This window comes from Bifidobacterium sp. UTCIF-39 (assembly GCF_006408715.1).
Classification (GTDB): Bacteria; Actinomycetota; Actinomycetes; order Actinomycetales; family Bifidobacteriaceae; genus Galliscardovia; species Galliscardovia tissieri.
This window is the reverse complement of sequence record NZ_JEOG01000002.1, coordinates 1-57671: the sequence shown is the minus strand read 5'-3', so window position 1 is coordinate 57671 and position 57671 is coordinate 1. Positions and strand designations below refer to the sequence as shown.

Genomic DNA, 57671 nt, shown 5'->3' with positions numbered 1-57671 from the left:
TCGCCGGCCCTTACCATCTGTATATATTAGGGGCACAACGTTGTGCGGACGCATGACGCGGAAAGGAGATGCAACCATGGCCATGGGGTCGCCGAGGATGTCGAAACGAGCGAGGGAATCGGAGCCGTTCCGGGCCATGGCCTTCGGAGCGCGTGCCGATGAGCTGATCGCGCAGGGGCATGACGTCATCAAGCTCGGGCTGGGGGAGCCGGACTTCGGCGCACCTGCCGTGGTCCGTCGCGCCATGATCGAGCAGATGGATGGCCGGCCGTTGCCGTATACCGCCTCGCTTGGCATCACCCCGCTGCGGGAGGCGATCAGTGAGTTCTATCGACAGCGGCACGGACTTGACGTCGATCCGAAGCGCATCGCCATAACCTGCGGAGGATCCGAAGCGCTGATGCTGGCCATAGCCGCCACCATCGATCCCGGTGACGAGGTGCTTGCCGCCGACCCTTCCTATCCTTGCAATCGCGAACTGGTGAACATGTTCGGCGGGACTGTGATCAATGTGCCGACCGACGCCGCCAGCCGATACCATCTCAGTCCGGATTCCGTGTCGTCCGCGTGGACCGAACGAACCAAGGCGGTGATGATCACGTCCCCGTCGAACCCGACCGGTACCTGTATCCCATTCACAATGCTTCGGAATATCTGTAGCTATGCGCGAGACCATGGGGCGTGGCGTATCATCGACGAGACCTATCTCGATCTCGCCGATGTCGAATCCGACGGATCGCAGGTGCGTTCGGCCTTGGAATGCGATCCCGATGCCATCACCGTCAACAGTTTTTCGAAATACTTCGGCATGACCGGCTGGCGACTGGGGTGGATGGTGCTGCCTGAGTGCCTGCTCGGAGCGGTGGATAATCTGGCCATGAATACATTGCTCTGTGCGCCGACCCCGGTACAGTGGGCCGCTTTGGCCTGCTTTACACCCGAGGCGTATGCGGAGTGCGATCATCGTCGTGACGAATTCCGCAAACGCCGATCGCTGGTCATCGAGGGGCTGAAGCGGATCGGATTGCCGGTGGAGGTCGAGCCCAACGGTGCCTTCTACGCGTACTTCAGTGTTGCGTCCACGGGTCTGGATGCATGGACGTTCTGTAGCCGACTGCTGGAGGAGCGGTATGTGGCCCTTACCCCAGGACGCGACTTCGCCGTGAAGACCGCGGATACGCATGTCAGGCTGTCCTATGCGGCATCCCGCGATGCGTTGCGTGAAGGTTTGGCACGTGTGGGGGATTTTGTTGATTCGTTGCGTCGCTGAAGTATCCGTCGTATCATGACTACTGGTTGGTGTATCGATACACTAACGGTGTATTACCGTGAGGTCATATCGAAACATTCGAATCGATGATTCATGACACAAGGAAGGGCAATATGACCACTGTGAACAAGGACAACGAAGTCATCGTCAACTGCCTCCCATTGGACGACGGCGAGCGCCGCGAATTCATGATGGCGGCAAACGGTGTTGAGCAGGTGTTCGTCGGCGATCCGACGGAGCGGAATACCATGACGTGGTCGGTGCATGTTCCCGAGGACGTTGCCCGGCGTGCCACCGCCGTCATCGGCAATGTTCCGCCATCGCAGATCACCCGGTATCCGCATCTGCGCTGGCTGCAGACCTGGAGCGCCGGTGTGGACGCCTACCTCGCCCCCGGAGTGCTTGACCCGTCGGTAATGGTGACCAATGCCAGCGGCGCTTACGGACAGAGCGTATCCGAACACCTGTTTGCCATGATGTGGGCCCTGATGAAGAACCTGCCCTCATATCGGGATAATCAATCACGGAACGAATGGCATGATATGGGAGCGGCCTCTTCACCGTTCGGGGCCACGGTTCTGGTCATCGGAACCGGAGACATCGGTTCCCACTTCGCCACGATGTGCCATGGCGTCGGGGCACATACCGTGGGCGTACGTCGCAATCCAAACAAGAACGCCGACGGCATCGAATCCATGCACGGATTCGATGAGCTGGATGAGCTGCTGCCTCACGCCGACGTCGTGGCGCTTATCGTGCCATCGGCGCCGGACACGCATCATCTTCTCGATGCCCGTCGTCTGGCATTGCTGAAGCCGGGAGCAATCGTACTGAACGCCGGTAGGGGAGACGCCATCGATCCGGATGCGCTACTCGCCAATCTCGACGGGTTACGCGGAGCGGGTCTGGACGTCACCGAACCTGAACCGTTGCCGACGGACAGCCCGTTGTGGTCCCACCCACGCTGCCTGATCACTCCGCACGTCGCCGGTGGCAATCATCTGCGCGCCACCGTCGACCGGATCATCGCCATCGCCCGTGACAACATCGCCAACTATACGACCGGCGCGCCGTTGCACAATCAGGTGAGGCGCTGAGTCGGCTCCGACAGGTGACAGGCTTGTCTTCCTGATACCACGAGAAAGGCCGCTATGCCGTCATAATTCGACGGCATAGCGGCCTTTCTCTTTTTGCCGGCATATCAGCCGGCATGCATCACTCAGCGACCGTGATGGTCGATCTTGCGTGCGATCACATTGCCCAGGGACTGGAAGATCTGCACAAGGATCACGCACAATACCACGGAGACGATCATCACGTCATCCTGGTAGCGCTGGTAGCCGTATCGGATGGCGATATCGCCCAGGCCGCCGGCTCCAACCGTGCCCGCCATGGCGGAATATCCGAACAGGTTGATGAACGTGATCGTAGCGCCACGTACCAGCGACGGCAGGCTCTCGAACAGCAGCACCTTGGTGACGATCTGCCAGGTGTTGGCGCCAAAGCTCTGCGCGGCTTCGACCAGACTCTCATCCACTTCGGCCAACGACTGCTCGACCATACGGCCGACGAACGGCGCCGCTGAAACGATCAACGGTACGATGGCACCCTCTACGCCCAGTGACGTACCCACGATCAGACGGGTAAGCGGGATCAATGCCACGAGCAGAATGATGAAGGGAATGGACCTGCCGATATTCACGATCCAGCCCAGCACGGAATGAAGCACACGATGCGGCCTGAGCGCGGTGGGTCCGCTGATGGTGAGCAGCACGCCAATCGGCACGCCAATCACATAGGCGATCAGCGTGGAGACGCTGGTCATCACGATGGTGTCCCATGTTCCCTGCACCAGCAGTTCGCCATATTCGGCGATGAACTCCTGCACGATCTGTCCCATTGTCACTTCTCCTCTTCCGTGGTGGAGTCCGTCGTATTCGTGTCGCGACGGTTCTGCGCTCCATCGCTGGCGATCAGCGCCTTGAGGATGTCGCTGTGCGGGTCGGAGAACAGCTCTTCGGTCGGTCCCATTTCGACGATGTCGCCGCCGTCGATCATGGCCACGCGGTCACAGATGTTGCGTGCCACGGCCAGCGAGTGGGTGATCACGACCATGGTCACGTCGAGTTCGCGATTGATGCGGCGAAGCAGATCAAGGATCTGCACGGTCGTGGTGGTGTCAAGGGCGCTGGTGGCCTCGTCACACAGCATGATCCGCGGATTGTTGGCCAGTGCACGCGCAATGGCCACACGCTGCTGCTGTCCGCCGGAGAGCTGGCTGGGGTAGCGGTCGGCGTACTCCTCAAGTCCGACCAGAGTCAGCAGACGGCGGGCGCGCTGCTCACGCTCCTCACGGGGAGTGCGGTTGAGTTCCAAGGGGAATGTGACATTGCGGAGCACCGTGCGCTGCTGGAACAGGCTGAAGTTCTGGAAGATCATGCCGATCGAGGAGCGCAGTGCTGACAGCTTCTTGCCGGTCGCGTCGGTGACGTCCTTGCCGTCGATGATCACCTTGCCCTTGGTGGGACGTTCCAGAAGGTTGATGCATCGTACGAGCGTGGACTTGCCGGCACCGGAGGATCCGAGGATGCCAAACACTTCGCCGGGGCGGATGCTGAGATTGATGTCATGCAGGACCTCGTGGGATTCGGGCCCCTCGTCATAGCTTTTGTATAGATGCTCGAGCTGAATCATATCGTCCAATCAAAGCGTGAAGGTCCGACCTTCCCGAGGGGGAGGTCGGACCGGAAATGGAATGAGGACTGTCCGAATGCCGTCAGAAGACCGGCAGCACCGCGCCCTTGTAGTTCTTGTTGATGTAGTCGCGCACCTCGTCGGAGTTCAGCGCCTTCTTGAGTTCCTTGGTCTTCTCGGTGTTCTCGTTGCCCTGCTTGACCACCAGAATGTTGGCGTAGGTCTTGGCGGCAAGGCCATCGGCCTTCTCGCTGGCCAGGGCGTCCTTGCTCGGGTCGAACTTCGCCTGAATGGCGTAGTTGCCATTCAGTGCGGCGATGTCCACATCGTTGATCACCGTCGGCACCACGGCCGCTTCGAGCTCCTTGAACTGCAGGTTCTTCGGGTTTTCGGTGATGTCCTTCGGAGTGGCGGTGATGTCGTTGGCGTCCTTGAGCTTGATCAGACCGGCGTCCTGCAGCAGCAGGAGGGCGCGTGCCTCATTGGTGGCATCGTTCGGCACGGCGACGGTAGCTCCGTCCTGCAGGGCGTCAAGGCTCTTGGTCTTGCCCGGGTACAGGCCGAAGGGCTCGAAGTGCACGGTCTCGACGGACACGAGATGCGTGCCCTTCTCCTTGTTGAAGTCGTCGAGGTACGGCTTGTGCTGGAAGTAGTTGGCGTCGACCTCGCCCTCTTCGGTGGCGGTGTTCGGCTGCACGTAGTCGGTGAATTCCTTCACTTCGAGCTTGTAGCCGTCCTTTTCGAGGATCGGCTTCACCGCATTGTTGAGGATTTCGGCGTGCGGGGTGGGGCTTGCCGCCACGGTGATGGTCTTATCGTCCTCGGACGACGAGCTGCCCGACGAGCTTCCGCAGCCGCTCAACGCGAGTGCGGCGATGGTGGTGATGGCGAGTGCCGTGCTGACGATAGCGTTCCTCTTGACCATGATGTGCTCTTCCTTCCTCTCATGGTATTTGCGACGGAACCCTACTATAAAGGAGTCCGGGGAACGGCATGACGACTTTTCGATTGGAATTATTTATATGATGTTCAATTCCGTTGACCTGTATGCCGTTCCGCCTGACGTTTCTGTCGTCCGGCGTACAAAAGGACCCGACGCGCTGTCGCATCGGGTCCTTGGGGAATGTCGAATCCGGTCATATCGTGCGCACTGATTTCCTGACGTTGGCGATCAGTCGGCGATGAAAAAGTTGATATGACGATGGCGGATCGGCTACTGGATCTCGATCGTCTCGATGATCACCGGATCAAGCGGCCTGTCACCCGCGTCGGTGGGAACGCCTTCGAGCTTGTCCACCACCTTGCGGGACTCCTCGTCGGAGACCTCGCCGAAGATGGTGTGATGGCCGTCAAGCCACGGGGTGGGGACCGTGGTGATGAAGAACTGGGATCCGTTCGTGCCATGGATCCGTCCGTCGGAACCGCGGCGCAGACCGGCGTTCGCCATGGCCAGCAGGTACGGCTTATCGAACTTCAGATCGGGAACGATCTCATCGTCGAACATGTAGCCGGGGCCGCCGGTACCGGTACCCAGCGGGCATCCACCCTGAATCATGAAATCCTTGATGATGCGGTGGAAGGTCAGACCGTTGTAGAACGGATCGTGGCTGGGCGCACCGGTAAGCGGATCGATCCACTCCTTGTCGCCCGAGGCTAGGCCAACGAAGTTCTTCACGGTTTCGGGGGCGAGATCGTCGAACAGATCGATACGGATATCGCCTTCGGAGGTATGCATGATTGCTGTAGTCATACCCTAAAGTCTGTCATGTGTATGGGACGCTCCCGTCGGGACACGTCGCGGGAGCACTGGGAGGCTAGGATATTGGCTATGAGTGAGATTCGTTTTGCACTGGCCCAGATTGATACCTGCGTGGGGGACCTCGACGGCAATGCCTCGAAAGTACTCGACTATTCCCGTCGTGCTGCGGCCGAACACGCCGATGTGGTGGTGTTCCCCGAGATGACGTTGACCGGATACCCCATCGAGGATCTGGCATTCCGTGCCACATTCCGCAAGGCGGCCTGGGACAGGGCCGACCGTCTAGCCGAGCAGCTTGCCGACGAGGGCATGGGCGAACTGTATGTGGTGGCGGGAACCGTGGGAACCGAACGTAGCGCACTGCTGCCGCAGAATCGTCTTGTGGTGCTGCACCGGGGCGTGGTATGGGCCGGGTACGACAAGCACTTCCTGCCCAATTACGGCGTGTTCGATGAGTTCCGTATCTTCACTCCGGGCACGCATTCCCTGGTGTTCGAAGTGAACGATCGCCGTATCGGCGTGGCCATCTGCGAGGACATCTGGCAGGATGGCGGCCCTGTTGCCGAACTCGCTGGGGAGCATATCGATGTTCTGCTGACGATCAACGGTTCCCCGTATGAGGAGGGGAAGGGACACCTTCGCGTGGACATCGCCCAGCGGCGCGCCCATGAGGTCGGCGCCCCGCTGATCTACCTCAATCAGGTGGGAGGACAGGACGATCTGGTGTTCGACGGGGCCAGCTTCGTCATTGATCGGGATGGCACGATGCTGGAGCGGTCTCCGCAATTCATGGAGGACCTGAGCTTCTGGACACTGCCTGAGTCCGATGATCACGATGGACTGGTGTCCACCATCGCCGATGTGCTGGATCCGGACGAGGAGGTGTATACCGCCTGCGTACTGGGTCTGAGGGATTACATGGTCAAGAACGGCTTCCATGGCGTGGTACTAGGACTTTCTGGTGGCATCGACTCCGCATTGGTGGCTGCCATGGCGGCGGATGCGTGCGGAGGGGAGAACGTGTGGGGCGTTTCCATGCCGAGCATGTACTCCTCGGATGGGTCCAAGGATGATGCCGCCGATCTGGCCGACAACATCGGAGCCCATTACGATATCCAACCCATTGAACCACTGTTCAACGCCTATCAGGATCAACTCGATCTCGACGGCGTCGCCGCGGAGAACCTTCAGGCCCGCATTCGAGGCGTCATCGTCATGGCGTACTCGAACGAGAAGGGGCTGCTTGCCCTGGCGACCGGCAACAAGAGCGAACTGGCGTGCGGATACTCCACGATCTACGGCGACGCCGTCGGTGGATACGCTCCGATCAAGGATCTGCTCAAAACCCGTGTCTGGCAGCTCGCACGCTGGCGCAACAAGGCCGCCAAACAGGGGATCGGCATCGGAGGACTGCATCTGGTCGGCAATGAGGCGGGGGACCCTGGAACTCAGGTGGATGAGATCATCCCCGTCAATTCCATCGTCAAGCCGCCGAGCGCCGAGCTGCGTCCCGGACAGAAGGATTCGGATTCCCTGCCTGAGTACGATCTGCTCGATAAGGTGCTCGCCGCATACATTGAGCATGCTCATGGGCGTGCCGATCTGCTGGACGACGGATTCGACGAGAAGACCGTGGATACCGTCATGCGTCTGGTGGACCGTGCCGAGTGGAAGCGACGCCAGTATCCTCTGGGTCCGAAGGTGACGTCCCTGGCGTTCGGACGCGATCGTCGTCTGCCCATCACCAGTCGTTTTCGCGAATAGGAGTGAATAATAGGGAATCGGAAAGGAACGGAACCCATGGCATCGAATGACAAGAAGTGGTATTTCAACACGCGTACGGAACAGGCCGAACTCGGTCCGAAGTCCCCGATATCGGAGCGTATGGGACCGTATGACACCGAAGAGGACGCGCTGAACGCGTGGAAGATCGTCGAGGAACGCAACCGCAAGTGGGAGGAACAGGATCGTGGATGGCGCTGAGCGCTTGACCTGAAGCAGTCCTGATCACTCTCTAAAGCGAGTCTGATGGAGTGCGTGTGAGCCGCCTTACAGAGAGCTGTGAAGCGGCTCACACGCGTTTTGTGAGCTGTCTCATAAAGGCAAGGGAAAGCCTTGTGAAATGTGAGGAACGTCACGCGTAAACGGCTATTTTCCGGGTCATAGGCCGCATAGAATAGTCAGTGACAACGGAGTGATGACGCGACGTTGCAAATCCTCAACAAGGAGCGAATATGACAGCAGTAGATGCCACCAAGGTTTCTGCCGAAGACCTCCAGGCCAAGGCTTGGGCCGGCTTCAACGGCGGCGACTGGCAGAACGAAATCGATGTCCGTGACTTCATCCAGAAGAACTTCACCCCCTACGAGGGCGACGAGTCCTTCCTGGCCGACGCCACCGACAAGACCAAGCATCTGTGGAAGTACCTCGACGACAACTACCTCGCCGTGGAGCGCAAGCAGCGCGTCTACGACGTGGACACCCACACTCCTGCCGGCATCGACGCTTTCCCGGCAGGCTACATCGACAGCCCTGAGGTCGACAACGTGATCGTTGGTCTGCAGACCGACGTCCCCTGCAAGCGCGCCATGATGCCGAACGGTGGTTGGCGTATGGTCGAGCAGGCCATCAAGGAAGCCGGCAAGGAGCCTGATCCGGAGATCAAGAAGATCTTCACCAAGTACCGCAAGACCCACAACGACGGCGTCTTCGGCGTGTACACCAAGCAGATCAAGGTTGCCCGCCACAACAAGATCCTCACCGGTCTGCCGGACGCCTACGGCCGTGGCCGCATCATCGGCGACTACCGTCGTGTTGCCCTGTACGGTGTGAACTACCTGATCGAGCAGAAGAAGAAGGATAAGGACTCCATTCCTTACCGCAACGACTTCACCGAGACCGAGATCGAGCACTGGATCCGCTTCCGCGAGGAGCACGACGAGCAGATCAAGGCCCTCAAGCAGCTGATCAACCTCGGTAACGAGTACGGTCTGGACCTGTCCCGCCCGGCTCAGAACGCTCACGAGGCCGTGCAGTGGACCTACATGGGCTACCTCGCCTCCATCAAGAGCCAGGACGGCGCCGCCATGTCCTTCGGCCGTAACTCCGCCTTCTTCGATTGCTACTTCGAGCGCGATCTGAAGGCCGGCCTCATCACCGAGACCGATGCTCAGGAGATCATCGACAACATCGTGATGAAGCTGCGTATCGTCCGCTTCCTGCGCACCAAGGATTACGACAACATCTTCTCCGGTGATCCGTACTGGGCCACCTGGTCTGACGCCGGCTTCGCCGACGACGGCCGCGCCATGGTCACCAAGACCTCCTTCCGTCTGCTCGCCACCCTGACTCTCGAGCACCTCGGACCTGGCCCTGAGCCGAACATCACCATCTTCTGGGATCCGAAGCTGCCGGAAGGCTACAAGCGCTTCTGCGCCAAGATCTCCATCGACACCTCCGCCATCCAGTACGAGTCCGACAAGGAAATTCGTGGTCACTGGGGCGACGATGCCGCCATCGCCTGCTGCGTGTCCCCGATGCGTGTCGGCAAGCAGATGCAGTTCTTCGCCGCTCGTGTGAACTCCGCCAAGGCTCTGCTGTACGCGATCAACGGTGGCCGCGACGAGATGACCGGCATGCAGGTCATCGACAAGGGCGTCATCGATCCGATCGCTCCGGAAGCCGACGGCACTCTGGATTACGCCAAGGTCAAGAACAACTACGAGAAGGCTCTTGAGTGGCTGTCCGAGACCTACGTGCAGGCTCTGAACATCATTCACTACATGCACGATAAGTACGCCTACGAGTCCATCGAGATGGCTCTGCACGACAAGGAAGTGTACCGTACCCTTGGTTGCGGTATGTCCGGTCTGTCCATCGCCGCCGACTCCCTGGCTGCCATCAAGTACGCCAAGGTGTACCCGATCTACAACAAGGACGCCAAGAACCTCGAAGGCCACGAGTACGAGTACGTCGAGGGCGCCGATGACGATCTGGTGGTCGGCTACCGCACCGAGGGCGAGTTCCCGATCTACGGTAACGACGACGACCGCGCCGACGACATCGCCAAGTGGGTTGTGTCCACCGTCATGGGCCAGGTCAAGCGCCTCCCCGTGTACCGTGGTGCCGTCCCGACCCAGTCCATCCTGACGATCACCTCCAACGTGGAGTACGGCAAGAACACCGGTTCCTTCCCGTCCGGCCACAAGAAGGGCACCCCGTACGCTCCGGGCGCCAACCCGGAGAACGGCATGGACTCCCACGGCATGCTGCCGTCCATGTTCTCCGTCGGCAAGATCGACTACAACGATGCTCTCGATGGCATCTCGCTGACCAACACCATCACCCCTGACGGTCTTGGCCGCAACGAGGAAGAGCGCATCAACAACCTGGTCGGCATCCTGGATGCCGGTAACGGCCACGGCCTCTACCACGCGAACATCAACGTTCTGCGCAAGGAGACCATGGAGGACGCCGTTGAGCACCCCGAAAAGTACCCGCACCTGACCGTGCGTGTCTCTGGCTACGCTGTGAACTTCGTGAAGCTTACCAAGGAGCAGCAGCTCGACGTCATCTCCCGTACCTTCCACCAGGGAGCCGTCACCGACTGATCGCTAGTCCGATCAGCACCGTGTGAGCGGTGATATGCCGGGGGCGGGGCACGTAAATGTCCCGCCCCCATTTTGTCGTAGAAAAGAGGACGCCGATGTCTGAGAACGTGCAGTTTAAAACCACCAATCCGCATATGCTTAAGTCCAACAAGGACTATGCCAGCCAAACATTGATGGGGGGCCTCTCCGGATTCGAATCGCCGATCGGCCTCGATCGACGTGACCGCATTCACGCATTGAAATCAGGAGACATCGGATTCGTTCATTCATGGGATATCAATACTTCCGTTGACGGTCCGGGAACTCGCATGACTGTGTTCATGAGTGGTTGTCCGTTGCGTTGCCAGTATTGCCAGAATCCGGATACGTGGAAGATGCGTGACGGTAAGCCTGTGTACTTCGACGCCATGGTCAAGAAGATCAGTCGTTATGCCGATCTGTTCAAGGCGACCGGGGGTGGTATCACATTTTCCGGTGGTGAATCCATGATGCAGCCGGCATTTGTCTCCCGTGTATTCCGTGCCGCCAAGGAAATGGGCGTACACACCTGCCTTGACACGTCTGGATTCCTCGGTGCGAGCTACACCGACGAACAGCTGGATGACATTGATCTCTGCTTGTTGGATGTCAAATCCGGCGATGAGGCGACCTACAAGAAGGTCACCGGCGGCATTCTTCAGCCGACCATCGATTTTGGACATCGTCTTGCGGAACGTGGCGTCAAGATGTGGGTGCGTTTCGTGCTGGTGCCCGGCCTGACCGATTCTGAAGACAACGTCGAGAATGTGGCGAAGATCTGCGCTTCGTTCGGTGACGCGCTCGAGCACGTCGATGTGCTCGGCTTCCATCAGCTGGGTCGACCCAAGTGGCATGAGTTGCGCATTCCCTATCCTCTTGAGGATGCCAAGGGCCCGTCTGCCAAGCTTCGTGCACGCGTGGTCAAGCAGTTCGAAAGCCACGGACTTACCGTGTACTGATTTCGTTCCCTTCCCCAGATCGAGTGCCGCTTGGAACGATCTGAGGAATGACGCATGATCCTCGTCCATTGCATGGACGGGGATCATGTTGCTTTCGAGGCATTTGCAGTGTTCGAGCCGGCTTTCCGTTTGGGATGTACGCCATAACGACATGGCTCCGATTAGGAGCATGACGGCATCCGATGGACTGGCCTTGACGCAATCCGGCGAAAAGGCACCCGAAATACAGGCGACAGCGGACGTGACTACTAATGTTGGGTATATGGCCGATATGCATCGATTACGATTGCGCATACGCGGCACATGATTGAAATTCCAGCGCTCGCAAGCCCCCAGTAGGCGTTTTTGGCGTCTGTCAGGTTCGTAATATTCGTGCGAGAAATACGGCAGAAAACGGCAGTGTACACACGCATAGAGTGGGAAATAGAGTGTACTCCACAAGGAGGGATGCTCTATGAAAAACGGAGGCAGACGAACCAAGGGCGCGGGCAGCGTCTTCCAGGATTCCCGAGGGCGCTGGCGCTTCCGCCGTGAGATCGACCCGGATCCAGTAACCGGACGCCGACGCTACATCGAGGCGACCGGGCAGACCAAGTCCGCCGCACGGGAACGGTTCGAACGCAAACTCGACGAATACCGGCGTACCAGCCATCTCGACATTCCGGCATCCTCGCACATGCTCGTGGACGACTACCTCGCACAGTGGGTCGATGACATGAAGACTCGTGTTCGTCCCCGCACATGGTATGGATACAACTGCCGCATCCAATCGGTTCGGGACAGCATAGGACGGATCCGGCTCGGCGAACTGACTCCGCAGCACATCCGACGGATGCTCGCGGCCATGTCGAAGGACAGCACCAGCCAGACGGTGCTGGCCAGATACCAGCGACTCTCCCAGGCACTCGACGACGCCGAACGGGAGGGCCTGATCGAATCCAACCCATGCCGCAAGGTGAAGCCGCCGCGCGTGGAGGCCCCCGAGGTGCGGATCCTCGGCCCCGATGATCCACAGCGGCTTCTCGACGCGACCGCCATGCACGGCCAAACCATGAACCCCCGCAGCTTCACCAGCGACGACGACGTGGAGATGTGGCTGCTCGACTTCGAGATCGCCTTCTCCACAGGCATGCGCAACGGCGAACGCTGGGCGCTCATGCCCTACGAGCTGGAGATCCGCGACGGACAGCCGGGCATCCACATCCAGCAACAGCTCATGCGCCACAACGAGGACATGTCCGTTCCCAACTGGTACAACGTCGAACGGATCGGCGACAAATTCTGGATCGCCCCACTCAAGACCAGGAAATCCAACCGGTTCACCCCCATATCATGGGACCTCTGGAACCGACTGCAGGCACGCATCGCCAAACACGGCATCGGACCGCGAGACCTCATCTTCACCAACAAGGGCCGCCCCATCTACTGGGCGATCGAACACCGACGCTGGACCGCCATGCTCGACGCGGCCGGACTGCCGCATGTCAAGCTCCACTCCGCTCGACACTGGGCGGAGACTCGCCTCGCCGAGGCCGGAGTCGATGAAGGCGCCCGTATGGAAATGCTCGGCCACGTCAACAAGGAAACCAACCGACGCTACACTCACTGGTCACCCGGCACCCTTGGCGTCCTCATGGATAACGCCATGAACGGCCGCTTCGCTCAAACCAGCCCGTCTCCGATTCCCGACGACGTCCCCGAGGATGCGGCTGCCGTCATTGTCATCGACGACGATCCTGCCCTCGAATTTGTTACTGCCGAACTCATCGATTGACGGAAGGCCCCGTGCCCGTTATACGGGGCACGGGGCCTGTTTTCATTGATCAAGCTTGTTGCAGGGCGCTGACGCGCTGGGGGCTGACTCCGGTGACGGCTGCGACGTCTCGGACGGTAAGGCCCTCGTTTCGCAGCGCGGTCACGGTGCTTCTGGCGATGCGTGACGCCTCCTCCTGCGCCTTGCGGGCTGCGTCACGTTTGGCGAATAGCTCCTCTACCATGCACGAGGTTTCGGCGTCCAGTTTGGGCTCGATGTGGACGGCATCCACTTTGGAGTCCAGCATTTTCGCCGCGTCTCGTACCATATCCTCGACCTGGTCGAGACGACGCGCCTGGGTGAATAGACCTGGAATCTCAGGGACTTCCACGGCCCACCAGCCGCCGCTGCGGGTGCAGACGGCGGTGACGGTGCCTGTATTCATTTCGCGTTCCTTTCTATGTATTGGATGATGCCATTGGCGGTGAGCTCGTTGATCTCGCCATGACGGGGTACGACGGTCTTCGCTTTGCCGACGGTCACTTTGCTGTGGTTGCCGCCTTCGGTCCAAACCGGCGTAAGCCCACTTGCCTTGGCTATATCACGGATCCGCTTTTCGAGTTCTTTCCTCTTCATAGTTATAGTCTACATCTGTTTACTTATCAAGTCAACCAGTATTGACTAAAAATCGGGTACCGTTTTTCGAGGCGTGGTTGACTTCCAGGTGCCTCGGGATGTAACTTTAGGGTGTAAGAATTTCCATAATTGATATAGGGGAGGCAATGAACGGTTCCTGTGAACACCTGAAGAACATGGATGAACGCGCTTTGATTGCTGATCGAATTCTGGAGCTATCTCCGTTGATCCCGCTGCTGGAAGATAGTTACGCAAGTGTCATAGATTCCGAGGGGCACTCCCCATTGAACCCGGCCCAGCGAAAGCGCAAGCGTTCCGAGTTCGTCAATATGAGGACTCGCAATCAATGGGAAGAACAGCAGCTCGATAACCCTTGGCGGATCGTCGACTCGTGTTACACGCATATGATGGATGACCTTACTCAGCTGGGACTTGAAATGCATCCTGCGGATTACCGCACTGGTGGACTGCCCGCTCCTGCTCATACCCATGCGGCGCATGCTCGCTACATTCAGAGTGAATGTCTGCCGGCAGATCAGATCCAATGGAATATCGGCAATGACGGTGAGTTGGTGCCAGATCTCTCCCGGGTCCATCTTCAGGCAATTTGGAGATGGGACAACGGGCGCATGTACGTCACGATCTATAAGCCTGTTGATGCCAAGAGACGAAAAGCATGTCTCGAAATTACCCTTTTGGGCAGTCGAGAGGATCAGGGCAAGATAAAATACGAAGCCGTTCCTGAAAACGAAATTCTACTACCGGATCTGATCGATGACGAGCATACTCGTTCGGAACGAAAAAAAATGAACGACATAGACATAATTGATACGACGGGGGACGTCGCATCCTCCTGAATTATGAAAGGACGCCGGCCATGGCTGAATACAATCCCGATAGGATTGCCCTCATGCGCAGGTTGGAGAAAAAAACACAAGCTGAGCTAGTAATGGGTATGGGGATATCGGCGTCGAAGCTCAGCAAAATCCAGAATAGGATTATCCCCTTTACGGAGAACGATGCATACAAGCTGGCCACTTATATTGATTATCCGGTGTCCTTCTTCGTAATGTCCGATATTCCCACGCCGCCTACCGAACTCACTTATCGCCGCACTTCGAAGACCTTGGTGCGCGAGATCAGCGCGGTATCCGCAGAGTATGAGCTTATGGTCGGCGCCGTGCATCGTGTTGCAGAAAAACTCGGAATGAAATCACGCCTGCAATGGATCGATGAAATCTCCCCGCGCGAGTCCGGGCAGCTGGGGATCGACGAGATAAACCGCCTTGCCCAGAAAGCCAGGAAATACCTGGGGCTTCAAGAAACGGGGCCGGTCCCTAATGTGACAAGAGCTTTGGAACGCGTTGGAATTGTGGTGCTTCCCATGCACAGCGCGGGGGAGGAGTCTGGATACAAGACGACCAGCGAAGGGGTCAGCGACCCAAATCTGAAAACGGAAATCCCGGTTATCGGATATCTGGGGAGAGCCAACACGGGTGACCGACTTCGCTTTACCAAAGCCCACGAACTCGGCCACATGATTCTTCACAAACACAGGAGACCGTCTACCCGTCAACAGATGGAGAATGAGGCCCATCGGTTTGCCGGCGCTTTTCTGATGCCCGAAAAAGATGCCAGATCCATTTTTTCCCCCACTTCAAGCATGAGCATATTTTTCCATGCGAAAGCTGGCTGGGGTATGGCTATTTCAGCTTTGATCATGAGGGCATCCGCATTGGGCATCATCGATGCGCAACGTACCAGATCATTGCAGGTGCAGCTGAGTGCAAGGGGCTGGAAGAAAAACGAGCCGGTAGGCGTCGCGGTGGAGTCTCCGATATTGTTCAAGCAAATGCTCGGACAAGCATATGGCAGAATTGTCTCGCCGACTGAAGTTGTCGTAGATAGTTTCCAAATAGCAAACGAACTGGGTGTCCCCTTCCGATATCTAGACCTCTGGGCAGATGGTCTGCAAGAAGAAGGAATGGCGGATGGATTCTGTGAGGCAAGACTGAAACGGGCCAAACTTGTCCCGCGATTTACAGACGTTTCGGAAGAGGAGGAAGCATCGATCCCTTAACGCAATTGCCCCGGCGCTCGCGATGAGCGACCGGGGCAATTGCGTCATATATGGATGTCAGTCATTGAGGTGTTCTATGGCGTAATTCGCCTCGTCCTGAGTGAACTGCTCCCCATAGGGGGACGTCAGCTGATCCCTGATCGCCTCGGTCGACATATGCAGCTGATCCCTGTACCTCTTAGCGGTCTCCAACGCATTCGCATTCCAATCGGCATGCATGTGATCAACCGCCCACTGCGCGGCATCGGCAGGGAACTGCTCCCCATACTCGGACGTCAGCTGATCATAGATACCCTTCTTCGACATATGCATCATGGACGAATACTGGTTCGCCTGCACCAAAGCGTTCTTGTACTCGGTCGGCGGATCCGCAGTCAGCTTCAACTCGGCCGTCTGCCCCTCATACTCGATGACGAACGCGGCCTCGCCGTTGTAATTGATCGCACCGGGATTCTGCACCCTCCACCCAGTCACCTTCTCGGAGGACCCATCGTCATACTTGGCACGAACAAGAATCCCCGAATTCTGATCATCGATCTGCGTACCATCCGCCATGCTCCCCGCATACGAGACCTCGATGCCCGTCAACTCCCGCGCCTTCTTCGCAGGGGATGACGAACTCGCGCTCGCGGATGGGGACGGTGCCGAGGACGACGACGAGGAATTCGATGCAGAGGATCCGGAATTATCCACGGAGGAGATCATGGCACTGAGGAAAAACAGTCCCAGCACGACCAGCACCCAGAACCACCAAAGCTTGTAGACGGGCGTCTTCACGGGCCGCACCTGACCCGGATGCTGTTCGGAGGCTTTCCGTCGTCCGATCTCGTCCTTTGTCTGCTCTGCAAAACGGTAGATGGAATCGTTCTGGTCGTCAGTGAAGAAGATGCACCACGGGCTGACTGCGGCCTCCTGCGGATTGTTCGGCATCGTCGTAATGCGCCCGTCAGGCTGTTGCACGAGGAAGACCAGCACTCCTTCATGCTCGGGGGATGGGTTGATGATCTCAATGCCGGAGATCGCTTTCCAGGGATACTGTTGGGGGATGCCTCCTCGAATGATGGTCAGGTTCTCTCCATCAAATGACACCGAAGCGTTGTGTCCCTCCACCGTCAGCGGCATCATCGCCCGATTGACCGGTGCTGCATTTGTATTCCCGAGACTCATGATCTCTCCCGTGCCTCTCTGCATTGAAGGGGGCGCACTGCTCCCTGAAACCCGATAAAGGATATATAGATATTCTACAGAGTAAGTCCGTAAAACCTGCCAGGGGTCGGCTATCGACACTGCTGTTTGAGTCTGGCGTCCAGTGTTATGCGGCTTCGTCGCAGTCTTTGTCGATCTCTTGCATGTCGTGTATGGAGATACTTCTCATATTGTTTTCGTCTGCGAAGGTGTGCTGGTGCGAGACGATGTCTCCTTGACGCGAGCATCATCGGCATCTGGTGAATTGGCGACCTCGCCCATTTCTTCGATAAGTCGACGATAAGCGCTGTCAATAACCGCTCTGGGGTCTACGCCAATGAACTCGCATGTATTAAGCAAGGCCTCAATCGGCATCGAGGGCTTTGCGTTAATCCATTTCGAATAGCCAGATCGAGAATGCCCCAACCGGTCGGCGACCTGAGATTGCGAAATCTGCAATCGAACGAAACTCGCCTTTAGCTCTAGCCCGATTAGCTGAGAAAACCTTTGGCCTCGATTCTTTGAATTACTCATATGGTCAGTATATTTCCTTATTTGCATATGTGCAATCTACATTACGGGTACTTCGATCTTCATTTGAGCAACACGCCAATTGACGAATCTCTATCCGTCGATTAACGTTGCTCATATGAGCACTACAGAACTACGGACGTGGATAGGTCTACGAATTGAGAAATTAATTCGCGACAGGGGCATGACCAAGCGTGCCGTGTCGGAGAAGTCGGGCATGCCTTATAGCAGTCTCAACAGCAAACTCAAGGGATATCGCAGCTTTGATCTTGACGACATCCTCGCCATCTCCGAAGCGATCGGAGAACCGCCGTCATCCTTCCTCCCTCCTCAATTCCACGCCTCCGCGCTCGCTGGCAAGGATGGTGAGTGATGGATGGGTCTGCGATAGACAATCTGCGCCGGCTTGTGGTTGATCTGGACCGGGATCTGGCCGGGCTGCGGGACGTGGCGGTGGGTCAGGTGATGTTGGCCAGCGCTTCGTTGAGTGTGCGTCCGGGATCGAGCCCGAACAGTCTGCACAGATTGCAGTATTCGTCGAGCGTGGGTTTGCCGTGCGCTCCGTCCCTGAGGTCCATGAGTCTTGGCGCGCTTACCCCGATGGCGCGCGATGCGGCTCGCAGTGACGTTTCCTTATGGTTGGCGTTCCATTCTTCGAAGACGATTCTCATGGCTTCTCTATCGAGGTCGTTCCAGCGGCTTGCGGGTCTGTTCATAGGAGGAATCGTACACATGTCAAAGTCTTCTAACACGCGTATGGCTACGGCGATTGACAAAATGTTAGAACACTCTAACATTGAGGGTATGTTAGAAACCACTAACGCAAGCGTTTCGCAGATCGCCATCGAATACCTCGAACGCATGACCGCAGCCAAAGGCATCACCCGAGAAAACCTCGCCAGCAAACTCGGCATCACCCGGCAAACCGTCGCCAGCCGATTCCGCGCCCGCAGCATGAGTCTCGACGACTACGTCAACACATGCGTGGCACTCGACATCAACCCCGCGGAAACCCTCACCAGGGCAGCCGCGCTCGCCGGTGGGGAGGTGGAGCGATGAGCGAGCCCGCGATGGATGATCTGCGCCGGCTTGTGGTTGATCTGGACCGGGACCTGGCCGGGCTGCGGGACGTGGTGGGGGTGAGGCGCTCCGTGGCGCTCGCCGATGGTGACTGCGATGTCTCCGTGACGGCGATCGGCGCGAACCTGCTGCGTCTGCGCGACCCGGTGTGCACTCAGGCGCAGCTTGCGCAGATGATGCGCCGGGACGGCTACAAATGGAGTGCGTCCACGGTGTGGGCCATCGAGACCGGGCAGCGCAACCTGCGGCTGGACGAGGCGGTGCGAGTCGTCCAACACCTCGGATACGGCGTGGATGCGCTCTTCGAGCTGATCTCCCCGGTCAAAGCCGGAGGCGAATCATGAACGCGTCACACCCCGCCGTGCGGCTCAAGGCCAAGGGATTCGCGCGCCTGGTTGATCTCGCTCTCGTCGCCGAACAGGAATGTGCTGAACGGCCGGGAGTGCTCGACCCATTCGGGGCCTCCCGCATGGTCGACCGCGGTGCGCAGATGATCCGCGATCGCGCCGAGATTGCCGACGCCGGCAAACTCCAGTGCATCGCACGTCGCCTCCAGCAGGTACCGGGATCCCGGCTCCTCGAGCTGCTCGCGCAGGCCCGCCGCATAGGTCGCCAGATGCACCGCGTCGTCGGCCAGGGCGGGCAGCGCCTCCGAGACGGTCCTGCGGCTCGCGTCCATCTGACGGATGCGGTCGCGGATGATCTCGGTCCGAGGCCCGGACGCGTTGAGCAGCTCGTCAAGGCCGGGATGCAAGTCGATGCCCAGGATCTCGAGCACGTCGACGGCCTCCGTGAGCTTGAGCGGACGGTCGCCCTTCTCGATGGCCCATACCGTCGACGCGCTCCACTTGTAGCCCCGTTCGCGCATCCGCAGGGCGAGATCCGCCTGCGACATGTCGCCCCTGATCCCGACAAGGCTCCGCCCGATCTGTTCGTCACGATCCGATTTGCTCATACAAACACTCTAGCAATCAGAGACAGACATATAGAAAAACTAGATAGGCGGGTTTGGTGTTTTCGAACGCGAGCGATATAGTAAAAAATCAAACACACTAATCTAGAAAAACTAGATGAATGGAGGTTGTGAGTGAACTGGCCCCAACTGATCACCGACATCCTGCAGGACGCCGCAATCATCACCACCGCACTCGCCGTCCTCAGACAGGGACGAACGGTCGATGACCTGATCGAGGTGGCCGAGATCCACTCGCGCAACTTTGGGCTGGTCTCCGAAGTGACCGGTGGCATCTCGCGGATGCTCGCCGATCTCGCCGGAAGGCTCGACGGCGAAGACGACGGCGACTTCCACCTCGAGACGAAGCCCCTGCCCCCAGAAACCCAGAACCATAACCAAGGAAAGGAGAACCGACGATGACCATGACAATGCCATCGACCGCAATGCCCGGATTCGATGTCGACCCAAGGGGAGTGCCGCCATGGCACCAGGAGGCATTCACCATCCCCGTAGCGGCCCAGGTCTTCGGACTCGACTACGACACGGTCCGCATCGCGGTCAACCACGGCGACCTCGACACGTTCCGACTGCCCACCAAACGCGGCACCCTCAGCCGCCGCATGGTCCGCAGGGACGAGATGATCCGCTGGATCAAGACCTACGAGGAATAAGCCCCGAAACCAATCCCAACGGTCCGATGAGAGGCCATGACAGACAAGGAGGACACGGCATGACCGCCACAGCAGACAACCGCAACAGCAAGACGCAGCCCATGCGCATCGCCATGATCATGCGCAACCCGTTCAACGACGAGGAGGAATGGACGCTTGGCGAGGCGACGATCTACCCGCCATCCCGCAGCGGGGAGAACCCCGTCGTCGAGGTGACAGGCTCCGCCGACGCCCCGAAATGGGTGGCCGCGGCAGGTGCCATCGCCACCAACGGCTTCGCACGCATGTTCGACAACATGTGGGCGGGGGAGAGCGGCATCACGTTCGAGGACGTGCACATCCAGCTCGGACGGCAAGGGGACCGATCATGACCATGCGCAACATCATCGCGACCGTGGTCCTGGCCATGAGCCTGCCCGTCGCGATCACCGGCACCCCGACCGCGCGCCCGCAGATCGTCACCACGATCGCCGCCCTCGTCACGATCACGGCCGCCGCCCTGCTGTTCTACCCACCGGCCCTCCGCTTCATGGAGGAGAACATGCCCCCGGCAGTGGGGGAGAAGGAGAAACCCGCATGGCAAAAGACCCCAACGTCGTCACCATCACCGGCAGACTCGCCGCAGACCCCGAAATACGCGACGTCAACAACGGCACCCACGTCACCAACCTCCGCATCATGTCATCCGGCCGCACCCGCGACCCACAGGGCGTATGGCACGACGGCGACGCGACCGTATGGCGGTGCTCCGCATGGCGTGACATGGCGGACCACATCGCCGACAGCCTCGCCAAGGGCGACCGCGTCATCGCCCTGGCATGGCCCAAACCCTCCGGCTATACCGCCAAGGACGGCCACAGGGTCGAATACACCGAATGGCAGATCATCGACATCGCGGCCAGCATCAAAACCGACACCCTGACCATCCACCGCCACCGCTCCGACAACCCCGGCGAGGCCACCACGGCCCCGCCGGCACCCACCACCGCCACTGGCGACTACTACGACAGCGCCTGGGGCGAACCCGACTTCTAACCCCCAGCACGGAAAGGACCCGCATCATGGCCAACTACGGCACCGCACGACTCGACGAATTCTGCGACACCCCATACCACGACCTCAAACCCGCCGAACGCCGAGCCGCCCGCAAACACAAGGCCGCCCACGTCAACAACCCCGCATGGACGGAAGAGGCCGAACGCGTCATCAACGACCAGCAGCACCTCACCCTCAACCGCGCCTACCAGGCCGCGGCCACCCTCAACAACCACAACAACCCCACCACAGCCACCAACCCCGCCACCATGACCACGGACGCCCAACCCAACCCCGACGACGACCGCTTCACCTGGACGACCGAACTGCCGGAAAACCTCGCCAAACCGGCAAGGGACATCCGATGGAAGCCCGAGGCCGACGCCATGCGACGCCACCCCGGCCTATGGATGCTCCTACGCGAAACCAGCAACTACAAACACGCCCACGAATTCGCCACCGCGATCCGCAACGGCAAACGCACCGCATTCCGCCCCACAGGCGCATACGACGCCCGAAACATCGAAAACCCCATCGGCCATTACACCGTCTATGCCCGCTACACCGGACCAAAGGAGGCCCACTGATGGACACCAGCACCCTCACCCAACACGGCGCCGAAATCACCCTCACCCTCACCAAGCCACAGATCATCAAGGACAACGGCAGCCGAGACCACGGCCACTGGACCAGAAACCACCTCGGACAAGTCAGATACCACGACCCCGAAGGCCCACGAAAAAACAGCCTCAGACACCGCGCATGGCTCCAAGGCAAAACCCTCATCAACCTCAACCACCTGACCACACCCGTATGGCAACACATCGCCGTACGGGCACACGTGTCCTACCCCAAAGGAGTCGGCCGCGCAGACCCAGGCAACCTCAGCCACACCATCAAACCCATCATCGACGGCCTCACCCAGGCAGGACTCTGGCCAGACGACGACAGCCAACACCTCATCGGCCCCGACTACCGACGAGACCCCAACCAGACACAACCCGGCCAATGGGCCATCCGACTCGTCATCACCAACCTCGACAACCAGGCATAACCACCACACAAAGGACCACCATGAGCCGACACAAACACCGACGCCAACAAACCAAACACAACAACCAACACCGACGCCACACAGCACGCCACACCCCACGACACCAGACCAACCCCAACAAGGACACCCCATGACCACCATCAGCAACGAACGCCACACCACACAACTCCAACAACGACGATGGGCAGCCACCAGCGGACAACTCGACATCATCGCCGCCCAAACCGACCACATGCTCAACACCATCGCCACCATACGAGACCAAGGAGCACCAGAACCCGTCCTCGAAGACCTCACCACCTACCTCGCCCGCACCCAAGAAGCAAGAAAAGCCATCACCAGAGCAGCACGAACCCTCTGGAACCAAACAGACACCAACCACTAACCCCACACCCCCACCACACCAGCCGCGCTCGCCGGCAGCAAAGGAGCAATCATGAGCCTCCGAGCCACACAATGGGCCCTATACGAAGCCCCCACAGACCTCGACCTCGTCGAATTCCGCCTCCTCATGGGCATCGCCGACAACGTCGACAGCCAAGGCCGAGGCTTCGGCAAAAGCGTCGCCACCATCCAGGACGAAATCTTCCACGGACACGTCAGCGAGCGCACCATCCGTTCCCGCATGCGCCGTCTGCGCGAGCGCGGCATCCTCGTTCTGGGCGATCAGCGTCTCGTGGCCTACCTGCCCGGCAACAGGCGTCCCACCGTCTACGACCTCAACATGGGCGGTGGATCCGGTTCGTTCGCGTGCGACACCGGTTCCAACGAGCTGGGGCCGGTGTCGGAAAACAGGGGTGCAGGATATGCACCCCAGAAAACCACGGTCCCGGACCCCGTGGAGTCCACGCCGGTCGTCACGGACGTCACGGCCGGGCCGATCGTCGATGAACCCGAGTCGAAGCCCGTCGAGAAGAGCGCGCCCGTGGTCATCGAACCGGAACCACAGCCCATTGTCCGGTCCGATGACCAGGAAGGCGACGACGTCGTTGCCTGGATCGACGAGACCATGCCCGAACCTGATGAAAACCCGGTCCCGGAACCAGCCAAACAGGCCTGCGACAGGGGTGCAGCTGGGGTGCAACAGGGGTGCAACAGGGGTGCACGCATGTTTGCAGACAAAACGATTAAGAATATTAAAACTATTAAAACGAGAGAGAGCCGCACCCGCGCGCGCAAGACCAGCACCACCACGATCAACCAAACCGACTACGACGGCAGCACCGACCAGCAGGCCATCGCGCTCGCCGATCGTCTGGGCCTGACCGGGTTGGATCGCATCTGGGCCGATTTCGTTGACTGGCAGCAGGCCAACGACCGTCGTAGCGCCGACTGGGCGGCCAGCTTCCGACGCTGGCTGCGCAAAGAGACCCAATACGCGCCCAAAACGGCGTCTCTGACGGCCGAACCCGGCCTACAGGCATCCCAGAGCCCCCTCGCGTACGAACGTGGCTTACAGGCCCCTTCCCGGCCTCACCGGCACACATGGGCATGCGACCACGTCAACCAGCTCCTCGACCGCTGCGCAACGGACACCCAACCCGACCGGACCGCATGCCGCCTCGCCAGCCTGCTCAACCAGGGCAGCGAACCCCACGACGCGCTCGCCGCCATCGCATCCGATCCCGAACCATCCACCCGGCGAAAGGACGGCCGATGACCAGCATCCTGCAGAGGGAGGCCGACCGCTACGCGACCGTCGCCGAGGGCGTCGCCTACATCAACGGCGTCCTGCGAGACCTGACCCCGGAGGAAACCGACCAAACCGCGGAACACCTGTACACCCTCGTCACCGGCGACCCCCACGGATACCGGAACGCCAACCGCGCCACCCGCATCTACTGGCAGCGCATCGTATCCCGGACCATCCTCCACGCCAGACACGTCATCACCCAACCCGACGACACGAAAGACCAACCCCAATGATCACCACCCACCTGGCCCGCATCATCATCCGATGGTGGAACGCAGGCCTGACCATCGACGAGATCCAGGACCTCGCACCATTCGCCACCCACGACGACATCGCCCGACTCATCGCCACCCACGAAACCCGCAAACACACCCACCACCCCCAACCCAACCAGCCAAAGGAGAACCAGTGACCACAGCCAGAATCATCACCCGCCCCCAACTCACCACAGCCCTACAGGACCAACTCGACCGACTCGCCCTGACCCTCGTGCCCAACCAGTGGACGGACGACACCTACACCAGCGAGGACATCACCGCGCTCGCCGACGCCATCTACGACACCACCGGCATCGAGACCGACATCACACCCCTCATCGAGACCGGCGACATCCCCCAGGAGAAAGCATGAGCATCTTCGCCACCCAACCAGAACCCGTCACCACCGAATCCATCCGCCACGACTACGCCCACGCCTGGGCCACAGACCACGACGACACCATCCTGCGCGCCCACCGATTCGACCAATGGCTGGTGGACTACACCCGGCAAATCGCAGCGAACGCATGGGCCGAGGGATGGGAAGAGGGCCAGACGCATGCCGAGGAATGGCATCTGCACGGCATCTCGAACCCCGACACAGGCATCCACACCAACCCCTACCTGCCCAACCCATAAACCAGATATCCTCAAACACGACAGCAACAACGGCATGACGCCCCCACCCAACCACACACGCGAGGAGAGGGCCCATGAACCGCCAATGCACCAAATGCCACACCCCACTCCCCACCAACCACACCACCAACCTGTGCACCACCTGCACCACCCAACTCCGCGACAACCTGCGCTCACTGGCACACGACCTGCCGGCACTCCGACTCATCGCCGCCAAACAAGCCCGCATCACAACCGGACAAACCAGAAAACCCAACCGGGACGTCGCCCCAATCCCGATCAGCATCGCAGCCTGGGAACTCCTCCAGGACATCGAAACCTACGCCCGCCACACCGCCACCGCCGCAGGCATAACCACCAGACACACCACCGCCGAAACCCTGCTCGCCACAGCAGCCCAACACACCACCACCCTGGCCAAACGACCAGACGCCGCCTACATCGCGGCAATAGCATCCACCGCCACCCGCTACACCGCACACCACCTGAACCCACCAGAACCACGAACCCTGATCGGCCACTGCCCAACCTGCAACACCCAACTCTGGTGCGACACCACCGACCTCGCATCAAACTGGACCGTCTGCCCAACATGCCACACCACCCTACGAATCCACGACATCCAACAAACCCGCATCCTCCGACTCGCAGCCTCAGACGCCCACGGCACCGCCACCGAACTCGCCAAACTCCTCCGCACCTGCGGCATCACCATCAACGCCAACACCATCCGCCAATGGAAACGCCGAGGCAAAATCACACCCATCGCGCTCGCCGACGGCAAGCCCGTCTACCGGCTGTGGGACGTGTGGGCCACGCTGGGCCAATAGCACGACTTGACAGAACGGGCTGTCACGCCCCAATATGGTAGCGTTGGTCGTTTTCAGGGATAGCCGGAGACGGCCTTCTTTCGTATTCGCCTCCAATCGAAACGAAAGCAGCAGTATCAGAAGGCCCGCGTACCCGCATGGTGCGTGGGCCTTTCGCGTATCCGAAGGACCATTGATGACCGACGCAGACGTCTACCAGCATGTAGCCAGGATCCTCAACGAGGACGGATCCCAGCATGTCCTCATCGTCGCCACCTACATCCCGCCAGCCCGCGACGCCTACGAGCACATCCGCGCGCTGATCCCACGAAGCCATATCAGCCGACGAGCCAAGACGACGCACCTGTCCCGGCTCAACCTGACCGCCGGAGGCAGCCTCACCGCCACGAACACCGCCACCGCCGCAGGCCGCACCCCGGACATCCTCGTCATCGTCGGCAACACCGCGAAACGCGACGAGCTCATCGTCAAGGGACTGTCCGAGGCGGCGGGGAAGAACATCTACCGGGTCGAGGGGATCTGACCGTGGCCGGGGCCAGGAAAAGCACCCGCCGATTCCAGAAGGCCAAGCTCCAGTTCCGAGAGCGATGCGCGCGGGACAACGCTCCCTGCTGGCTGTGCGGAATGCCCATCGACTACGACGCCCCGCCAGGAACGACGGACGAAAGCTTCGAACTCGACCACTACTATCCGGTCAGCAAACGACCCGACCTGCAGGAGGACCCCGCCGGGTTCCGCCCAAGCCACGCCAGCTGCAACCTCCTGCGCGGCAACCGCGACCCGATGCAGCCGATCGGCATGCTGTCACGGCAATGGATCGCAAACGACTGACGCGACAGCATGAGCTCATCACCGGAGAGCGGTCGACAAGGGGGAGGGGCGGTAAAATCCCCCAGCCGGCAGACGACGGCATACTACTCGCATGGGCACTCTTCCTCTCCCTCCGAACATGACCATCCCATCGCGCGCGCAGAATCGAGACATCATGACGCACCTCAAGGTCGAATCGTTCCGCCTCGCCGACCTGCAGACATACCACAGGAACCCACGCCGAGGCGACGTGGACGCAATCGCCGAATCGTTGAAGGCCCGCGGCCAGTACAGGCCGATCGTGGTCAACATCGGCACCCACGCATCCCACGACTACGAGATCCTCGCAGGAAACCACACGTACATGGCCGCGAAGAAACTCGGCTGGGAGACGATCCAGGCGACCACCGTGGACGTGGACGACGACCAGGCCGCACAGATCGTGCTCGCCGACAATCGCCTCGCCGACCTCGGCGGCTATGACGACCAGACGCTCTCCGACCTGCTGCAGGACGTGAGCAGCCTCGACGGCCTGGGATGGGACCGGGACGATGTGGACGCCCTCGCGGCGGCACTGGACCCCGACCCCAACGACGATACGGACATCGAAGACGTGGAAACCCCCGTCGATGCCCCGACCCGCGTACATCCGGGAGAGATCTGGCTGCTGGGAGACCACCGCCTCATGTGCGTGGACTCCACGGACCGGGCGTCGGTCGCCAGGCTCATGCACGGCGACACCGCCGACGTGTGCTTCACATCCCCGCCGTACAACCTCGGGCGCAGCGCATTCGGAGGAAACGTGCAACAGGACATGCGAGGCGCACACGCGTACGGGGAATACTCCGACGACGTCAGCGACGACGACTACGCAGACCTCCTCAACAAAAGCCTCGACAACGCACTGCGCCACGCCGACGACGCAATGCTCAACATCGGCATCCTCTCAGGATCCAAAGCGGGCATCATCGACATGCTGACCACCCACAGCAAGCAATTCTCCGACATCCTCGTCTGGAACAAGAACAACGCGATCACCCTCGGCATGCCATCACACCGAGGCCTCGTCTCCCACATCTGCGAGCTGATATTCTGCTTCAACCGCAAAGGCAACCGGGCATTCTCCCATCCCCAATGGCCGATCGCATCCATGAACAACAGAATCGACACGCCGTACAACTCGGGAAACGAATACGCCACACAGCATGCCGCGGCATTCCCCATCGAACTGCCAGCATACGTGATCCGCAACTTCACCGAATCCAGCATCCTCGACCTGTTCGGAGGAACCGGCACGACACTGATCGCAGCCGAACAACTCGACCGAAAATGCTACATGATGGAACTCGACCCCCACTACTGCGACCTGATCATCAAACGCTGGGAAGACCGGACCCACCGAAAAGCCACCATTGAAGAATAGAGACCCCGATGGCAGCAGAAAAGGACCAGCAGGCGCTCAGACTGTTCCTCGCAGCATGCGACCTCGCCCAGATCCGCGACAAACTCGGATACAAGACCGTCACATCCGCTGAAGCCGCCATCCGCAGAGCACTCGCGGCAAACCGACGAGGCAAGGACCAGGACACCGAACGCTCCGTCGAACTCGAACGCATCGACGCCCTGTACCGGGCGGCATACCCGCAGGCACTCGCCGGCGACCTGAAGGCCATCGACACCTGCAACACGCTCTCCGAACGCCGCATGCGTATCCTCGACAAACCCAACACCGAGGACGGCATCACCACGGCATACGAGACAACAGTGACGGAACTGGACGTAGGGGACAAGGACGCCGCAGTCGTCGCGTCCGGACGCGCCATCGCCCGCCAGATCGACTACTCGCTCAAACACGGCACCGGGCAGGAAGTCACCAAGGCCCTCTACCTCGTCCCGCACCTAATGAACGTCCTGCGCGAGCTCGGCGCAACACCAGCAGCACGCGGACAGGTCAGCGCGGCCGCCGGCGAGGTGAAACCAGTCGCGGACGAATTCGAGGAATACCTGGAGAAAATCAAGCATGACGGGAGACGGCGATGGACCTGCACGAGATCCATGACCTCGACCACGGCATGACCACCCCCCGCATCTACACGCCACCACTCCGAGAACTCACCCCACGGACGACGAACGGCTACGCAGTCATCGAATTCGCGGAAAAATTCTGCCACGTCCACCTCTACCCATGGCAGAAATGGCTCCTCATCCACGGACTGGAACTCAACCAGGACGGATCCTACCGCTTCCGCCGAGTCGTCACAGAGGTCGCCCGCCAGAACGGCAAGACCACACTGATGAGCGTGCTATGCGCATGGTGGCTGTTCGTCGACTCCGAACGCCACCCCGACCTGTCGCCCGCATGGAAATTCCAAGTAGTCGGCGCGGCCCAGACACTGGACAACGCCAGAGCACCATACGCGGCAGTCCTCAACTGGTGCAACCCGACCCCCGCATCCGAAGCGGAGGCGGCGCTCGCGGTCCCGGCATTGCAGAAGCGTGTGCAGCGCATCAACAACTCGCACGGCGAGGAGGCGATAATCTGCAGGAACAAGGCGCAGTACATCGTCCGCGCCGACAAGAACATCCGCTCCAAAAGCGCCGCCCGCGTGGTGTTCGACGAGCTGCGCGAGCAGCACACCGACGACGGGTGGAACGCCGTCAGCCAGACCACCAAGGCGGTCTGGTCCTCACAGCTTTGGGGCATCAGCAACGCCGGCGACTACCGCAGCATCGTGCTACGCCGAGTCGTGGACGAGGGACGCTCCCTCGCCGAATCATGGAACGCGTCGGTGGAGGCAGGCGACCAAACGCCTGAGGAATGGGCGGCAAGCCACGATGCGTCCTACGGCTATTTCGAATGGAGCGCTCCAGACGGCTGTCCTCTCGACGATCCCGACGGCGTACGCCAGGCCAATCCGAGCATGGGCTACGGGCCGATGACATATCGGAGCATCATCGCGGACATCAACGGCATGACCGAGGCCGCATACCGTACCGAGGTCCTGTGCCAGTGGGTGACTGCGGACATCGTCCCGTACATCCCCCTGAAGCTGTGGGAACGCGGCATCGACCGCACGTCGAGCATCCCGTCCGACGGCAGGATCGTCCTGTCGGTGGACACGTCGGCGGACCGCGATACCACGTACATCGCCGCGGCCGGCTATCGGGACGACGGCCTGCCGCACGTCGAACTCATCGTGCGCCGTGACGGCATGCTCTGGGTCCCCGGATATCTCAGACTCCTCAGGAAATCCTGGCCGGGCATCCATGAGATCGCCGTCCAATCCAAGGGATGCCCCGCGGTGGATTTCATCGACCCACTCGCCGAGGACGACTGGACCGTCCACATGATCGAGGGGTTCAAGGTCGGCGCCTGCGCAGGACGGTTCCGCGACCGCGTCCGGCAGAACAAGCTGCGGCACCTCCCGCAGCCGGCCATCGAACAGCAGGTGTCCTGCGCCATCACCAGACGCCTCGGCGAGGTGGAGGTCTGGGACCGGACGAAAAGCGCCATGCAGATCAGCGGACTGATCGCGGAAAGCCAGGCGCTCTACGCGCTCGAGACCATGGACGGCGAACCCGAGAAGCCCAGATTCCAGCCATCCACGGGCATACGAATCCACTGTTGAACACCAGTAAGGAGAACGCATGGGATTACTAGACAACCTGTTGTCCCGTAATGCGGCGTCGATCATGATGAAATCGGCAAACGCCGATCCGCCCACCATCATCGACGCGACTCCCAATGTCATCAGCTGGCCGACAGACGACGAATTCGCCGGCATCGCCAACGGCATGTACTGCCGTGAATACGCCGTGCGCGTCGTCGTCGACTTCATCGTCCGACAGCTCGCCAGCCTGCCGTTCAAGGTCTACCGGCGCAATGACTCCGGCGACGCCGAAGAGGCCAGAGACAGCGAACTGTCCCGACTGCTCAAACGACCGTCACGACTGCCCGGCATGAGCCGATACCGGTTCCTCGCAGGACTCCTGCACGACATGCTCATGGAAGACCGATGGGTCTGCACCCTCGGACTCGATCCCAACGACGAGTGGACCCTGCGCCGCATTCCCCCCAACGGCTACAGCCTCACAGCCAACGGATTCGGCGAGATCACCCAGATCACCGTCAGCTCCACCGAAGGAGCTCCCGGCAGGACCTACACGCTGCCATCGCCGAACGTGATCCTCGACGTCGGCTACATCGACGGACTCCGACTCGGCGACCCGGTCACGGGAGTCCTCCGCCCACTGCTCGCCGAGGCGCGCTCCATGGCCGCCTACCGCAAAAGCATCGCCGCAAACGCGGCACGCACCCCGGCCTACGTCTTCCGTCCCAAGGAGATGCGCTGGGAGACCCAGGAGGACTATGACGACTTCGTCAACAGCCTGCGCAACTACCAGGCCGGAGGCGGCAGGGAAGGCGCATGGCTCCCCCTGCGCGACGGCATGGAGATCCGAAGCCTGGACCTGTTCAAGCCGGTCGACATGGAGGACATCGAGGCGCGGGAGAAGATCAACGAGCAGGTGGCGCTCGCCTTCCACATCAGTCCCGAGAACATCGGATTTCGCACCGGCACCAACTCGAACATCGCGGCCTACAAAGAAAAGCTGTGGAACGTCGAGCTCCTGCCGTACCTTGTCGCGTTCGAGGAGGCCCTGAACATGAACCTGCCGGCCGCCGTGGGCGAACCCGACTGCTACATCCGCGCCAACCTCGACGCGAAGCTCCGGGGCACGATGGAAACGCAATTCCAGGCGCTCAGCACCGCCACGGGCAGACCCTTCATGAGCACCAACCAGGCGCGTGACCTGTTCGACTGGCCGAAGATCCCCGGAGGAGACGAGATCATCACCCCGTTGAACGTCACTGTCGGCGGCCAGCCCAGCCCTCAGGACGGCGGACAGACACAGAACGCCCAGCAGGGCGCGAGCCCCAACGGCAAACAGGCCATGGCCATGATCGGCCAGTTCCAACGCCTCTACCAGTACGACGCTGGATTCCGCCAGATATGGGACTCGATGACGAGAGGAGACCACAACGATGAAACTCGACCATCTGGGCTATGAGCTCAAGGACCTCACAGCCGACTGGACGAACGACGCAGGCACCTTCTCCGGCTACGCATCGACATGGGAGAAGGACATGTACGACGACGTGATCGTGCGCGGAGCATTCAAGCAAACCCTCGCCGACGATTTCCGCAGCGGGGGAGCCGGCATCCCGATCCACTGGCAGCACAAGGACGGATCCCCGAACGACATCATCGGCGAGACCCTCTCTGCCGTCGAGGACGAGCACGGCCTGCTCATCACCGCCAGGCTCGACACCGACATTCCCGAAGGCAGGCGCGCCTACGATCTGCTCAAACGCGGGCTCATCCATCAGATGAGCATCGGTTTTGTGCCGGAGAAGACGGCATGGATCGACGACGAGGACTCCGACTCCCCATGGGACGGGCACCGTGAGATCCGACAGCTCAAACTGTTCGAGATCAGCCTGGTCCAGATCGCAGCCAATCAGGGTGCCGAGATACTCGAGGTTAAGGCCGGACGCGCCATCTCGAAGGCGAACGAGACCAAGATCCGCGTCGCCTACGACGCGCTCGGAGAACTGCTCGCCGCCATCACCGACACCCCGGACGACGACCCCGACGAGGGGACGAAAGATTTCGACCCGCAGTGGGCCGAGGAATTCAGGGAAATCAGCGACTTCCTCTCGCTGGCAAACAACCAATAGAAAGGATCCACATGAACCTCGTGGAACAGCTCGCCGCCGAGAAGAAGGCGGCACAGGCCATCGTCTCCAAGGGCATGGAGAACATCACCGACGACGAACAGACCCAGCTCAAGGGCCACGTCGCCGAGATCAAACGACTGCAGGAGCGCATCGACCTGTTCAAGGGCGTCAACGACCTCGATCCAGAGGCGGTAACCACACGCGAATCCAAGACCTGCGCCGGAGCAGCCACCATCGGCGACCTGTACGCGGCCGAACTCAAACAGGCCGGCATGACAGTCGGCCAGACCAAGAACCACCCGTTCAGCACGTCGGAATTCAAGGCCTCGTCCGACACCCACGCTGCCGGCACGGGCACAGCCGGCGTCGGATACCAGCCGGTCGTCACCCAGATCGACATGAACGGCGCATGGCCCTACGAACGCCCCCTCGTCGTGGCGGACCTGTTCGGCAGCATCACCCTGTCCGGCAACGCCAACACCGTCGAATACCCGGTCTACTCCGCGCTCGAGGGCGGTGCCGGCACCGTGGCCGAAGGCGGAGCCAAGCCACAGACCCACCTGCCGGACCCCACATGGAAGGCCGACAGCCTCAAGGAGATCGCCGCCTACTGGAAGGTCACCGACAACATGGCCGAGGACCTCGCCTACATCGTCAGCGAGATCAACAACCACGCCCGCTACAACCTCCAGCTCGTCGAGGAGACCCAGCTCCTGAGCGGCGACGGCAATGACAAGAACATCGAGGGCCTGCTCGCCCGCGAGATCCAAACCATGGGACAGGACACCGACTCCGACCCGGATCGCCTGTTCAAGGCCCGCACCAAGATCGCCCTCGCCACGGGCTTCCGAGCCGACGCGCTCGTCATCAACCCCGCCGACTACGAGGCCATCCGCCTGAGCAAGGACAGCAACGGCCAGTACTACGGCGGCGGCTACTTCGCCGGCCAGTACGGCAACGGCGTCATCATGCAGGACCCCAGCCTGTGGGGGCTGAAGACCGTCGTGACCGAGGCAGTCGCTCAGGGCACCGCGATCGTCGGAGCATTCAAACTCGGCGGAGCGGTCATCCGCAAGGGCGGCCTGACCGCAGAATCCACCAACAGCCACGCCGAGGACTTCACCAACGACCTCATCACGTTCCGCATCCGAGAACGTGTCGGACTGCAGGTCAAATACCCCAAGGCATTCGTCAAGGTCGCCCTGGGAAAAGCCGCGGCCAAGTAACCGAGCCGGAAAGCCTCATCGTCTCGCCGACAACCATCACCATGAGAGCCGGCGAGACCGTGAGACTCTCGACCTCGGTCCTGCCTCCCGACGCAGCCCAGGAGGTAACCGTCACCGTGGCAAACCCCGAAATCATCACGGCCGCAACCGCAGAAACCTCGCAAGGAGCATGAAGATGGCCCTCCCGGACATCATCGCGAACCCCGGCACATTCGACGCGGACGCCACATTCTGGCTCAAGGCCGCACAAGCGGCCATCCGCCGAGAATGCGGCTGGCACGTCACCCCGAACACCGAACTCGCCGGAGTGATCAACAGCAGGGGAGGGCTCATCCTGCGACTGCCGGCCAGACACATCACATCAATCGACACACTGACCGACCGCAACGGCACACCGCTCTCCTACATCAACGACCCCGAAACAGGTCTCCTTGAGTCCACCGACGGACCATGGCCCACAGGAATCGCCGCCATCCACTACCGGATCCACGCAGGATACGACCCCGACGAATGCACCGACCTGCAAGGCGTCCTCATCAACGTCGCCAAACGAGCCGCCACTGCATCAGCCGGCGTCATCACCAGCCAATCGGTCAACGGCAGCTCCGTCAGCTACAACGTCAGCCTCATGACCGACGAGGTAGCCAAACTCAACCGCTACAAACTCGGACCACTACCATGAGCATCCTCGACGACATCCCCACCAGCCACACAGGATTCACCCTCCCCGGAGCAACCCCATTCAACCGTCTCCGCGCCACCCGAACCCCGGACCCATACAACCCCTCCACCACAGCATCCGACTGGACCAACCCCGTCACGATCCCCATCCGAGGAGCGCTCGCCAGCAGTACCAGCACACGACTACAGGACGGCCCCCGCGACCAGACCACATCCACCGCCATCCTCACCATCGACGATCCCCACACCGACATCCAGATCGGCGACCGGATCAAACCCGACCCGGACGACGGCCGCTGCTGGGAAGTCACGGGATTCCCCAGCAACGACGTCAACGCCTTCACCGGACTGCAACCCACCCTGCAAGTCACCCTCGCCGAATGGAAAGGATAACCCCATGCCAGCAGCCGGACAGACCACCGTGCACTTCGACGACAGCTTCTTCGAAGCGATCCTGCGCAGCGCAAAGGTAGACGCCCTATGCAAGGAAAAGGCGGAACGGACCCTCGCCATCGCACGCAAAAACGCGCCGGTCGACTCCGGAGACTACAAGCGAGGCCTCAAAATCAAGAAAGTCCGCCACGCCCACCGCGACACCTACCTCGTCGTCGGCACCGACGCAAAAACCCTCCTCATCGAATCCCAGACCGACAACCTCCACAATGCCCTCAAGGAGGCATCAGGATGATCATCCCCCCGGACGTCGAACAATGGCTCTGCAACCACCTCCGCACCCAGATCACCGACATCCCCCGCCTCCAGATCGGCAACCGAGAACCCCCGGACTACGACGGAACCCACCCACTCATCGTCATCCGAGACATCCCCGGCCCACGGACCGCCATCATCGCCTACGACTGGGCCATCGGCGTCACCATCCGAGGCTGGGCACGAGACAACCCCAAACCCTGCAAGGACCTCGCCCGCCGAGTCCTCGCCATCCTCACCGACGACCCAGCAATCATCACCGCACCAAACAGCCCCATCGCAGCCATCAACCACACCAGCGGCCCCACCCCACCAGCAGGCGACACATCCCCGGCCGCACGCTACTACCTCACCGTCGACTACACCATCGCCGGCGAAATCCAACAACCACAACCATAAGGAGAACAAACAATGGCACAGGACTCCCTCGGCAACGACCTCACCCAAGTCGACCTGCCAATCACCGCGGCGCTCGCCATCGCGTCCTACTCGCAGACCAACGTGCTCGCGTCCGCCGCCGGCGGCGGAGCCAAGGTCACCCTGCCGGAGGGGTACCGTCGTCTCGGACTGATCAAGCAGGACGGCGGTGCGAACGAAAGCATGGACCAGGACAGCCCGATCGAGTTCTTCCAGAAGGGCTACAAGCTGTCGCTGGACCCGACCATCAGCATCCAGTGGGGGCTCGCGGAATTCAACAAGGTCGTCCGCGAACTCATCACAGGCAAGGCTCCGGACGAGAACGGCATGATCACGGTGTCCACGTGGACTCCCGACACCAAGTGGCTCGTCTACTACGAGGAGGTCTACAAGTCCGGTCGTATCCGCCGTCTCAACGGCGTCATGCAGGTGACCGGAACCGAGATCGACCAGTCCGAGCGCAACAGCGTCAAGGGCCGCAACGTCACCCTCGAATGGCAGACCGATCCTCTGATCGGCGACGGAGTGACCAGCCTCTACAACGAATGGCAGTACGATCCCGCCGACTGACATGCCCCGCTATTCCCGCCGACGTCTGCCATGCCAATTCCCGTCGGCGGGCATACCCGATACTCGATAGGAGCAATACATGACCGACGAATACACGCCCGACCGAGAGGCGTTCGACCAGATCACCATCGCCGAGACCGAGCAGGCCATCGCCGAGGCAGGCAGGATGGTCGCACCGAAGACCATCGTGAAATATCCGAACCTATGGGTGTGCTTCCCCTCGGGAAACATCTACCGCATGCCGCTCAATCCCAGCCAGGACCTCGTCGACTCCATCGCCGATGAAACGCCCGTCGACCAGATGATCAGCCTGCTAACCGTGGACGATCCCGACACCAGGACGAACGTCCGCGGGGAATCCTCCGCATCGATCATCGCATTGAGCTACACGTACACGAAGATCCTCACCCAGATGCAGGGAGCGAGCCTGGGAAAATCATCAGCTTCGTCCGACTGATCCGCAACGCGGACGAACATGCGCTCATCGCGGCGGACTTCGCCCGACACGGGTGGAGCCTGACGGGAGATCTCGGCGACCGGCTCCGCTACGGTGACGCGATCGACCTGCTCTCGGATCTCGCCACCGACCCGTCCACCAGCGTCGGCGCCAAACGATGGGGACTGAGATACCCCGTCAGCCATGAGTGGATACTCGACCACTATCAGGGGCCGGGCATCATGCCGCCGATCCCTGACCCCGACGAACAGGCCCCTCCGACGGACGAGGAGCTGGCCCTGGCCAAAAGCCGGCTCAGCCCTATATTCGACGGACTCTAACGCAAAGGAGCAGCAATGGCAGGGGACGGCTCTGAAATCGCAACCGGCCACGTATCGATCTTCCCGGTACTCAAGGGCGTGCGCGCCGCCGTGGAAAAGGAGCTCAAGGCCTCCGGGAAAACCGGAGCCAGTGCGTTCAACTCGGCGTTCGGCGGACGAAAGCTCGGCCACGATTCCGGCCAGGATGTGGCCAAGGCCTTCGACGCCGCCACCCAGCAGATGGGCGAGCAGGCGTTCCGCAAACTCACCCAGGACGCCGCCAAAGCCAGCCAGCAGGTCGCCAAAGCAAGGGAAACGCAACGGTCCAGCGCCGCCGCAGTGACCATCGCAGAGCAGAAGCTCGCCGAAGCCATCGCCAAATACGGCGAGAACTCATCCCAGGCCATGAGCGCCCAGGAACGGCTCACCGCCGCCCAGCACAAGAACGAAACCGCCACGGAATCGCTCACGTCTGCACAGGACAAGCTGGCACGCGCCCGCAAGGCCGTCTTCGAAGCCGCATCACAGGTCGGCAAGACCGGGACCGAATGGCTCGGCGCTGAAACAGAACGGCTCACCGCGCGCGCAGTCCAGCAGCGGCAGACACTGGCCAACGCCGACAAGAACCTCGAAACGGCCGAACAGCGGCTCGCCGCCGCAGTCGAGAAATACGGCACCGGATCCATGCAGGCCGCCACCGCCGCGGCGAAGGTGGAATCGGCGCGCAGCCGACAGAAGACCGCGTCGGACAACCTCGCTCGGACCGAAAACGATCTCGAACAGGCACAAAAGGCCGCCAAGAGCGCCACCGATCAGACCGCCACGGCCATGAAAAACGGTGCCAGCGCCACCGACGTGCTCAAAAAGGGCATGGAATCGGCGGGAAACGCGGCAAGCGGCATCAAGAACAAGCTGGAGGACGCGACAGAAGGACTGCGAGGCTGGGCGCTGGGGGCCGCAGGATTCGCCGGCGTAGGGGCAACCATCGGAGCCGCGATCAGCTCGGGCCTCGACCAGGCCAATCTCGGCAACAAGCTCAAGGCTGCGCTCGGAGACGAACAGGCCGCTGCCGAGGCCGCGAACGTGGTGAGCCGCATCTACGCCGACGGATGGGGCGAAAGCCTCGACGAGGTCCGCGACGCCGTCACCCAGGTCAAGCACACCCTGCGCGATCTGGGAGACGACAGCGAAGAGAACCTCGAAACCATAGCGAGCAACGCGCTTGTCCTGTCCGACGTGTTCGGCGCGGACGTCAACGAAAGCGTGCGCGGCGTCAACGCGCTCATGAAGTGGTTCGGCCTCGATGCCACCGAGGCTACCGATCTGCTCACGGCAGGCATGCAGCGCGGTCTGAACTACACCGACGAACTTGGCGACAACCTGTCGGAATACGCAGGCCGCTGGGGCGAAGCTGGCATGAGCGCAAGCCAGTACTTCAGCCTCCTGCAAGCGGGAACGGACGCAGGAGCCTACAACCTCGACAAGGTCGGCGACTACCTCAATGAATTCCTCACCAGCCTCTCCGACGGCCGTATGGACGACTCCATCGGCAGGTTCAGCTCGAGCACGCAGCAGCTCTGGGAATCCTACAAGAACGGCGGGGCCACCGCCGGGGAGATGCTCAACGCCGTCATCGGAGACCTGAAAAACACGAAGAATGAAACAGAGCGTGCCGCCATAGCATCCGAACTCTGGTCGTCCCTCGGCGAGGACAACGCCATGGGCATGATCCTCGCACTGGGCGGCGTCGAGGACTCGTACAAGGACGTGACCGGAGCCGCCAAGGAAGCCGAGGAAAACAACCGCAGCATCCAGCAGTCCTGGCAGAAGATCAGCCGTACCGTCATGCAGTCCGTCGGCAAGGAACTCGCCCCGCTACTCGCAGATGTCGCCGACCAGATCGGAGCCCACGGCGACGAAATAGGGCAGAAGATCGGCGAGGCCGCGAAAACCGTGATCGACCTGGTCAAGGCATTCGCGGGCCTGCCCCAGCCGGTCCAGCTCGGCATCGCAGGCCTGGCGTTGTTCGGCGGCAAGATCAATAGCCTCCTCGGCATCGTGAAAACCTTGGGCGGTGGTCTCAAGCTCATCGGCACCGGAGCGAAAAGCGCTGCGAACCTCATCGGAAAGCTGGGATCCGGACTCTCGTCCAGCGGCAAGCATGCCGGCGACGCCGGAACCAAATTCGGCGGCCTCGCAGGAATGTTCGACCGCTCCGGCAGCAAGGCCAAGCATGCGACAGGCAACATCAAAACCGCAGGGGACACCATCTCCAACACCGGAGGCAAGGCGTCATCCGCCGGACGAAGCATAGGCGACGCCGCAGGCAAGGTCGATACCCTGTCCGACTCGCTGGACAACACCGGCAGCAAGGCCAAGAACGCCGCCGGCAACATCGATTCCGCCGGGGAAAAGGCCTCGGCGGCCGGAGGCAAGGCGTCCGGTGCCAGTCAGGGATTCAGCCTGCTCGGAGGCGCTCTCGGCGGCATCGCCATCGGAGTGGGACTCTATGCGCTCACCGACCTTATCGGGGAACTGACCGAGGGTTCGGAGAAGGCAGCCGCACTCAAAAGCAGCTTGGAAGAAGGCGGTTCCGCAGTCGCCGATTTCCTCCAGACCGCGGCATCCACCGGGGAAGGCCTCAACTGGGGATTCTTCGACACGATCAGCAGCGGCACTGCCAACTTCAACAGCATCCTGCAGGACAGCGGAGTGAACCTGAGCGTATGGAGCAGCGCGGTCACCGGCAGCCAGACGGCGGTCGACTCCTACAACACCAGCCTCGGGAACGCCTACCAAACAGGTCAGATTTCCCTCGACCAGTACGTGGCTGCGAAGAACGAGCTCGCCGAAATGCAGCAGGCCTATCAGGACGCGGCATGGCAGCAGAACCAGATGGTCGGAAGTCTGCAGTCCCTGCAGACGCTCCAGTCAGGTCTGAGCTCGTCCATGGGACAGCTCAACACAACCATCAAGGCGAACGGCACCACCCTCGACGAGTCCAGCGCCGCAGGCCAGGCCAACCGCGCAGCCATGGAATCGCTCGCCAACCAGGCCATCGCCACAGCGCAGGCAACCCTGCAGCAGGGCGAAGCCAACGGCAACATGAGCGAAGCCACCCAACAGGCCAAAAACAGCATCTACGAGGCCCGCGAAGCCATGGTGGAGGCCGCTCAACAATGCGGCATGAGCAAGGAGGAGGCCGACGAGTACGCCAACAGCCTCGGACTCATCCCCGGCGATGTCGGCACAACGATCACGCAGAACTCGCCCATGAACCAAGGCCAGGTGGAAGCCTACCTCAACACGTTGAACCTGACACCGCAGACCAAGGACACGGTCATGCAGGCATGGAAGGACGGCGCTATCAACAACATCAACGATCTGAACAACGCCATCCACAACGTGCCCAAGGAGAAGACCACCGACCTCAACGCCAAGGACAACGCCAGCAGGACCATCAATTCGATCAACGGACTGCTCAACCTCATCCCCGGCGTCAAGACCATCAAGCTCGTCGCCCAGTCGGTCGGCAACTGGTTCAACAAGAAAGCCGATGGAGGCGTCATCCGCAGGGCAGACGGGGGAGCGGTCATCCAACGGGCAACCGGAGGGGCGATACCCCGATTCGCGTCCGGCGGCAACCCCGGCGGCCTGCTCAAAGGTCCCGGCACCCCCACAAGCGACTCGATACCGTTGCTCGCCAGCACCGACGAATTCGTCATCCGAGCCGCGGCCGCCCGCCGACTCGGCATCGGCAAACTCGAACGCGCCAACGCCACAGGCCGATGGCCCGGCGAGGTTGACAGCCAGCAGATCGCTCAGGCCATCGCCACCGCCATCAGCGGGCTCCTGCAGGACGCGGGCACCACGAACGTCAACCAGACATTCATCTACCCCGCCATCGCACCCACATCCATATCCACACAGCAAAAACTCCAAACGGCAGCAATGCCCCAATGGTAGAAACGGAGGACTGGCATGCCGAAGGAAGTCTCATACAGCCTCAACGGCATGCCTCTCGACACCAGCGGATTCCACGTCACAGTCGGCACCACATGGCGAGCCGCCATCACCCCGCGCCGCACAGTCACCACGGTCCAGGGCCGTCACGGCAGCATCACCCCAGGAATGGCCCCACGATTCGACGAACGCGAAATCACCATCACCGCGCTCGCCCACGGAACAGAATCCACCACGATGACGGAACACTTCCTCCGCCTGCTCACCCTGCCCACCATCACCCTAGGCAAAACCGAACGGGACCTCGCCACAGGAACCAGCCGCACCATGAGCGCACGGGCCGAACTCACCAGCCTCACCGCCAACGACAACGAACGCCCCTACAAACCCCACGAACGGTACACGGCCGTACTCGCCCTGCCCGACGTGTTCTGGCAGGAAACAGCCCGTACCATCGAACTCCCCGCCACAGGAGGAACCCTACTCACCAACGGCAACGCAAACGCGCCCATCATCGACCCCATCATCAGACTCAACAACCCCACCGCCGTCACCATAACCAACCACGCCAGCGGCACCGACATCACCTGGGGAGGCGGGACCGACACCAGCAAGCCCTACCTCTTCCTCGACCCCGCCAACCTCACCGCATGGCGCAGCAACACCGCCACCGCATGGGACACCGGCACCAAAACATCCCCACCTGACTACACCAGCGAACCACTCGAGATCTGGCCCGACAACAACGGCACCTACACCATCAGCATCAGCCAGAACACCACACAGAAAGCCGCCATCCGCACCAAACCCGCATGGTGGTAAACACGACAGGAGCCCACATGAGCAAGCGCACCCTCCACGCACGACTCGCCGCCTACGAACCCTTCGGCACCCGCATCGGCATCCTGCCCCAACCCACCGCCTTCAACGCCAGCATCCTCCACAACGACGACGGTGCCCTCACCCTCACCTACAGCCGCAAAGCCCTCGCAGGAGACATCCTCGCCCGCACCCTCGAACACGGCCTCGAAATCGCCCTCGAAGTCAGCGACGGCACCAGCTACCACGAACCCCACAACGCCCGATACCTCGCCATCACCCGCAGCAACAACGCCACCGACGCCACCGACACCATCACCATCAATGCCCCCAGCATCTCCTGGCTACTCTCCAAAATCCTCAACAACGACACCAGCCACCTCATCGCAGACGGCGACAACAAAGGCAAACGAGCATTCCTCTCAGCCAACCCCGGCACCATCATCAAAACACTCCTCGACGAAAACAAAACCCGAAAAGGCGCAGCAACCGGAATCGCTACAGACTTCACCACCGGCACCGACAGCAACGGCGACAAATGGGCCAGCATCTACACCCTCTACTACAGCCTCGGAGTCAGCGTCCAAACCGCGCTCGCCAGCCTCGTCGGCGGAGGCGGAGCAGACTGGCGCACCAACGGACGCACCCTACAACTCTGGAACCCCGACAGCACAGCCCTCAGCCGCGACCTCAGCCCCACAATCCAACTGCGCTACCGACAGGACATCACCGACGCACCCAACGAAGAATCCATCAGCGACCTCAGCTCCGACATCCTCGTCGAAGGCGACAACGGCCTCATTTTCCGTGAAAACAACCCCGCCGCACCAACTCCATGGGGTCGCTGGGAATCCTATGTCTCACAAGGCGGCGTAAGCGACGAGGCCACCGCCAAATCCCTCATGCAAGCCACACTGGGAAACAGCGCCCGAGTCCGCGGCCAATACACACGCAGCCTCAATACCACCAACGTCGACACACTCCCACTCGTGGACTACCATCCCGGCGACTGGATCAGCGCACCCACCGTCAACCACGGCGAAAAAGTCCGCATCCAGGAAATCGACATCGCCTCCACCCAGGACGGCCTGACCGCCACCGTCACCCTCAACGACATCAAATACGACGCCCAGGTCAAAGCCAACAAGAAAATCCAGGGCATCACAGGAGGCGCCGCGCTCGCCGGCAGTGAGAACGGGCGGCCAGCCCCCGAGACCGACCATCGTGTGCCGCAGGCTCCGAAGGGCCTCGTGGTCGCATCCAGCGCCTACATCAGCAGTAACGGAACGGCGCTCGGCCTGGCCACGCTCCGATGGGACGCGGTTACCAAGGCCACTGACAACACCAGCATTGGCATCAGCCATTACATCGCCGCCTATCGCAAGAACCTCGCCGGAGCCCCATGGGTGTCGGCAGGAGTCTCCGACGCAACCGCCACGACAGTCGGCATCGGAGGACTCGAATGCGGTGTCGAATACGGATTCCGTGTACGCGCCGTGCCCACCTACAGCGACCAGATGGGGGAATGGTCCGACGTGACCACCGTGCGCATCGCAGCCGACACGACCCCTCCCAGCGTCCCGTCCAAGCCGATCGCGTCCAGCGAGCTCGGAGTCGCCGATGTGCAATGGGACGGACTCAATTCATCAGGCGGTCGCATGGAACTCGATTTCAGCCACTGCGAGCTCGGCATGAGCGAATCCAACGGCAACTGGTCGTACCGGGACAAGATCTCCACCGCGGCGGGGCACAGCATCATCACAGGACTCACCATCGGCAAGACCTACTGGTTCGCCCTGCGCAGCGTCGACCGATCCGGCAACAAAAGCGCCTGGAGCGCATCGGCCAGCGTGACGATTTCATCGGTCATCGACCCTGGCGAATTTGACGACATCAACCAGAGGATCGACCAGGCCGTTCAGGATATGACCGATCTGAGCAAGACGGTCACGTCGATCGATGGCAAGACCACGGTGAGCGGCAAGGCCCCGACGTCATCCGACACCGCGGGCAAACCGGAAGGTGCGATGTGGACGCAGATCGACGGCACCGGCAAGGTGCTCGGCATGTGGATGCTCAGCTCAGGCAAGTGGATCCGCACCACTCCGGAGATCCCCGACTCCATATTCGACGACGTCAATGATCGCATCAGCCAAGCCGAAAAAGACGTGGCCGACCTGTCGAAGACGGTCACGTCGATCGATGGCAAGACCACGGTGAGCGGCAAGGCCCCGACGTCATCCGACACCGCGGGCAAACCGGAAGGTGCGATGTGGACGCAGATCGACGGCACCGGCAAGGTGCTCGGGCGATGGTACCTACGAAGCGGGAAATGGCTCGCCGAAGCCAAGGACTCCTACACGCTGCCAGACTGGGTCAGGAACGACATCACCAGCGCGCTCACCGCAGCCAAGAACGCCCAGACCACCGCCGACGCGAAAAACCGGATCTATACGCAATCGGCCGAACCATCGCACTCCGGACTGGCCAATGGCGACCTGTGGCGCAAGACCGACTCAACCGGGACCATCATCGGCGAATACGTGTGGAACGGCAAGGCATTCACCGCGCACTCGCTGTCTGCCGACAGTGTCCTCCTGCCTGGAAGCCTGACCGGATCCACCCTGATCAAACCAGGAAGCATCACCGTGGGGACCATCCATATCGGTAATGGAGAGATCCTGACAGGGCTGCTCAATGCCCGTAAGATCACGACCAATGACATCAGCGCCAACGGTCTGGATGCAGGTGTGATCAAGGCCGGGTATCTGGATGCCGCGCGCATCAAGGCCGGGTCGTTGGACGCGTCGCAGGTGCTGGTCAATGGCAGCATCGGCAGTGTCCTGATCGCAGACGGTGCCATCACCGCCACCAACATCCGCATCGGTAATGGAGAGATCCTTGCGGAGCTGCTCAAGGTCCGCAAGATCACCACATCCGATATCACCACGGCAGGTCTGGATGCAGGTGTGATCAAGGCCGGGTATCTGGATGCCGCGCGCATCAAGGCCGGGTCGTTGGACGCGTCGCAGGTGCTGGTCAAGGGCAGCATCGACGGGGGAGTCCTCATCAAGGACGGCAGCATCCTCGCCAAGAACATTCATATCGGCAATGGAGAGATCCTCACCGAGCTGCTCAAGGCCAGGAAGATCACGGCCGACGACATCAAGGCCGGGACATTCACCGGCTACACGTTCACCGGTTCGATCTTCCAAAGTTCCACCTCCACGAACACCGGATGGAAGCTCAAGGGCGGAGCCCTCGACATGTGGGACTCCAGCCACAACCCCACCGTCCATCTCGATGGAGAAGGCAAAAGCAACCTCATCACCGGCACCTTCCAGACCGGCATGAGCGGCAACCGCGTCGTGGTCAGTCCCAACTTCTCCACAACCGTCGTCGGCGTGAACGCCTCATTCACAGGATCCGGCATCAGCTTCCCCCTGTCGGGCAGCTACCAGGCGGCACCGTTCATCGCCACCGAATCCACCGGCACCACCGAAGGCAACGTCTCAGCACTCATATTCCACAGCGGTCAAAGGGACTCCGGCGCGCTCGGAGTCGGCCACGGATACGGATCATTCGGCCGTATCGGCGTACGACGAGACAGCCAAAAACGCCAGCGCGCCACCGTCTACTTCATCGCAGGCGCCGACTACAGCCATCAAAACCCGGACACAAGCCAGCGAAAGTGGTACTCGGATCTCAGCCTGCTCACCCCAGACGGCAATGACACCACCAGTTTTCTCGAATCACATTCGCCCACGGTCTGGTCCCGCCACTGGAACAACGCATCCACCGAAAACGCCGGATGGCGCGTCGACAACTACAGCAGCAACTTCCACGCAGTCTGCGCAGGAAGCCTACCCGACCACTCCATCTACGCAAAAGTCGGAAACGCCAACGGCGAGGTCGGCATCACCGCCGACATCAACACGGGGTACCTATTCCTTGGAGGCTTCCTTGGAGGCCTACCCGGCCGGGCAACGTTTCAAACCGGAAACTGGGCACCATGGAGAGGCAGCTTCAAGCACAACTGGATGGGCAGCCCCGTCCGAGTCGGACTCAACCCCGCCAAATACGGGCACTACCACGCACTCGCCAACGCAGACTGCCCATACGCCGGCATCCAGGCCCACGTCACCAACACAGGCAACGCGTCATCCTTCGACGTCCTGTGCTGCAACCTCGACCCAAACGAATACAACGGCACCATCTGGTGCGACTACATCGCATTCCTCGAAAACTAGGACCACATATGCAAATCATCATCGAAAACGAGACCCTCACCCTCCGCCCATCACCAGGGGAAACCGGAGGGCTGACCTGCAAACTCACCACCCTCGCAGCATGGCGAGAACTGCTCGGATGCACCACCAACACCGAAACCATCGCCATGATGCTCGCCGCGCAGGACCCAGGCATCCTCAACACCAAAACCAGCGAAAACGCATGGACACCCGCCTACACACAACTCGAACAAAACCAGCTCAACAACCTCAACCAAACCTCCCTCGCATCACTCCACCGAGCCATCAACCCCAAGACACGAGCCCTCAGCATCGACGGACGCGCCACCACACGACGCCTCCTCGGACTGCCAGGAACCCCAACCAACGACTACGAAACCACAGCACAACAAGCCCGAGCCACGGCCCTCGCACTCGCTGACGACACACCAACCGCCGACGAACAGACAGTGCCGCTACCGGACACCGTGAACGTAACCGAACTGGAAAACCTGCTCGCGAAATACTCCGATGCCATCGACGAAGCGCGGACCATGTTCGTGGAATCCCTCGTCACCGTCCGCCACCGCCCCATACCACAGCAATAACCAACGGAAAGGAGACCACATGGCCACACGATCCTCCGATGCCATCCCCGCCAATGCAGGCACCATCATCACCCAACTCGCCAACCGCATCGCCCAACTGGAACAGCGGAACGCACTCCTGCAGGCACAGATCGAAACCCTCATAAACACCATCCCAGACGACACCTGGGCCACCATCACCGGCACAACGCCGGACAACAACGAGGAATAGGAAGGACACCCCATGACCAAGATCAAAGTCACCATCCTCTCCCATGACAACGGCGGGGCCGTACCCGTGCCCAACGGCTCGGTCAGATTCGCCCCGGTCCGACGCCACATCACCGGCAACAACGTCTTCGCAGCCAAATCATTCACCGCCAACCTCGATGACAACGGCACCGTCACCGTTGACCTTGCCCCAACCGACGACACCTGGGCCTGGCACGCAACCGAACTGCCAGGCACCCCATACGCCTACGACAGGTACTTCGAGGTCCCCGACAGCACGACCCAACTCGAATACGCCAGCCTCACCGACATCAACCCCACAACCCTGGTCCCCGTGGAAATGGACGGCGGAACCCTGCTCCGCTGCTACCGAGCAGCCAACCAACAGGACGCCGAAACCTACAGCGCCGCACACCCCAACGTCCTCGTGTTCTACGACGAGACCCAGGCCTCCACAATCGCGACCGACGCCCTAGCCACCATCGCCCAGGCCGCAGCAGACGCCCAGACCAAAACTCGACAAATCACCGCCCTGAAGGCGACCGCAGAATCCAACGCCGACACCGTCAATACGCTGAGCGGCGAAGCCAGAGCCAACGTCAGGGCAATCACCCACCAAGCCCAAACCGTGGCCGACAGCGCACAGGACGCCATCACCCGCATCGACAAAGCCGTCAAAACCGTCGAAGACGCCGCCCAAAACGCCACCGGCAACAACGACGACGAAGAGGGAGCTCTCTGATGCCAGTCCTGCTAGCAAACAAAACAATCCCAAAACCCATCCGCAACGGACACCCACACAACGCAATCTACAACGGAAAAATCCTCTGGCCCTCACCCAAGGACACCGTCACCGCAATCCGCATCACCACCATCGACGGGGCCACCCCGCCCACGAGCCTGCCGGTCAACGGCAGCGTCCAACTCGCGGCCACGGCCACATACGGCGACAACCACACCGAAACACTCACCACCGAGGGAGTCACATGGCGCTCGCTGGATACGGGTGTGGCGACCATGCGGGGCAACACGCTCGCCTGGGCGCATGGCGGCACCGCGCTGGTCACCGCCACCGTGAACGGGTTCACGTCCGCGGCGGTGTCGGTCGCATGCGCATACGCTCCCGAATCGATCAGCGTCAGCCCCAACCCGGTCATCGTGCGTGTGGGCCAGAGCGTGGCCGTCGCAGTGAGCGTGCTGCCCGCTACCGCCAATCAGGAATATGCGGCGAGCATCCAGGACACGGGAATCGCCGAATTGAGGGAGCCGACCCGCCTCACGCGGGAGGACGACTAGAAAGGAGCCTCATCATGGCCGAAAACCATCAGGGGGGTGGATTCGCGTCACCGGCGTCACGGCCGGTGAGACGACCCTGGTCCTGACCGCCGGCACCGTCACCACACGCGTGCCCGTCAGCGTGCTGGACGCGAACGCCATAGCCAACGGCACGTTCGACACGCTATCCGGGTGGCAGACCAGCGGGGACGTGAAGAACGACAGTACGAGCATCGGCACCGGCCTGTACTCGCCGCCGTTCGGCAACGTTGGCACCGGCGCGTCCGTCAGCCAGCACGTCGATCACCTGCCCGCAGGCTCCACGCTCCTGCTGAGCGCGAACCTCATGAACAACGCGGACACGAAACGCAGCATCGAGGTCGCGTGCGACGGGCGCGTTGTCGGCACGCTCGACTCGAGGGAGACCTCGAAAGCATGGGCCGTCGCCACGCTCGAGTTCACGTCCCCCGCCGACGATTTCACGCTGACCCTGACCGCGCGCGGCGGCTACATGCGAGTCGACGACGTGAGACTAGTCATCAAACCCTGAGCCCCTATGACAGGGGCTCCCATCTCAGAGAGGAGACCCCGTCATGGGATCCATCACCGTCACCGGGCTGGCCATGGGCGACACCGGGCTGACCGTCACCAGCAGGACCGTGCCGTCCGTCAAAACCATCGTGCCGGTCACGGTACGCTCGCGCAATCTGCTCTCCTACGGGCCCGCGAACGTCTCCGGCCTGGCGTGCACCGTCAACACGGACGGGAGCCTGCATTTGTCCGGCACGCCAACCGCGATCTGGTCCGGCGTCAAATGGCGTTTCCCCGCGCCAGCCGACTCGGGCACGATCAGCATGAGCTCCAAAAGAAACATCCCCGGCATCAGCCTGAGCATGAAGTTCTACGACGCGCAGGGGCAGAAGGTCGGCGACCAGCTGACCCCGGGCAAGCCCTTCACGATCCCCGACGGAGCGACCCAATGGCAGCTCGAGCTCCTGTGCAACACCACGCCCCAGCCGGTCGACGCGGACCTGCACGTGCAGGTCGAGACCGGCGACACCAGCCACGAGTGGATGCGCCCCGACGTCACCACCATCCAAGGCGGCGCATAAGCCCCCGCCGTTCACGATCGAAAGGACATCATGCCGTTTCCCCAGTTGTTCGCGTCGCCGGAGTTCTGGACCGCGGTCACCGTCGCGTCGGTCGGTTCGGGCGGTGTCATGGCCTGGATCCTGCGCCGGGTCGACCGGCATCTGGACAGGCATGACATGACCATCACCCGTGACGAGCTCGACCGTGCCCTGGCATCCTCGCCGGTGATCGTCTCGCTCGAGGCCAAGCTGGACCGGGATTTCGCCCGGCTGGACGAGTCGGACCGCGACCGTCGCGCCATCCGTCTGGACGTGCTCCGCATCGAGATGTTCGCGCACACCAATACTCGCACCCAGCACGAACGCCAGCTGGAGGCGGGGCGCGAGTATCTGGCTCTCGGCGGCAACGGGCTGGGCCACGCCAGGTACGACGCGCTCAAACAGGACTACGTGCGCAGGGAAACGTCCGATGACTGGGAGTACCGATGACGGTCAGCGACATCATCCGACGCGTCATCGTCATCCTGCTCGCGGTCCTCGCCCTCGTGGCCATGGTCCTGCTGGGCGTGATCCTGCTGGTCGTGCTCCTGCGTGGGCTCGCCCTGCTGATCGCGCTCCCGTTCCTGCTCCCATAACCCATCGACCCATCTCACAGGATGGGCCACATTGCCCCGATACGGGGCGGAAAGGAGGTCGATCATGGTCGACCCAGCAAGTGAGGACACGCTCGTGTCCGATTCCAGTCAGGCGGACAACGTGGCCGACATGGCCGAACCGGTGGAGGTGATGCACAGTGGCGACGGCGAATGACGTCCTGAGGATCGCGGCGGGCGAAATCGGCTACAGCCGGTGGACCGATCCCGAACCCGGCACCAGATACGGCCGCTGGTACGCACAGTCGCACGGATCGTATTTCGGCACGAGCGGCGTGCCGTTCTGCGCGATGTTCGCGTCATGGTGCCTCGACCGTGCCGGACAGTCGTTCCCCGGCATGCCCGCCGCGTACGTGCCCTACATCCTGCGCGACGGGCGCAACGCCGGCCGACAGGTCGACACCCGTGGCGCGCAGCCCGGCGACCTCGTGATCTTCCAATGGGACTCCGGCCCGGTGGACCACATTGGCTTCGTCGAGATCAACCGCGGTGGATATCTGCAGACCATCGAGGGCAACACCAACAACGGCTCGGTGGCCCGCCGCACCCGATCATGGAACGTGGTCGCGGCGATCCTGCGCCCCGCGTACGACGGCATCACCGGCAGCCTGTCCGGCCTCACCAGTGGCCAGCTCGCGGTGGACGGGTCATGCGGCCCGGCGACCATCGGCCGCTGGCAGCAGATCATGGGCACGCCCGTGGACTGCGTCGTGACCGGCCAGGTACGCCCGTCCGGATACGCACGCCCCGCGCTCCAGTCCTACGCGTACGGCGGCGACGGCAGCCAGCTCATCCTCGCCACCCAGCGGATCCTCAAAAACGAGGGATTCTACTCCGGCCAGCTCGACGGGCTCGCCGGCCCCAAATACATCGACGGCCTGCACCGCCACCTCGGCGTCGCCACCCCCGACATGCGCCCATGGACCAACTGGGGATACGGGCTCGGCCAGGCCATCCAGCGCAGGCTCAACGAAAACCGATTCTAGGAAGGAGACACATGCCCGACGACACCACGCAGCACTCGGACGGCACCACAACCTACACGCCCGTGTTCAACGACACCGTCCGAACGATCATCTACATCGTGACGCTGATCGCCGGCGTGATCGGCCTCGGCGTCAGCGCGTTCGGCGACCCGCAGGTCGGCGCCTACATTTCGAGCGCGGCCGGCATCATCGCCGCAGCGTTCGGCGTCACCTACAACCCAATGCGACTCGGTGGCAAATAACCGCCACCAGAATGTCCTAATGGAATAATTGACGCACCGAATACAGAATCGCCCCTCTGGAACGCAGCCGGAAAAACTGCGTTCCAGAGGGGCGATTCTGCGTTTCCGGCATTGGACCTGCCCCATGGAGACCACGTCGCGATTGATCTCCTGCATAGTCGGATCGTGGAGCATTTCACTGGCGGCCATCCAGAATACGCGCCAGCGCATTGGGGGAGCGCCCGCGGAGCCGCTCCCTTATAATAAGGAGTGCACAACAAAATAGAGTGCACTTAGAGTGCAACAGAATTTCAATCCCAAGAAACAGTAGTCACAGGGGCTAATGTTGGGTATATGGCCGAGATATTCACGTTCCCTATCGGCCGGTCATCGCAGACCGCCGGTGCTTCGCGTGCAGCCTCCATCGAGGATGATCGTGGAATGACGGTGCCCAGCAATGTGTTGCGCTCCGTTGAATCGGTGCGTGCCATGAGGCAGCGTTCCGGCGTCATATATCGCGAGATTCCTGTGCCCCTGACGTTGTCGGACTACGGGATCGGTGCTCAGATCGACGTCAACAATGGATCCCCTGTTCATTCCTGCGGGTGGATCATGGTGTTGTATTCCGAACATCCTCGAACCGAATGGGGGTCGAGATGGCGGTGCGTGGCTTACGGTTCGGTGAGAATTTCCGGTTCCGAACACAATGGTCTGACCCCGCCGATGATGTGGGATTGGCTGGAGCGTTCCATTACGGGAATCAACGAGGAAACCCTTGGTGGTACGGTAAGTCTTAATCGCAACACGTCCTTTGGATCGCTGTCCGACCCGGCGGGAGATCCTCCGCGTTTCGATTGCGAGCTACGAGTCTCCTGGACTCCTCTCGAAGAGAAGGGGGGATGGGTGGACGCCGGCACTCAGGTGGACGTGTGGGCAAGATTCCTGGAATCTTTGACAACGAACGACGAATTGGAAGAACCAATCAGTGACAGAGAGTAAAGAGCCGCATCTGCTTAAGGAACCCCGTGGAGGGGTGCCGGACGTGATCGATACGATCGAAGGATTTGACGCCGTCGTCGAGCGCTTCGCCAATGCCGAGGGGCCGGTGGCTGCCGACGCGGAACGTGCATCGGGTTTTCGATATGGACATGACGACTGGCTTGTGCAATTCAAAAGGGAGGGGGCCGGCATCGCGCTGTTTGATTGCATGGCGCTGAAACAAGCCGGTGCGAACTGGTCCGATTTCAATGAGGCTGTACGCGGCGAGGATTGGATCATACACGATTCACTGCAGGATCTCCCTGGGTTCTTTGATCTTGGCATGCGTCCGGATGCGGTGTTCGACACTGAAGTGGCGGCTCGTCTACTTGGCAATACCCGGTTTGGTCTGGCTGCGGTCACCGCGAAATATCTCGGATTGGTATTGGCGAAAGAGCATTCCGCAGCTGATTGGTCCTATCGTCCATTGCCCCGTGACTGGAGGAACTATGCGGCATTGGACGTAGAGGTACTGATTGAACTGCGGTCGATGCTGCTTGCCGAGTTGAAGTCGCAGGGGAAGGAGGAATGGGCCCGCGAGGAGTTCGCCTATCTTCGGGACAAGGGACTGCAGCCGCGAAAACCGCATCCGGAACCATGGCGGCGGGTGTCACGTATCACCTCGTTGAGCAATGATTCCCGAGCCCTTGCCGTGGTGCGCAGTCTGTGGACCGTTCGTGACCATTGGGCGCGTCGTTTGGATATCGCACCCTCGTTGTTACTGTCGGATGCCGCCATGATCGAAGCAGGGCAGCGCAAGCCGAGGAATATACGGGCCTTCAGCGCGATTCGTTCACTGAATCAGCGGGTTCGCATGCATACCGGCGGGGAACAGGACAAGATGTTCGAACGATATGCGCCATTGCAGCGTCAGGTTAAGCCGTCCGTATGGCGCCAAGCCATTCTCGAGGCACTGTCGTTGCCTTCCTCCGAACTGCCGGTGACGTCCCCGCAGCCTTCCCACGAAGAGGGGAATGCTCCTCGCTCCATGAAATACTGGAGGGAACATCATCCTGAGCGCTTTGCTCGTCTGCAGGCTGCGAAAGAGGTGATTGTGCAGATCGGTGAGGACACTAGGACGCCTGTAGATGTGATCCTCAAGCCGCAGATTCTTCGTAATCTCTGCTGGGCCGACCCGGTTCCGGATAGCGTCTCCGATTTCCTGACATCGCAAGGAGCTAGAAACTGGCAGGTTTCGCTCATTGCAGAGTCCGTGAGTAGGGTTATAATGTAACGGTTGCCTTGAATGGCTTAACAGAATGTTTTTAACGAATTGGAGCGCAGAGTGAAAATCAGCGTGAGGAATCTCGAACCCACCAAGGTTCGTCTGACCGTGACCGTAGATCCTGAAGAGTTCGAGCCGTATCTTGACGCGGCCCGCAAGGAGATCGCCAAGCAGGTGAACATCCCAGGCTTCCGTAAGGGTCATGTCCCCGGCAAGATCATCGATCAGCGCATCGGCTTCGCTTCCGTCGCCGGTGAGGCTATCAACAACGGCATCGGTGAGCTGTACTCCAAGGCTGCTGAGCAGAAGGAGCTGCGTCCGATGGACCAGCCCCAGCTGGATGTCAAGGAAGTTCCTTCCTCCGCTAAGGACGACACCCGTCTAAAGTTCACGGCTGAAGTTGAGGTCCGCCCGAAGTTCGATCTGCCTGAGCTGGACGGCATGCGCATCGAGGTGGCCAAGCCGGCCGTGTCCGACGAGGATGTGAACGCTCGTCTGGAGAACCTACGTCAGCGCTTCGGCACTCTGGTTGGCGTTGATCGTCCCGCCACCAAGGGCGATTTCGCCAACATTGATCTCGCTGCCGAAATCGATGGCGAGTCCGTCGATTCCCAGGAAGGCGTGAGCTACGAGCTGGGCTCGGGCACCATGCTCGATGGTCTTGATGAGGCTCTCGACGGTCTGTCCGCGGGCGAGGAGACCACCTTCGAAAGCACTCTCGAGGGTGGCGACCATGCCGGTCAGAAGGCTCAGGTCAAGGTCAAGGTCAACTCCGTGAAGGCTGAGGAGCTGCCGGAGCTGAACGATGACTTCGCTCAGGAAGCCTCCGAATTTGATACTCTCGACGAGTTGAAGGCTGATGTGCGCAAGCAGTGCGAGCGCGACGCCGAAGGCCGTCAGGCCACCGAGGCCCGTGATGCGTTCATCGCCAAGCTGCAGGAATCCGTGGAGATCCCGGTTCCGAAGGGCATCAAGCAGAATCTTGCCGCTGAGCACCTGAAGTCCCTGACCCCGGATCCGGAGTCTGCCACCGATGAGCAGAAGAAGGAAGCCGAGGAGTCTGCGGAGAAGGAGCTTCGCGACCAGATCACCCTCGACACTCTTGCCGAGAAGCTTGACGTCAAGGTTTCCCAGTCCGACGTGATGAACTTCCTTGCCTCCATTGCCCAGCAGTACGGCATGGAACCGAACCGCTTCATCAGCGCCATCATCCAGAACGGCCAGATTGGTTCTGCCGTGCAGGAAGTCGGCCGTTCCAAGGGTATGCTTGCCGGTATGCGCGCCGTCGTGTTCGTGGATCCGGAAGGCAACGAGCTCGATCTGAGCCAGTTCCTCGGCGAGGATGAGGCCGAAGCCGAGGCTCAGGAAAGCGTGGAAGCCGCATCCGCCGCCGCTGCCGTGGCTGACGAGATCGCCTCTGAGGACAAGGCCGAAAACGCCGACTGATGCTAATCGCATAGGCGACATCATCAGATGAGAAAGGGTCGGAACCGATGGTCATGCAGTCGGGCTCCGACCCTTTTTGTCGTATCGTAGCGTCGGTCTTCCCGGCGACACTCCTACGCAGTGAGCCGAAAACGACTTGTCCGTCGAATTCAGACGGTAGTCTGAAAATCATCAGAATCGCAACAAAGGAGACAAGGTGAGCAACACGTTTGCGCCTCTGCCCGTCATGGCCGGTGAGGACATGCCCGCGGGGCCCGTCGATCCGATTTTCAACAGGCTTCTCAAGGATCGCATCATCTGGATGGGCGAGGAAGTCAAAGACGATATGGCGAATCGCATCTGCGCGCAGATGCTGATGCTTGCGGCCGAGGATCCAAAGAAGGATATCTGGCTGTACATCAATTCCCCCGGTGGCTCCATCACCGCCGGTATGGCCATCTATGACACCATGCAGCTCATTGAACCCGACGTCGCTACCGTTGCCGTCGGTATGGCGGCGTCGATGGGACAGTTCCTCCTGTCCAGTGGTACGCCGGGCAAGCGATTCATCACCTCTCACGCGCGTGTGCTGATGCACCAGCCGTCCGGCGGTGTCGGTGGTACGTCCACTGACGTTCGTATCAGTGCCGAGCTCATCATGGATATGAAGAAGACACTGTCCGAACTCACCGCACAGCAGACCGGTCATACGGTGGAGGAGATCTACCGCGACAACGAATACGATCACTGGTTCACCGCGCAGCAGGCGCTGGATTATGGTTTCGTCGACAAGATCGTGACCACGCCTGGCACCATGAGCACACAGAAGGGTGAATGATTATGGCATCCGAAGAAGCACAGTACATTGCGCACGCCCAGCGTCTTGCCGGGGGCATGCCGCAGGCTCGCTATATCCTCCCGCAGTTTGAGGAGAAGACCCCGTACGGGTTCAAGCGTCAGGATCCCTACACCAAGCTGTTCGAGGATCGCATCATCTTCATGGGCGTGCAGGTTGACGACGCTTCCGCCGACGACATCATGGCGCAGCTGCTGGTTCTTGAAAGCCAGGACCCGAATCGTGATGTGATGATGTACATCAATTCCCCCGGCGGGTCCATGACCGCTATGACCGCCATCTACGACACCATGCAGTACATCAAGCCCGATGTGCAGACCGTTTGCCTCGGACAGGCTGCATCCGCCGCCGCCATTCTGCTTGCGGCAGGCACTCACGGAAAGCGACTGATGCTGCCCAATGCGCGTGTGCTGATCCACCAGCCCGCAATGGGACAGGATTTCGGCAAGGCCACCGAGATCGAGATTCAGGCTCGTGAGATGCTGCGACTGCGTACCTGGCTCGAAGAGACGTTGGCCAAGCATACGGGACAGGACATCGAAAAGATCCGCAAGGATATCGAGGTGGACACGATCCTTACCGCATCCCAGGCGAAGGAATACGGCATCGTGGACGAGGTTCTCGAAACCCGGCAGTGATATATTGCGATTCGTATGGCAGGGGCTGAACGTCTGTTTCGGGCGTTTCAGCCCCTTTGCGAATCGAATTTCATCGATCTTCCAGAGGAATACCCATGGGACGAGTAGTCAGTTACAGCGAGGACACTCCGCGATGCACGTTCTGCGGCAAGAGCGAACATCAAGTTCATAAATTGGTCACCGGTCCCGGTGTGGCCATTTGTGATGAATGCATAGAACTATGCGTTGATATCATCTCCGACGAGCGACGGGATGATGCGGAGATGAACGCGTTGCACCTGCCGTACCCCCGTCAGATATTCGAGTATCTGGACCGTTACGTCGTCGGTCAGACGGAAACCAAGCGGACGCTATCCGTTGCGGTATACAATCATTACAAACGTGTCAACATGGGACTCCGCGACCAAGCCGCAGCGCTTTCAACGAAACAGAACAAGACACAGGATCCTTTTGCCGACGTCGAAGTCGCAAAATCGAATATTCTGCTCCTTGGCCCCACGGGGGTTGGGAAAACCTACCTGGCACAGACTCTGGCCAAGGTCATGAACGTCCCGTTCATTATCGCCGACGCTACGACCTTTACGGAGGCCGGATACGTCGGTGATGATGTGGAGACTATACTGCAACGCCTCATTCAGGCGGCCGGTGGTGATGTGGAACGAGCGAGCAAGGGCATCATCTATATCGATGAAATCGACAAGATCGCTCGTAAATCCGGGGAAAACACCTCCATCACTCGTGATGTCTCCGGGGAGGGCGTGCAGCAGGCTCTGCTAAAAATCATCGAGGGAACCGTCGCCAATGTGCCTATGGAGGGTACTCGCAAGCACAAGGATCTGGAAACGGTCCGCATCGATACCAATGACATTCTGTTCATCTGCGGAGGTGCGTTCGTAGGCCTTAAGGACATCATCGAGCAGCGACTTGGCAAATACGAGAGTGGATTCAATTCCACGTGGAGACAGACTCCGGTTCCTGATTCCGAGATACTGCATCAGGTCAGTGCGGATGATCTGTCCGATTTCGGACTATTGCCGGAATTCATCGGTCGTCTTCCCGTGATCAGTGTGCTGGATGATCTGACCGAGCGTGATTTGGAACAGATCCTTCAATGTCCATCTAATGCTTTGGTCAAGCAGTATCAAAAGCTTTTCGCTATCGATGGCGTGAAGCTCTCCTTTACCGATAAGGCCATATCGGCGATTGCACATACGTCGATGCTGCAGGGGACCGGTGCCAGGGGATTGAGATCGATTATCGAGAAGACGTTGGAGGACATCATGTTCCAGCTTCCCGAATTGAATGACGTGGAGGAAGTGATCGTGGATGAGCATTCCGTAAAGGAACACGCCATGCCACGAATCATTACGCGTACGGATGTTCGACAAGAGGCATGAATTCGGGATCTCCTGCATGGTTTGCATCGTCCTCTACTGCTCACAGGGGCGGCGCATAGCACGACTAGGAGGGAGATTTACCTCAATGGCTTTGTTTCCGTGATCGATTTCAGAGTTTTTCGCTCATTGATGGTGGGGATTCGGCTTGTGCTGGATCCCCACCTTTTGTTTTCCCGATGACCTTCCGGGATGGGGGTACTCGGCCTAACGGTCTGTTGGTGCACTAGGGATTGCAGCTGACTGGTAGTGATGTTGGCAAGTGGCTGAGATTCGCTTGCAGTCGAACCCATTGCCGTGGCTGGGGGATAGTTTCTTATCTAAATATGTGATGAATGTGTGTTGTCTGGTGATGGAATGGTCGGTGTATGGGTGTTGTGTGGTGTGGTGTTGGTGGGTAGTGTGGTGGTGGACGTGGTTTTT

68 protein-coding genes are annotated in these 57671 nt (G+C 60.7%); 58 read left to right on the top strand and 10 right to left on the bottom strand.

Annotated features, from left to right (window positions below; translation table 11 throughout):
* Positions 1-76 precede the first annotated feature (76 nt).
* On the top strand, positions 77-1270 hold the full coding sequence (locus tag EP30_RS01255) for a pyridoxal phosphate-dependent aminotransferase (protein WP_094665155.1): 1194 nt from the start codon (positions 77-79) through the stop codon (positions 1268-1270).
* A 113-nt stretch (positions 1271-1383) separates the two neighbouring features.
* The gene (locus tag EP30_RS01250) at positions 1384-2367 is read left to right on the top strand and encodes a D-2-hydroxyacid dehydrogenase (protein WP_094665157.1); all 984 of its coding nucleotides are present in this window, start codon (positions 1384-1386) and stop codon (positions 2365-2367) included.
* A 122-nt stretch (positions 2368-2489) separates the two neighbouring features.
* Here the strand turns inward: EP30_RS01250 and EP30_RS01245 are convergent, their stop codons facing one another.
* The 4 genes from EP30_RS01245 to EP30_RS01230 form a co-directional block, all read right to left on the bottom strand.
* Positions 2490-3170: a methionine ABC transporter permease gene (locus EP30_RS01245; RefSeq protein ID WP_094665159.1), complete on the bottom strand. Its 681-nt coding sequence runs from the start codon at positions 3168-3170 to the stop codon at positions 2490-2492.
* A 2-nt stretch (positions 3171-3172) separates the two neighbouring features.
* On the bottom strand, positions 3173-3964 hold the full coding sequence (locus EP30_RS01240; RefSeq protein ID WP_094665161.1) for a methionine ABC transporter ATP-binding protein: 792 nt from the start codon (positions 3962-3964) through the stop codon (positions 3173-3175).
* A gap of 82 nt (positions 3965-4046) precedes the next feature.
* Complete coding sequence (locus EP30_RS01235) at positions 4047-4889, bottom strand: MetQ/NlpA family ABC transporter substrate-binding protein (protein WP_140555468.1); 843 nt, start codon at positions 4887-4889, stop codon at positions 4047-4049.
* A gap of 288 nt (positions 4890-5177) precedes the next feature.
* Positions 5178-5714, bottom strand: coding sequence for a peptidylprolyl isomerase (locus tag EP30_RS01230; protein ID WP_094665165.1), 537 nt, complete (start codon positions 5712-5714; stop codon positions 5178-5180).
* A 78-nt stretch (positions 5715-5792) separates the two neighbouring features.
* Between EP30_RS01230 and EP30_RS01225 the strand changes: the two genes are divergently transcribed.
* The 5 genes from EP30_RS01225 (at position 5793) to EP30_RS01205 (ending at position 13084) form a co-directional block, all read left to right on the top strand.
* Positions 5793-7487: an NAD+ synthase gene (locus tag EP30_RS01225; RefSeq protein ID WP_140555466.1), complete on the top strand. Its 1695-nt coding sequence runs from the start codon at positions 5793-5795 to the stop codon at positions 7485-7487.
* Between the two features lie 36 nt (positions 7488-7523).
* Positions 7524-7706, top strand: a complete 183-nt coding sequence (locus tag EP30_RS01220) for a hypothetical protein (protein ID WP_094665169.1) — start codon at positions 7524-7526, stop codon at positions 7704-7706.
* Positions 7707-7957: 251 nt separating this feature from the next.
* Positions 7958-10333, top strand: coding sequence for a formate C-acetyltransferase (gene pflB, locus EP30_RS01215; protein WP_094665171.1), 2376 nt, complete (start codon positions 7958-7960; stop codon positions 10331-10333).
* 95 nt (positions 10334-10428) lie between these two features.
* Entirely contained in the window at positions 10429-11310 is an 882-nt protein-coding gene (pflA, locus tag EP30_RS01210) for a pyruvate formate-lyase-activating protein (RefSeq protein WP_094665173.1), read from the top strand.
* A gap of 454 nt (positions 11311-11764) precedes the next feature.
* Complete coding sequence (locus EP30_RS01205; RefSeq protein ID WP_140555464.1) at positions 11765-13084, top strand: tyrosine-type recombinase/integrase; 1320 nt, start codon at positions 11765-11767, stop codon at positions 13082-13084.
* A gap of 49 nt (positions 13085-13133) precedes the next feature.
* Here EP30_RS01205 and EP30_RS01200 read toward each other — a convergent pair whose 3' ends face one another.
* Positions 13134-13508, bottom strand: coding sequence for a type II toxin-antitoxin system HicB family antitoxin (locus EP30_RS01200; RefSeq protein ID WP_140555462.1), 375 nt, complete (start codon positions 13506-13508; stop codon positions 13134-13136).
* The gene (locus EP30_RS01195) at positions 13505-13699 is read right to left on the bottom strand and encodes a hypothetical protein (protein WP_140555460.1); all 195 of its coding nucleotides are present in this window, start codon (positions 13697-13699) and stop codon (positions 13505-13507) included. The genes EP30_RS01200 and EP30_RS01195 overlap by 4 nt, the downstream gene beginning before the upstream one ends.
* Positions 13700-13845: 146 nt before the next feature.
* Between EP30_RS01195 and EP30_RS01190 the strand changes: the two genes are divergently transcribed.
* Positions 13846-14556, top strand: coding sequence for a hypothetical protein (locus tag EP30_RS01190; RefSeq protein WP_140555458.1), 711 nt, complete (start codon positions 13846-13848; stop codon positions 14554-14556).
* A gap of 20 nt (positions 14557-14576) precedes the next feature.
* Entirely contained in the window at positions 14577-15779 is a 1203-nt protein-coding gene (locus EP30_RS01185) for an XRE family transcriptional regulator (RefSeq protein ID WP_140555455.1), read from the top strand.
* A 57-nt stretch (positions 15780-15836) separates the two neighbouring features.
* Here EP30_RS01185 and EP30_RS10980 read toward each other — a convergent pair whose 3' ends face one another.
* Together EP30_RS10980 and EP30_RS01175 are read right to left on the bottom strand one after the other, a co-directional pair.
* Positions 15837-16946 (bottom strand): Ltp family lipoprotein, encoded by a 1110-nt coding sequence (locus EP30_RS10980; RefSeq protein ID WP_219846783.1) that lies wholly within the window; start codon positions 16944-16946, stop codon positions 15837-15839.
* A 204-nt stretch (positions 16947-17150) separates the two neighbouring features.
* Positions 17151-17498: a helix-turn-helix transcriptional regulator gene (locus EP30_RS01175; RefSeq protein WP_181160732.1), complete on the bottom strand. Its 348-nt coding sequence runs from the start codon at positions 17496-17498 to the stop codon at positions 17151-17153.
* Positions 17499-17613: 115 nt separating this feature from the next.
* On the opposite strand from EP30_RS01175, the gene EP30_RS01170 reads away from it, so the two are divergent.
* The gene (locus tag EP30_RS01170; RefSeq protein ID WP_140555451.1) at positions 17614-17868 is read left to right on the top strand and encodes a helix-turn-helix transcriptional regulator; all 255 of its coding nucleotides are present in this window, start codon (positions 17614-17616) and stop codon (positions 17866-17868) included.
* Positions 17869-17953: 85 nt separating this feature from the next.
* Here the strand turns inward: EP30_RS01170 and EP30_RS10830 are convergent, their stop codons facing one another.
* Positions 17954-18166 (bottom strand): hypothetical protein, encoded by a 213-nt coding sequence (locus EP30_RS10830; protein WP_181160731.1) that lies wholly within the window; start codon positions 18164-18166, stop codon positions 17954-17956.
* A 133-nt stretch (positions 18167-18299) separates the two neighbouring features.
* Between EP30_RS10830 and EP30_RS10825 the strand changes: the two genes are divergently transcribed.
* On the top strand, positions 18300-18554 hold the full coding sequence (locus EP30_RS10825; protein WP_181160730.1) for a helix-turn-helix transcriptional regulator: 255 nt from the start codon (positions 18300-18302) through the stop codon (positions 18552-18554).
* Complete coding sequence (locus EP30_RS01160) at positions 18551-18919, top strand: helix-turn-helix transcriptional regulator (protein WP_140555445.1); 369 nt, start codon at positions 18551-18553, stop codon at positions 18917-18919. Before EP30_RS10825 ends, EP30_RS01160 begins: the two co-directional genes overlap by 4 nt.
* A 5-nt stretch (positions 18920-18924) precedes the next feature.
* Here the strand turns inward: EP30_RS01160 and EP30_RS01155 are convergent, their stop codons facing one another.
* A complete protein-coding gene (locus EP30_RS01155; protein WP_140555443.1) occupies positions 18925-19530 on the bottom strand; it encodes a helix-turn-helix transcriptional regulator in 606 nt (201 codons plus the stop codon).
* Between the two features lie 132 nt (positions 19531-19662).
* Between EP30_RS01155 and EP30_RS01150 the strand changes: the two genes are divergently transcribed.
* From EP30_RS01150 to clpX, 46 genes are all read left to right on the top strand, one after another.
* Positions 19663-19950: a hypothetical protein gene (locus EP30_RS01150; protein WP_140555442.1), complete on the top strand. Its 288-nt coding sequence runs from the start codon at positions 19663-19665 to the stop codon at positions 19948-19950.
* A complete protein-coding gene (locus EP30_RS01145; protein WP_258185290.1) occupies positions 19947-20201 on the top strand; it encodes a DNA-binding protein in 255 nt (84 codons plus the stop codon). Before EP30_RS01150 ends, EP30_RS01145 begins: the two co-directional genes overlap by 4 nt.
* A 59-nt stretch (positions 20202-20260) precedes the next feature.
* On the top strand, positions 20261-20572 hold the full coding sequence (locus EP30_RS01140) for a hypothetical protein (RefSeq protein ID WP_140555440.1): 312 nt from the start codon (positions 20261-20263) through the stop codon (positions 20570-20572).
* A 205-nt stretch (positions 20573-20777) separates the two neighbouring features.
* Positions 20778-21236 carry a single-stranded DNA-binding protein gene (locus tag EP30_RS01135; RefSeq protein WP_140555437.1) on the top strand — a complete coding sequence of 153 codons (459 nt, stop codon included), beginning with the start codon at positions 20778-20780 and terminating at the stop codon, positions 21234-21236.
* Positions 21237-21262: 26 nt separating this feature from the next.
* Entirely contained in the window at positions 21263-21823 is a 561-nt protein-coding gene (locus tag EP30_RS01130; protein ID WP_140555435.1) for a hypothetical protein, read from the top strand.
* A complete protein-coding gene (locus EP30_RS01125; protein ID WP_140555433.1) occupies positions 21823-22290 on the top strand; it encodes a hypothetical protein in 468 nt (155 codons plus the stop codon). The genes EP30_RS01130 and EP30_RS01125 overlap by 1 nt, the downstream gene beginning before the upstream one ends.
* Positions 22291-22420: 130 nt before the next feature.
* Positions 22421-22675, top strand: a complete 255-nt coding sequence (locus EP30_RS01120; protein WP_140555430.1) for a hypothetical protein — start codon at positions 22421-22423, stop codon at positions 22673-22675.
* Between the two features lie 51 nt (positions 22676-22726).
* On the top strand, positions 22727-23950 hold the full coding sequence (locus EP30_RS01115; protein ID WP_140555428.1) for a hypothetical protein: 1224 nt from the start codon (positions 22727-22729) through the stop codon (positions 23948-23950).
* The gene (locus tag EP30_RS01110) at positions 23947-24216 is read left to right on the top strand and encodes a hypothetical protein (protein WP_140555426.1); all 270 of its coding nucleotides are present in this window, start codon (positions 23947-23949) and stop codon (positions 24214-24216) included. Before EP30_RS01115 ends, EP30_RS01110 begins: the two co-directional genes overlap by 4 nt.
* Complete coding sequence (locus tag EP30_RS01105; protein WP_140555424.1) at positions 24213-24395, top strand: hypothetical protein; 183 nt, start codon at positions 24213-24215, stop codon at positions 24393-24395. The genes EP30_RS01110 and EP30_RS01105 overlap by 4 nt, the downstream gene beginning before the upstream one ends.
* Positions 24392-24613, top strand: coding sequence for a hypothetical protein (locus tag EP30_RS01100; RefSeq protein ID WP_140555421.1), 222 nt, complete (start codon positions 24392-24394; stop codon positions 24611-24613). Before EP30_RS01105 ends, EP30_RS01100 begins: the two co-directional genes overlap by 4 nt.
* Positions 24610-24879 (top strand): hypothetical protein, encoded by a 270-nt coding sequence (locus EP30_RS01095; protein WP_140555419.1) that lies wholly within the window; start codon positions 24610-24612, stop codon positions 24877-24879. The genes EP30_RS01100 and EP30_RS01095 overlap by 4 nt, the downstream gene beginning before the upstream one ends.
* Positions 24880-24953: 74 nt before the next feature.
* Positions 24954-25709, top strand: a complete 756-nt coding sequence (locus tag EP30_RS01090) for a hypothetical protein (protein WP_140555416.1) — start codon at positions 24954-24956, stop codon at positions 25707-25709.
* 175 nt (positions 25710-25884) lie between these two features.
* A complete protein-coding gene (locus tag EP30_RS01085; RefSeq protein WP_140555414.1) occupies positions 25885-26232 on the top strand; it encodes a hypothetical protein in 348 nt (115 codons plus the stop codon).
* Positions 26233-26234: 2 nt separating this feature from the next.
* Complete coding sequence (locus EP30_RS01080) at positions 26235-26540, top strand: hypothetical protein (RefSeq protein ID WP_140555411.1); 306 nt, start codon at positions 26235-26237, stop codon at positions 26538-26540.
* Between the two features lie 154 nt (positions 26541-26694).
* Positions 26695-27942: a DNA methyltransferase gene (locus EP30_RS01075; protein WP_181160729.1), complete on the top strand. Its 1248-nt coding sequence runs from the start codon at positions 26695-26697 to the stop codon at positions 27940-27942.
* Positions 27943-27950: 8 nt separating this feature from the next.
* The gene (locus tag EP30_RS01070) at positions 27951-28595 is read left to right on the top strand and encodes a hypothetical protein (RefSeq protein WP_140555408.1); all 645 of its coding nucleotides are present in this window, start codon (positions 27951-27953) and stop codon (positions 28593-28595) included.
* Positions 28556-30148, top strand: coding sequence for a terminase (locus EP30_RS01065; protein ID WP_140555406.1), 1593 nt, complete (start codon positions 28556-28558; stop codon positions 30146-30148). Before EP30_RS01070 ends, EP30_RS01065 begins: the two co-directional genes overlap by 40 nt.
* 19 nt (positions 30149-30167) lie before the next feature.
* On the top strand, positions 30168-31589 hold the full coding sequence (locus EP30_RS01060; RefSeq protein WP_140555403.1) for a phage portal protein: 1422 nt from the start codon (positions 30168-30170) through the stop codon (positions 31587-31589).
* Entirely contained in the window at positions 31564-32259 is a 696-nt protein-coding gene (locus EP30_RS01055; protein WP_140555400.1) for an HK97 family phage prohead protease, read from the top strand. The genes EP30_RS01060 and EP30_RS01055 overlap by 26 nt, the downstream gene beginning before the upstream one ends.
* A gap of 11 nt (positions 32260-32270) precedes the next feature.
* A complete protein-coding gene (locus EP30_RS01050) occupies positions 32271-33485 on the top strand; it encodes a phage major capsid protein (RefSeq protein ID WP_140555398.1) in 1215 nt (404 codons plus the stop codon).
* A gap of 169 nt (positions 33486-33654) precedes the next feature.
* A complete protein-coding gene (locus EP30_RS01045; protein WP_258185289.1) occupies positions 33655-34167 on the top strand; it encodes a hypothetical protein in 513 nt (170 codons plus the stop codon).
* A complete protein-coding gene (locus tag EP30_RS01040) occupies positions 34164-34559 on the top strand; it encodes a hypothetical protein (RefSeq protein ID WP_140555393.1) in 396 nt (131 codons plus the stop codon). The genes EP30_RS01045 and EP30_RS01040 overlap by 4 nt, the downstream gene beginning before the upstream one ends.
* Before the next feature lie 4 nt (positions 34560-34563).
* Positions 34564-34854 (top strand): HK97 gp10 family phage protein, encoded by a 291-nt coding sequence (locus EP30_RS01035; RefSeq protein ID WP_140555390.1) that lies wholly within the window; start codon positions 34564-34566, stop codon positions 34852-34854.
* Positions 34851-35273 (top strand): hypothetical protein, encoded by a 423-nt coding sequence (locus EP30_RS01030; RefSeq protein WP_140555388.1) that lies wholly within the window; start codon positions 34851-34853, stop codon positions 35271-35273. Before EP30_RS01035 ends, EP30_RS01030 begins: the two co-directional genes overlap by 4 nt.
* Before the next feature lie 12 nt (positions 35274-35285).
* Complete coding sequence (locus EP30_RS01025; protein WP_140555385.1) at positions 35286-35861, top strand: hypothetical protein; 576 nt, start codon at positions 35286-35288, stop codon at positions 35859-35861.
* Between the two features lie 79 nt (positions 35862-35940).
* A complete protein-coding gene (locus EP30_RS01020) occupies positions 35941-36318 on the top strand; it encodes a hypothetical protein (RefSeq protein ID WP_140555383.1) in 378 nt (125 codons plus the stop codon).
* A 335-nt stretch (positions 36319-36653) separates the two neighbouring features.
* A complete protein-coding gene (locus tag EP30_RS01015; RefSeq protein ID WP_140555381.1) occupies positions 36654-40583 on the top strand; it encodes a phage tail tape measure protein in 3930 nt (1309 codons plus the stop codon).
* A gap of 15 nt (positions 40584-40598) precedes the next feature.
* On the top strand, positions 40599-41402 hold the full coding sequence (locus tag EP30_RS01010) for a hypothetical protein (RefSeq protein WP_140555379.1): 804 nt from the start codon (positions 40599-40601) through the stop codon (positions 41400-41402).
* A gap of 17 nt (positions 41403-41419) precedes the next feature.
* Positions 41420-45649: a hypothetical protein gene (locus tag EP30_RS01005; RefSeq protein ID WP_140555377.1), complete on the top strand. Its 4230-nt coding sequence runs from the start codon at positions 41420-41422 to the stop codon at positions 45647-45649.
* 8 nt (positions 45650-45657) lie between these two features.
* Positions 45658-46236, top strand: coding sequence for a hypothetical protein (locus EP30_RS01000; protein WP_140555375.1), 579 nt, complete (start codon positions 45658-45660; stop codon positions 46234-46236).
* Positions 46237-46255: 19 nt separating this feature from the next.
* Positions 46256-46447 (top strand): hypothetical protein, encoded by a 192-nt coding sequence (locus EP30_RS00995; protein WP_140555373.1) that lies wholly within the window; start codon positions 46256-46258, stop codon positions 46445-46447.
* A gap of 12 nt (positions 46448-46459) precedes the next feature.
* Complete coding sequence (locus EP30_RS00990; RefSeq protein WP_140555371.1) at positions 46460-47188, top strand: hypothetical protein; 729 nt, start codon at positions 46460-46462, stop codon at positions 47186-47188.
* Positions 47188-47742 carry a hypothetical protein gene (locus tag EP30_RS00985; RefSeq protein ID WP_140555369.1) on the top strand — a complete coding sequence of 185 codons (555 nt, stop codon included), beginning with the start codon at positions 47188-47190 and terminating at the stop codon, positions 47740-47742. The genes EP30_RS00990 and EP30_RS00985 overlap by 1 nt, the downstream gene beginning before the upstream one ends.
* Positions 47743-47863: 121 nt before the next feature.
* A complete protein-coding gene (locus EP30_RS00980; protein ID WP_181160728.1) occupies positions 47864-48271 on the top strand; it encodes a hypothetical protein in 408 nt (135 codons plus the stop codon).
* A gap of 43 nt (positions 48272-48314) precedes the next feature.
* Positions 48315-48833, top strand: a complete 519-nt coding sequence (locus EP30_RS00975; RefSeq protein ID WP_140555363.1) for a hypothetical protein — start codon at positions 48315-48317, stop codon at positions 48831-48833.
* Positions 48834-48863: 30 nt separating this feature from the next.
* Positions 48864-49301, top strand: coding sequence for a hypothetical protein (locus EP30_RS00970; RefSeq protein WP_140555360.1), 438 nt, complete (start codon positions 48864-48866; stop codon positions 49299-49301).
* The gene (locus EP30_RS10820) at positions 49298-49447 is read left to right on the top strand and encodes a hypothetical protein (protein WP_181160727.1); all 150 of its coding nucleotides are present in this window, start codon (positions 49298-49300) and stop codon (positions 49445-49447) included. The genes EP30_RS00970 and EP30_RS10820 overlap by 4 nt, the downstream gene beginning before the upstream one ends.
* Before the next feature lie 158 nt (positions 49448-49605).
* Positions 49606-50451 (top strand): CHAP domain-containing protein, encoded by an 846-nt coding sequence (locus tag EP30_RS00965; protein ID WP_140555358.1) that lies wholly within the window; start codon positions 49606-49608, stop codon positions 50449-50451.
* A gap of 11 nt (positions 50452-50462) precedes the next feature.
* Entirely contained in the window at positions 50463-50693 is a 231-nt protein-coding gene (locus EP30_RS00960; protein WP_140555355.1) for a hypothetical protein, read from the top strand.
* A 333-nt stretch (positions 50694-51026) separates the two neighbouring features.
* A complete protein-coding gene (locus EP30_RS00955; RefSeq protein WP_140555352.1) occupies positions 51027-51671 on the top strand; it encodes a DUF3000 family protein in 645 nt (214 codons plus the stop codon).
* Between the two features lie 34 nt (positions 51672-51705).
* Entirely contained in the window at positions 51706-52944 is a 1239-nt protein-coding gene (locus EP30_RS00950) for an HRDC domain-containing protein (RefSeq protein ID WP_140555349.1), read from the top strand.
* 51 nt (positions 52945-52995) lie between these two features.
* On the top strand, positions 52996-54381 hold the full coding sequence (gene tig / locus EP30_RS00945; protein ID WP_094665179.1) for a trigger factor: 1386 nt from the start codon (positions 52996-52998) through the stop codon (positions 54379-54381).
* A gap of 196 nt (positions 54382-54577) precedes the next feature.
* Entirely contained in the window at positions 54578-55198 is a 621-nt protein-coding gene (locus EP30_RS00940; RefSeq protein ID WP_094665181.1) for an ATP-dependent Clp protease proteolytic subunit, read from the top strand.
* Positions 55199-55200: 2 nt separating this feature from the next.
* Positions 55201-55854, top strand: a complete 654-nt coding sequence (locus EP30_RS00935; protein WP_140555347.1) for an ATP-dependent Clp protease proteolytic subunit — start codon at positions 55201-55203, stop codon at positions 55852-55854.
* A gap of 95 nt (positions 55855-55949) precedes the next feature.
* The gene (gene clpX / locus EP30_RS00930; protein WP_181160744.1) at positions 55950-57251 is read left to right on the top strand and encodes an ATP-dependent Clp protease ATP-binding subunit ClpX; all 1302 of its coding nucleotides are present in this window, start codon (positions 55950-55952) and stop codon (positions 57249-57251) included.
* Positions 57252-57671 lie beyond the last annotated feature (420 nt).

Coding starts and splice junctions, on each gene's coding strand:
- EP30_RS01120 (WP_140555430.1), top strand. CDS start 22,421: ATGACCACCATCAGCAACGAACGCCACACCACACAACTCCAACAACGA.
- EP30_RS01110 (WP_140555426.1), top strand. CDS start 23,947: ATGACCAGCATCCTGCAGAGGGAGGCCGACCGCTACGCGACCGTCGCC.
- EP30_RS00990 (WP_140555371.1), top strand. CDS start 46,460: ATGACCAAGATCAAAGTCACCATCCTCTCCCATGACAACGGCGGGGCC.
- pflA (WP_094665173.1), top strand. CDS start 10,429: ATGTCTGAGAACGTGCAGTTTAAAACCACCAATCCGCATATGCTTAAG.
- EP30_RS01000 (WP_140555375.1), top strand. CDS start 45,658: ATGCAAATCATCATCGAAAACGAGACCCTCACCCTCCGCCCATCACCA.
- EP30_RS01250 (WP_094665157.1), top strand. CDS start 1,384: ATGACCACTGTGAACAAGGACAACGAAGTCATCGTCAACTGCCTCCCA.
- EP30_RS01170 (WP_140555451.1), top strand. CDS start 17,614: ATGAGCACTACAGAACTACGGACGTGGATAGGTCTACGAATTGAGAAA.
- EP30_RS01185 (WP_140555455.1), top strand. CDS start 14,577: ATGGCTGAATACAATCCCGATAGGATTGCCCTCATGCGCAGGTTGGAG.
- EP30_RS01140 (WP_140555440.1), top strand. CDS start 20,261: ATGACCGCCACAGCAGACAACCGCAACAGCAAGACGCAGCCCATGCGC.
- EP30_RS01195 (WP_140555460.1), bottom strand. CDS start 13,699: ATGAAGAGGAAAGAACTCGAAAAGCGGATCCGTGATATAGCCAAGGCA.
- EP30_RS00955 (WP_140555352.1), top strand. CDS start 51,027: ATGGCCGAGATATTCACGTTCCCTATCGGCCGGTCATCGCAGACCGCC.
- EP30_RS00935 (WP_140555347.1), top strand. CDS start 55,201: ATGGCATCCGAAGAAGCACAGTACATTGCGCACGCCCAGCGTCTTGCC.
- EP30_RS01020 (WP_140555383.1), top strand. CDS start 35,941: ATGACCGACGAATACACGCCCGACCGAGAGGCGTTCGACCAGATCACC.
- EP30_RS00995 (WP_140555373.1), top strand. CDS start 46,256: ATGGCCACACGATCCTCCGATGCCATCCCCGCCAATGCAGGCACCATC.
- EP30_RS01075 (WP_181160729.1), top strand. CDS start 26,695: ATGACGCACCTCAAGGTCGAATCGTTCCGCCTCGCCGACCTGCAGACA.
- EP30_RS01105 (WP_140555424.1), top strand. CDS start 24,213: ATGATCACCACCCACCTGGCCCGCATCATCATCCGATGGTGGAACGCA.
- EP30_RS01130 (WP_140555435.1), top strand. CDS start 21,263: ATGGCCAACTACGGCACCGCACGACTCGACGAATTCTGCGACACCCCA.
- EP30_RS01245 (WP_094665159.1), bottom strand. CDS start 3,170: ATGGGACAGATCGTGCAGGAGTTCATCGCCGAATATGGCGAACTGCTG.
- EP30_RS01255 (WP_094665155.1), top strand. CDS start 77: ATGGCCATGGGGTCGCCGAGGATGTCGAAACGAGCGAGGGAATCGGAG.
- EP30_RS01225 (WP_140555466.1), top strand. CDS start 5,793: ATGAGTGAGATTCGTTTTGCACTGGCCCAGATTGATACCTGCGTGGGG.
- EP30_RS01010 (WP_140555379.1), top strand. CDS start 40,599: ATGCCGAAGGAAGTCTCATACAGCCTCAACGGCATGCCTCTCGACACC.
- EP30_RS01045 (WP_258185289.1), top strand. CDS start 33,655: ATGAAGATGGCCCTCCCGGACATCATCGCGAACCCCGGCACATTCGAC.
- EP30_RS00960 (WP_140555355.1), top strand. CDS start 50,463: ATGCCCGACGACACCACGCAGCACTCGGACGGCACCACAACCTACACG.
- EP30_RS01155 (WP_140555443.1), bottom strand. CDS start 19,530: ATGAGCAAATCGGATCGTGACGAACAGATCGGGCGGAGCCTTGTCGGG.
- EP30_RS01065 (WP_140555406.1), top strand. CDS start 28,556: ATGGACCTGCACGAGATCCATGACCTCGACCACGGCATGACCACCCCC.
- EP30_RS01220 (WP_094665169.1), top strand. CDS start 7,524: ATGGCATCGAATGACAAGAAGTGGTATTTCAACACGCGTACGGAACAG.
- EP30_RS01115 (WP_140555428.1), top strand. CDS start 22,727: ATGAGCCTCCGAGCCACACAATGGGCCCTATACGAAGCCCCCACAGAC.
- clpX (WP_181160744.1), top strand. CDS start 55,950: ATGGGACGAGTAGTCAGTTACAGCGAGGACACTCCGCGATGCACGTTC.
- EP30_RS01070 (WP_140555408.1), top strand. CDS start 27,951: ATGGCAGCAGAAAAGGACCAGCAGGCGCTCAGACTGTTCCTCGCAGCA.
- EP30_RS01025 (WP_140555385.1), top strand. CDS start 35,286: ATGGCACAGGACTCCCTCGGCAACGACCTCACCCAAGTCGACCTGCCA.
- EP30_RS10820 (WP_181160727.1), top strand. CDS start 49,298: ATGACGGTCAGCGACATCATCCGACGCGTCATCGTCATCCTGCTCGCG.
- EP30_RS01015 (WP_140555381.1), top strand. CDS start 36,654: ATGGCAGGGGACGGCTCTGAAATCGCAACCGGCCACGTATCGATCTTC.
- EP30_RS01160 (WP_140555445.1), top strand. CDS start 18,551: ATGAGCGAGCCCGCGATGGATGATCTGCGCCGGCTTGTGGTTGATCTG.
- EP30_RS10980 (WP_219846783.1), bottom strand. CDS start 16,946: ATGAGTCTCGGGAATACAAATGCAGCACCGGTCAATCGGGCGATGATG.
- EP30_RS01055 (WP_140555400.1), top strand. CDS start 31,564: ATGAAACTCGACCATCTGGGCTATGAGCTCAAGGACCTCACAGCCGAC.
- EP30_RS01035 (WP_140555390.1), top strand. CDS start 34,564: ATGCCAGCAGCCGGACAGACCACCGTGCACTTCGACGACAGCTTCTTC.
- EP30_RS01190 (WP_140555458.1), top strand. CDS start 13,846: ATGAACGGTTCCTGTGAACACCTGAAGAACATGGATGAACGCGCTTTG.
- EP30_RS01005 (WP_140555377.1), top strand. CDS start 41,420: ATGAGCAAGCGCACCCTCCACGCACGACTCGCCGCCTACGAACCCTTC.
- EP30_RS01175 (WP_181160732.1), bottom strand. CDS start 17,498: ATGAGTAATTCAAAGAATCGAGGCCAAAGGTTTTCTCAGCTAATCGGG.
- EP30_RS01235 (WP_140555468.1), bottom strand. CDS start 4,889: ATGGTCAAGAGGAACGCTATCGTCAGCACGGCACTCGCCATCACCACC.
- EP30_RS01050 (WP_140555398.1), top strand. CDS start 32,271: ATGAACCTCGTGGAACAGCTCGCCGCCGAGAAGAAGGCGGCACAGGCC.
- pflB (WP_094665171.1), top strand. CDS start 7,958: ATGACAGCAGTAGATGCCACCAAGGTTTCTGCCGAAGACCTCCAGGCC.
- EP30_RS01205 (WP_140555464.1), top strand. CDS start 11,765: ATGAAAAACGGAGGCAGACGAACCAAGGGCGCGGGCAGCGTCTTCCAG.
- EP30_RS01230 (WP_094665165.1), bottom strand. CDS start 5,714: ATGACTACAGCAATCATGCATACCTCCGAAGGCGATATCCGTATCGAT.
- EP30_RS00985 (WP_140555369.1), top strand. CDS start 47,188: ATGCCAGTCCTGCTAGCAAACAAAACAATCCCAAAACCCATCCGCAAC.
- EP30_RS01085 (WP_140555414.1), top strand. CDS start 25,885: ATGACCGACGCAGACGTCTACCAGCATGTAGCCAGGATCCTCAACGAG.
- EP30_RS01135 (WP_140555437.1), top strand. CDS start 20,778: ATGGCAAAAGACCCCAACGTCGTCACCATCACCGGCAGACTCGCCGCA.
- EP30_RS01200 (WP_140555462.1), bottom strand. CDS start 13,508: ATGAATACAGGCACCGTCACCGCCGTCTGCACCCGCAGCGGCGGCTGG.
- EP30_RS01090 (WP_140555416.1), top strand. CDS start 24,954: ATGAACCGCCAATGCACCAAATGCCACACCCCACTCCCCACCAACCAC.
- EP30_RS01040 (WP_140555393.1), top strand. CDS start 34,164: ATGAGCATCCTCGACGACATCCCCACCAGCCACACAGGATTCACCCTC.
- EP30_RS10830 (WP_181160731.1), bottom strand. CDS start 18,166: ATGAGAATCGTCTTCGAAGAATGGAACGCCAACCATAAGGAAACGTCA.
- EP30_RS01240 (WP_094665161.1), bottom strand. CDS start 3,964: ATGATTCAGCTCGAGCATCTATACAAAAGCTATGACGAGGGGCCCGAA.
- EP30_RS00975 (WP_140555363.1), top strand. CDS start 48,315: ATGGGATCCATCACCGTCACCGGGCTGGCCATGGGCGACACCGGGCTG.
- EP30_RS01060 (WP_140555403.1), top strand. CDS start 30,168: ATGGGATTACTAGACAACCTGTTGTCCCGTAATGCGGCGTCGATCATG.
- EP30_RS01125 (WP_140555433.1), top strand. CDS start 21,823: ATGGACACCAGCACCCTCACCCAACACGGCGCCGAAATCACCCTCACC.
- EP30_RS00970 (WP_140555360.1), top strand. CDS start 48,864: ATGCCGTTTCCCCAGTTGTTCGCGTCGCCGGAGTTCTGGACCGCGGTC.
- EP30_RS10825 (WP_181160730.1), top strand. CDS start 18,300: ATGTTAGAAACCACTAACGCAAGCGTTTCGCAGATCGCCATCGAATAC.
- EP30_RS01145 (WP_258185290.1), top strand. CDS start 19,947: ATGACCATGACAATGCCATCGACCGCAATGCCCGGATTCGATGTCGAC.
- EP30_RS01030 (WP_140555388.1), top strand. CDS start 34,851: ATGATCATCCCCCCGGACGTCGAACAATGGCTCTGCAACCACCTCCGC.
- EP30_RS01095 (WP_140555419.1), top strand. CDS start 24,610: ATGAGCATCTTCGCCACCCAACCAGAACCCGTCACCACCGAATCCATC.